Annotated in this window: 58 protein-coding genes and 3 pseudogenes (2 of these 61 only partly in view); 30 read left to right on the top strand and 31 right to left on the bottom strand. The window is 51.0% G+C overall.

All coding sequences use genetic code 11. The features are described 5' to 3' along the window. From OOJ60_RS05755 to OOJ60_RS05780, 6 genes are all read right to left on the bottom strand, one after another. Positions 1–790, bottom strand: partial view of a phage N-6-adenine-methyltransferase gene (locus tag OOJ60_RS05755; RefSeq protein ID WP_205612205.1) — the 5' portion only. 89 nt of this gene lie to the left of the window's left edge; the window shows 790 of its 879 coding nt (coding positions 1–790); its start codon is at positions 788–790; its stop codon lies beyond the left edge, outside the window. Beyond that, positions 787–1,659, bottom strand: coding sequence for a conserved phage C-terminal domain-containing protein (locus OOJ60_RS05760; RefSeq protein ID WP_205612206.1), 873 nt, complete (start codon positions 1,657–1,659; stop codon positions 787–789). Before OOJ60_RS05760 ends, OOJ60_RS05755 begins: the two co-directional genes overlap by 4 nt. Continuing rightward, the gene (locus OOJ60_RS05765) at positions 1,656–1,835 is read right to left on the bottom strand and encodes a DUF4222 domain-containing protein (protein WP_205612207.1); all 180 of its coding nucleotides are present in this window, start codon (positions 1,833–1,835) and stop codon (positions 1,656–1,658) included. Before OOJ60_RS05765 ends, OOJ60_RS05760 begins: the two co-directional genes overlap by 4 nt. A gap of 1 nt (position 1,836) precedes the next feature. Next, the gene (locus OOJ60_RS05770; protein ID WP_181822678.1) at positions 1,837–2,481 is read right to left on the bottom strand and encodes a phage antirepressor KilAC domain-containing protein; all 645 of its coding nucleotides are present in this window, start codon (positions 2,479–2,481) and stop codon (positions 1,837–1,839) included. A 226-nt stretch (positions 2,482–2,707) separates the two neighbouring features. Beyond that, positions 2,708–3,265 carry a YmfL family putative regulatory protein gene (locus OOJ60_RS05775; protein ID WP_205612209.1) on the bottom strand — a complete coding sequence of 186 codons (558 nt, stop codon included), beginning with the start codon at positions 3,263–3,265 and terminating at the stop codon, positions 2,708–2,710. A gap of 28 nt (positions 3,266–3,293) precedes the next feature. Continuing rightward, positions 3,294–3,491, bottom strand: coding sequence for a Cro/CI family transcriptional regulator (locus OOJ60_RS05780; protein ID WP_181822676.1), 198 nt, complete (start codon positions 3,489–3,491; stop codon positions 3,294–3,296). A gap of 100 nt (positions 3,492–3,591) precedes the next feature. Between OOJ60_RS05780 and OOJ60_RS05785 the strand changes: the two genes are divergently transcribed. Continuing rightward, the gene (locus OOJ60_RS05785; RefSeq protein ID WP_205612210.1) at positions 3,592–4,248 is read left to right on the top strand and encodes a LexA family protein; all 657 of its coding nucleotides are present in this window, start codon (positions 3,592–3,594) and stop codon (positions 4,246–4,248) included. Positions 4,249–4,478: 230 nt separating this feature from the next. Here OOJ60_RS05785 and OOJ60_RS05790 read toward each other — a convergent pair whose 3' ends face one another. Beyond that, positions 4,479–4,985, bottom strand: coding sequence for a hypothetical protein (locus OOJ60_RS05790; protein WP_233470882.1), 507 nt, complete (start codon positions 4,983–4,985; stop codon positions 4,479–4,481). Between the two features lie 353 nt (positions 4,986–5,338). Between OOJ60_RS05790 and OOJ60_RS05795 the strand changes: the two genes are divergently transcribed. The 16 genes from OOJ60_RS05795 (at position 5,339) to OOJ60_RS05870 (ending at position 18,500) form a co-directional block, all read left to right on the top strand. Next, the gene (locus OOJ60_RS05795; RefSeq protein WP_205612211.1) at positions 5,339–5,710 is read left to right on the top strand and encodes a hypothetical protein; all 372 of its coding nucleotides are present in this window, start codon (positions 5,339–5,341) and stop codon (positions 5,708–5,710) included. A 56-nt stretch (positions 5,711–5,766) separates the two neighbouring features. Further along, positions 5,767–6,594 carry a YfdQ family protein gene (locus OOJ60_RS05800; RefSeq protein ID WP_205612212.1) on the top strand — a complete coding sequence of 276 codons (828 nt, stop codon included), beginning with the start codon at positions 5,767–5,769 and terminating at the stop codon, positions 6,592–6,594. A 130-nt stretch (positions 6,595–6,724) separates the two neighbouring features. Next, positions 6,725–7,264, top strand: coding sequence for an HD family hydrolase (locus OOJ60_RS05805; protein ID WP_205612213.1), 540 nt, complete (start codon positions 6,725–6,727; stop codon positions 7,262–7,264). Next, entirely contained in the window at positions 7,252–7,425 is a 174-nt protein-coding gene (locus tag OOJ60_RS05810) for a hypothetical protein (protein WP_205612214.1), read from the top strand. The genes OOJ60_RS05805 and OOJ60_RS05810 overlap by 13 nt, the downstream gene beginning before the upstream one ends. Then, complete coding sequence (locus OOJ60_RS05815; protein WP_205612215.1) at positions 7,422–7,676, top strand: hypothetical protein; 255 nt, start codon at positions 7,422–7,424, stop codon at positions 7,674–7,676. Before OOJ60_RS05810 ends, OOJ60_RS05815 begins: the two co-directional genes overlap by 4 nt. Further along, the gene (locus OOJ60_RS05820; RefSeq protein WP_205612216.1) at positions 7,673–7,813 is read left to right on the top strand and encodes a hypothetical protein; all 141 of its coding nucleotides are present in this window, start codon (positions 7,673–7,675) and stop codon (positions 7,811–7,813) included. Before OOJ60_RS05815 ends, OOJ60_RS05820 begins: the two co-directional genes overlap by 4 nt. 38 nt (positions 7,814–7,851) lie before the next feature. Then, complete coding sequence (locus OOJ60_RS05825; protein WP_012906810.1) at positions 7,852–8,058, top strand: hypothetical protein; 207 nt, start codon at positions 7,852–7,854, stop codon at positions 8,056–8,058. Next, positions 8,019–9,194, top strand: a complete 1,176-nt coding sequence (locus tag OOJ60_RS05830) for a site-specific integrase (protein ID WP_205612217.1) — start codon at positions 8,019–8,021, stop codon at positions 9,192–9,194. The genes OOJ60_RS05825 and OOJ60_RS05830 overlap by 40 nt, the downstream gene beginning before the upstream one ends. 37 nt (positions 9,195–9,231) lie before the next feature. Continuing rightward, complete coding sequence (locus OOJ60_RS05835; protein ID WP_205612218.1) at positions 9,232–10,056, top strand: hypothetical protein; 825 nt, start codon at positions 9,232–9,234, stop codon at positions 10,054–10,056. A 210-nt stretch (positions 10,057–10,266) separates the two neighbouring features. After that, positions 10,267–11,514, top strand: a complete 1,248-nt coding sequence (locus OOJ60_RS05840; protein WP_205612219.1) for an integrase domain-containing protein — start codon at positions 10,267–10,269, stop codon at positions 11,512–11,514. 1 nt (position 11,515) lies between these two features. Further along, entirely contained in the window at positions 11,516–12,160 is a 645-nt protein-coding gene (locus OOJ60_RS05845; protein WP_205612220.1) for a hypothetical protein, read from the top strand. Positions 12,161–12,549: 389 nt separating this feature from the next. After that, entirely contained in the window at positions 12,550–13,737 is a 1,188-nt protein-coding gene (locus tag OOJ60_RS05850) for an SIR2 family protein (RefSeq protein ID WP_205612221.1), read from the top strand. Continuing rightward, complete coding sequence (locus OOJ60_RS05855) at positions 13,730–15,520, top strand: ATP-binding protein (RefSeq protein ID WP_205612222.1); 1,791 nt, start codon at positions 13,730–13,732, stop codon at positions 15,518–15,520. Before OOJ60_RS05850 ends, OOJ60_RS05855 begins: the two co-directional genes overlap by 8 nt. Beyond that, positions 15,521–15,730 carry a KTSC domain-containing protein gene (locus OOJ60_RS05860; RefSeq protein WP_205612223.1) on the top strand — a complete coding sequence of 70 codons (210 nt, stop codon included), beginning with the start codon at positions 15,521–15,523 and terminating at the stop codon, positions 15,728–15,730. A gap of 449 nt (positions 15,731–16,179) precedes the next feature. Next, the gene (locus tag OOJ60_RS05865) at positions 16,180–16,395 is read left to right on the top strand and encodes an AlpA family transcriptional regulator (protein ID WP_205612224.1); all 216 of its coding nucleotides are present in this window, start codon (positions 16,180–16,182) and stop codon (positions 16,393–16,395) included. 35 nt (positions 16,396–16,430) lie between these two features. Next, entirely contained in the window at positions 16,431–18,500 is a 2,070-nt protein-coding gene (locus tag OOJ60_RS05870; protein WP_205612225.1) for a DUF927 domain-containing protein, read from the top strand. A gap of 373 nt (positions 18,501–18,873) precedes the next feature. Here the strand turns inward: OOJ60_RS05870 and OOJ60_RS05875 are convergent, their stop codons facing one another. From OOJ60_RS05875 to OOJ60_RS05885, 3 genes are all read right to left on the bottom strand, one after another. After that, positions 18,874–20,430, bottom strand: coding sequence for a hypothetical protein (locus tag OOJ60_RS05875; protein ID WP_205612226.1), 1,557 nt, complete (start codon positions 20,428–20,430; stop codon positions 18,874–18,876). Positions 20,431–20,468: 38 nt separating this feature from the next. Continuing rightward, on the bottom strand, positions 20,469–20,735 hold the full coding sequence (locus OOJ60_RS05880; protein ID WP_042288332.1) for a helix-turn-helix domain-containing protein: 267 nt from the start codon (positions 20,733–20,735) through the stop codon (positions 20,469–20,471). Positions 20,736–20,850: 115 nt separating this feature from the next. Continuing rightward, positions 20,851–21,129, bottom strand: a complete 279-nt coding sequence (locus OOJ60_RS05885) for a helix-turn-helix domain-containing protein (RefSeq protein ID WP_042288334.1) — start codon at positions 21,127–21,129, stop codon at positions 20,851–20,853. A gap of 130 nt (positions 21,130–21,259) precedes the next feature. Here OOJ60_RS05885 and OOJ60_RS05890 point away from each other — a divergent pair, with 130 nt between their 5' ends. The 5 genes from OOJ60_RS05890 to OOJ60_RS05910 all read left to right on the top strand — a co-directional run bounded on the left by OOJ60_RS05890 (position 21,260) and on the right by OOJ60_RS05910 (position 24,550). Beyond that, on the top strand, positions 21,260–21,535 hold the full coding sequence (locus OOJ60_RS05890) for a helix-turn-helix domain-containing protein (RefSeq protein WP_042288337.1): 276 nt from the start codon (positions 21,260–21,262) through the stop codon (positions 21,533–21,535). Between the two features lie 112 nt (positions 21,536–21,647). Then, the gene (gene srlA / locus OOJ60_RS05895) at positions 21,648–22,169 is read left to right on the top strand and encodes a PTS glucitol/sorbitol transporter subunit IIC (protein WP_032453758.1); all 522 of its coding nucleotides are present in this window, start codon (positions 21,648–21,650) and stop codon (positions 22,167–22,169) included. Beyond that, complete coding sequence (locus OOJ60_RS05900) at positions 22,166–22,540, top strand: PTS glucitol/sorbitol transporter subunit IIA (RefSeq protein WP_205612227.1); 375 nt, start codon at positions 22,166–22,168, stop codon at positions 22,538–22,540. The genes srlA and OOJ60_RS05900 overlap by 4 nt, the downstream gene beginning before the upstream one ends. Beyond that, positions 22,537–23,517, top strand: coding sequence for a PTS glucitol/sorbitol transporter subunit IIB (gene srlE / locus OOJ60_RS05905; RefSeq protein WP_205612228.1), 981 nt, complete (start codon positions 22,537–22,539; stop codon positions 23,515–23,517). The genes OOJ60_RS05900 and srlE overlap by 4 nt, the downstream gene beginning before the upstream one ends. 10 nt (positions 23,518–23,527) lie before the next feature. Next, positions 23,528–24,550 (top strand): Gfo/Idh/MocA family protein, encoded by a 1,023-nt coding sequence (locus tag OOJ60_RS05910; protein ID WP_205612229.1) that lies wholly within the window; start codon positions 23,528–23,530, stop codon positions 24,548–24,550. Between the two features lie 135 nt (positions 24,551–24,685). On the opposite strand, the gene OOJ60_RS05915 is transcribed toward OOJ60_RS05910, so the two are convergent. From OOJ60_RS05915 to ptsG, 5 genes are all read right to left on the bottom strand, one after another. Continuing rightward, positions 24,686–25,435: a HipA family kinase gene (locus tag OOJ60_RS05915; protein ID WP_148365403.1), complete on the bottom strand. Its 750-nt coding sequence runs from the start codon at positions 25,433–25,435 to the stop codon at positions 24,686–24,688. Between the two features lie 262 nt (positions 25,436–25,697). Beyond that, positions 25,698–26,333 (bottom strand): 3-hexulose-6-phosphate synthase, encoded by a 636-nt coding sequence (hxlA, locus tag OOJ60_RS05920; RefSeq protein ID WP_042288356.1) that lies wholly within the window; start codon positions 26,331–26,333, stop codon positions 25,698–25,700. Between the two features lie 24 nt (positions 26,334–26,357). Next, positions 26,358–26,921, bottom strand: coding sequence for a 6-phospho-3-hexuloisomerase (gene hxlB, locus OOJ60_RS05925; protein WP_042289031.1), 564 nt, complete (start codon positions 26,919–26,921; stop codon positions 26,358–26,360). Then, on the bottom strand, positions 26,921–27,763 hold the full coding sequence (locus OOJ60_RS05930) for a glucose-6-phosphate isomerase family protein (RefSeq protein WP_205612230.1): 843 nt from the start codon (positions 27,761–27,763) through the stop codon (positions 26,921–26,923). The genes hxlB and OOJ60_RS05930 overlap by 1 nt, the downstream gene beginning before the upstream one ends. Further along, entirely contained in the window at positions 27,760–29,286 is a 1,527-nt protein-coding gene (ptsG, locus tag OOJ60_RS05935) for a glucose-specific PTS transporter subunit IIBC (protein WP_042288362.1), read from the bottom strand. Before ptsG ends, OOJ60_RS05930 begins: the two co-directional genes overlap by 4 nt. 222 nt (positions 29,287–29,508) lie before the next feature. On the opposite strand from ptsG, the gene OOJ60_RS05940 reads away from it, so the two are divergent. Continuing rightward, positions 29,509–31,188, top strand: a complete 1,680-nt coding sequence (locus tag OOJ60_RS05940; RefSeq protein WP_042288366.1) for an SgrR family transcriptional regulator — start codon at positions 29,509–29,511, stop codon at positions 31,186–31,188. Positions 31,189–31,844: 656 nt separating this feature from the next. Here the strand turns inward: OOJ60_RS05940 and OOJ60_RS05945 are convergent. Then, positions 31,845–35,621 carry a hypothetical protein gene (locus OOJ60_RS05945; RefSeq protein ID WP_205612231.1) on the bottom strand — a complete coding sequence of 1,259 codons (3,777 nt, stop codon included), beginning with the start codon at positions 35,619–35,621 and terminating at the stop codon, positions 31,845–31,847. A 601-nt stretch (positions 35,622–36,222) separates the two neighbouring features. Here OOJ60_RS05945 and OOJ60_RS05950 point away from each other — a divergent pair. After that, positions 36,223–36,333: pseudogene (locus OOJ60_RS05950) on the top strand (hypothetical protein); the annotation flags it as partial. Between the two features lie 25 nt (positions 36,334–36,358). On the opposite strand, the pseudogene OOJ60_RS05955 reads toward OOJ60_RS05950, so the two are convergent. The 5 genes and pseudogenes from OOJ60_RS05955 to OOJ60_RS05975 all read right to left on the bottom strand — a co-directional run. After that, positions 36,359–36,472, bottom strand: a pseudogene (locus tag OOJ60_RS05955) (IS3 family transposase); the annotation flags it as partial. An 86-nt stretch (positions 36,473–36,558) separates the two neighbouring features. Further along, positions 36,559–37,095 carry a dihydrofolate reductase family protein gene (locus tag OOJ60_RS05960; protein WP_042288374.1) on the bottom strand — a complete coding sequence of 179 codons (537 nt, stop codon included), beginning with the start codon at positions 37,093–37,095 and terminating at the stop codon, positions 36,559–36,561. A 197-nt stretch (positions 37,096–37,292) separates the two neighbouring features. Further along, entirely contained in the window at positions 37,293–38,339 is a 1,047-nt protein-coding gene (locus OOJ60_RS05965; RefSeq protein ID WP_205612402.1) for a bifunctional transcriptional activator/DNA repair enzyme AdaA, read from the bottom strand. After that, on the bottom strand, positions 38,323–39,099 hold the full coding sequence (locus OOJ60_RS05970; protein ID WP_205612232.1) for an isocitrate lyase/PEP mutase family protein: 777 nt from the start codon (positions 39,097–39,099) through the stop codon (positions 38,323–38,325). Before OOJ60_RS05970 ends, OOJ60_RS05965 begins: the two co-directional genes overlap by 17 nt. Positions 39,100–39,266: 167 nt before the next feature. After that, a pseudogene (locus OOJ60_RS05975) lies at positions 39,267–39,836 on the bottom strand (tyrosine-type recombinase/integrase). Positions 39,837–40,108: 272 nt separating this feature from the next. Between OOJ60_RS05975 and OOJ60_RS05980 the strand changes: the two are divergent. Together OOJ60_RS05980 and OOJ60_RS05985 are read left to right on the top strand one after the other, a co-directional pair. After that, positions 40,109–40,411 carry a hypothetical protein gene (locus OOJ60_RS05980; RefSeq protein ID WP_205612233.1) on the top strand — a complete coding sequence of 101 codons (303 nt, stop codon included), beginning with the start codon at positions 40,109–40,111 and terminating at the stop codon, positions 40,409–40,411. 237 nt (positions 40,412–40,648) lie between these two features. Beyond that, positions 40,649–41,506 (top strand): DUF4365 domain-containing protein, encoded by an 858-nt coding sequence (locus OOJ60_RS05985; protein ID WP_205612234.1) that lies wholly within the window; start codon positions 40,649–40,651, stop codon positions 41,504–41,506. Positions 41,507–41,916: 410 nt separating this feature from the next. Here the strand turns inward: OOJ60_RS05985 and OOJ60_RS05990 are convergent, their stop codons facing one another. The 10 genes from OOJ60_RS05990 to tssB form a co-directional block, all read right to left on the bottom strand. Next, a complete protein-coding gene (locus tag OOJ60_RS05990; protein ID WP_200035321.1) occupies positions 41,917–42,438 on the bottom strand; it encodes a toxin-antitoxin system YwqK family antitoxin in 522 nt (173 codons plus the stop codon). 10 nt (positions 42,439–42,448) lie between these two features. Continuing rightward, entirely contained in the window at positions 42,449–44,413 is a 1,965-nt protein-coding gene (locus OOJ60_RS05995; RefSeq protein ID WP_205612235.1) for a type VI secretion system Vgr family protein, read from the bottom strand. A 121-nt stretch (positions 44,414–44,534) separates the two neighbouring features. Beyond that, the gene (locus tag OOJ60_RS06000) at positions 44,535–44,960 is read right to left on the bottom strand and encodes a hypothetical protein (RefSeq protein WP_205612236.1); all 426 of its coding nucleotides are present in this window, start codon (positions 44,958–44,960) and stop codon (positions 44,535–44,537) included. Positions 44,961–44,977: 17 nt separating this feature from the next. After that, complete coding sequence (tssH, locus tag OOJ60_RS06005) at positions 44,978–47,488, bottom strand: type VI secretion system ATPase TssH (RefSeq protein ID WP_205612237.1); 2,511 nt, start codon at positions 47,486–47,488, stop codon at positions 44,978–44,980. Positions 47,489–47,500: 12 nt separating this feature from the next. Next, entirely contained in the window at positions 47,501–48,424 is a 924-nt protein-coding gene (locus OOJ60_RS06010; RefSeq protein WP_205612238.1) for a type VI secretion system baseplate subunit TssG, read from the bottom strand. Then, complete coding sequence (gene tssF, locus OOJ60_RS06015) at positions 48,388–50,109, bottom strand: type VI secretion system baseplate subunit TssF (protein WP_205612239.1); 1,722 nt, start codon at positions 50,107–50,109, stop codon at positions 48,388–48,390. Before tssF ends, OOJ60_RS06010 begins: the two co-directional genes overlap by 37 nt. A gap of 19 nt (positions 50,110–50,128) precedes the next feature. Further along, a complete protein-coding gene (gene tssE, locus OOJ60_RS06020) occupies positions 50,129–50,509 on the bottom strand; it encodes a type VI secretion system baseplate subunit TssE (protein ID WP_205612403.1) in 381 nt (126 codons plus the stop codon). Beyond that, on the bottom strand, positions 50,509–50,994 hold the full coding sequence (locus tag OOJ60_RS06025) for an Hcp family type VI secretion system effector (RefSeq protein WP_042288398.1): 486 nt from the start codon (positions 50,992–50,994) through the stop codon (positions 50,509–50,511). The genes tssE and OOJ60_RS06025 overlap by 1 nt, the downstream gene beginning before the upstream one ends. Positions 50,995–51,012: 18 nt before the next feature. Then, complete coding sequence (gene tssC / locus OOJ60_RS06030) at positions 51,013–52,494, bottom strand: type VI secretion system contractile sheath large subunit (RefSeq protein ID WP_042288401.1); 1,482 nt, start codon at positions 52,492–52,494, stop codon at positions 51,013–51,015. A gap of 18 nt (positions 52,495–52,512) precedes the next feature. Beyond that, positions 52,513–53,025, bottom strand: a complete 513-nt coding sequence (gene tssB / locus OOJ60_RS06035; RefSeq protein WP_042289041.1) for a type VI secretion system contractile sheath small subunit — start codon at positions 53,023–53,025, stop codon at positions 52,513–52,515. A gap of 462 nt (positions 53,026–53,487) precedes the next feature. Between tssB and OOJ60_RS06040 the strand changes: the two genes are divergently transcribed. The 4 genes in view from OOJ60_RS06040 to OOJ60_RS06055 are tightly spaced (at most 1 nt apart) and all read left to right on the top strand, a layout consistent with a single transcriptional unit that may run on beyond the window. Continuing rightward, positions 53,488–53,868: a T6SS protein Cts2N gene (locus OOJ60_RS06040; protein WP_229264093.1), complete on the top strand. Its 381-nt coding sequence runs from the start codon at positions 53,488–53,490 to the stop codon at positions 53,866–53,868. 1 nt (position 53,869) lies between these two features. Further along, the gene (gene tssK / locus OOJ60_RS06045) at positions 53,870–55,207 is read left to right on the top strand and encodes a type VI secretion system baseplate subunit TssK (RefSeq protein WP_205612240.1); all 1,338 of its coding nucleotides are present in this window, start codon (positions 53,870–53,872) and stop codon (positions 55,205–55,207) included. Then, on the top strand, positions 55,191–55,937 hold the full coding sequence (locus tag OOJ60_RS06050) for a DotU family type IV/VI secretion system protein (protein WP_042288408.1): 747 nt from the start codon (positions 55,191–55,193) through the stop codon (positions 55,935–55,937). Before tssK ends, OOJ60_RS06050 begins: the two co-directional genes overlap by 17 nt. Then, positions 55,934–56,959, top strand: the 5' end (the start) of a protein-coding gene (locus OOJ60_RS06055) for a type VI secretion system protein (protein ID WP_205612241.1). 2,526 nt of this gene lie beyond the right edge of the window; the window shows 1,026 of its 3,552 coding nt (coding positions 1–1,026); the start codon lies at positions 55,934–55,936; the stop codon falls past the right edge of the window. Before OOJ60_RS06050 ends, OOJ60_RS06055 begins: the two co-directional genes overlap by 4 nt.

Below are 56,959 nucleotides of genomic sequence, written 5' to 3' on the forward strand. Positions count from 1 at the left end.
GATTAATGTTCGCCTTCAGCTTGTTCTGCTGGACCAACTCCAGAGAATCCGCTCCCTCAACCTGATTGAACACCAGACCAACTTCCAGCGGCCAGATCCGCGATTCGACATCTGGCAGTGTCACCGGCGCTGTAGACTGCGATGCTGTTGTTGGCTGCCGGGCCCGGCCTGCGGCAAATTCTACCAATGACATAAATGCCTGCCCTTTCACCTCCAGTTCGGTACGGTTGATATAACTGAAACGCTCGCCACGCCATGACTTATCGAATACAGCTATGGCGCCGGCAAAAAACGCGCTGGTGGGCTTCTGTTTTTCGTCAGCAGGTACAAACCACACTGGCAGATCGAAACCAATGCGCCCGCGAATAAATACAATGTGATCTGCATCTTCCGGCCACCACGTTTCACTCGGCGCGGCTTTTATCAGGAATACATAGCGACCGCCCTTCTCGCGCTGGGCTGCTGCGTATTTCATGATGTGCGTCATGCCTGTGATCGCCTGCTTCTCGTGGTACTGCGAACGGCTATACGGTGGGTTGCCATAACCAGCGCCACCCAGTTCTTTCAGACGTTCAGACCAGTCCTGAGTCAGCGCGTTATCTTCAGCGGTGTACCATACCGGGCACTTCGCGTTGTCATCATCAGCAAACAGGTCGAGAACTAGCGGGCCAAACATCGCATTGATGCCCCAAAACAGCAGATCCGGTGTGCGCCACTGATCGCCAACTTCTTTTAACTCATGGGCTGGCTGGCTACGCAGTTCAGCCAGCGCATGGCAGTATTTATTCATGAGCGAAATCCCGAATTTTCTGGTAGTGAATAATCCACATCTTTGAAGGTTGCCCGCGCAGCAGGGCTGGGATTGGTAACCCACTCGCCATTTTTGCGCTCAGGGCGACCGGCTTTGTGCCATTTGTTCGCGGCCTGCAGGTAACCAGGGAATTTCGTTGGTAGAAACAGCGTCGTTGGTCGAAGGTACTCGGACATTTTAAAATCCTGCCCCCATTTCTCTGTCATGTACTCCACAACCAGAGTGAGCTCCTCGTTGGTAAACCCTTCCCCCAGCCGGGCGCGAATATTCTCCAGCGACGTTTTCCCCACCTGATAACGGGATCCCGTTTTTTGGTTCAGAAAAGTCAAAACTTGTTTAGCCTGATCGGTGATCATCACTGCAGGGTCGGGTTGCGGCGCAACCAGACAAGAAGGTTTTTTATTTGATGGATCGGTAGTTGAATTTACTGACGGATCCCCGCCAGATTCTGACGGGTGAAAACCGCCATTTTTACCGGATTTTGACGCCTCAAATTTTGACGGGTCAGATTTTGATGCGTCAGATTTTGACGGGTCAGAATCTGACAGGTGAGCGAAGGCCGCCGCCTGGAGTTTCTCCACATTAAGTCGGTAAACATTGGATGCATTACGGTTGCCCTGACGGCGAGCGGTACGGGTCAACCAACCTTCAGCTTCCAGCTTTGCTATCGCCGTTCTGACCGTGCTGGGCCCCGCCCCAATCTGACGAGCGATAGTCTCAATGGAAGGCCAGGAAACGCCTTCGTCGTTACTGAAGTCTGCCAGGCGTGCCATTATTGCGACACTGGAAATCTTCATGCCTGCCGCCGCACAGCCATCCCAGACGTATGCAGATAATTTAACGCTCACTTATCTACCCTCACGAATCTTGCACGGAACACAATCAGCGGCGCCACGCACTCCCATTCGTAACCAGGGCGGCGGTAGATAACACGCTGTCCGGCTGCGTCATAACCCGTCACATTCACAACGATGCCGTGATGATCCCGGTAATATCGGTTCAGGGGTTGAATATGCTCTGTCACGTTAGCCCCCCATCAATTCGGAGGCGTAGCGTTCGGCAATCCACTGGACGCCACGTGGTGTTACGCGGGTTTGCGTATAGGCATGACCGAAATCAGACGTACCGGTTTTGACGGTAAACAGGCCCTCACGCTGGCGCAGGGCATGCGGCAGCAAATTGCCAGACTGGCGGAACAATACTTTGTCACGCAGCAGCACGTCGATCATCGCCTTTTCGGGCATATTCAGGATCTTCGCCGTCTCACGCAGGCTTTTGGCGCCGCCAGCTTCAACATATTGCTCAACAAAAGCCACTTTTGGGGCATCCTGCTGAACCTTATGGTTTAACCGTGCATTCTGCTCGGCCATATCGGCAGCCAGGCGCAATGCTTCCGGCAAAGTTTGCGGGATGGCGCCAGCGCGCTCTTCCAGTTCACGCAGACGGCGGATGATTGCCATCCGCAAAGGCGCGCTGTAACCGGCAACCAGACACTCGGTATGCTCGCGATCGAGGCGATATTCCCGATACTGCTGATTATTCTGGGGGTGGGTCCAGAAATGGGCATACCCCTCCGGCTTCTCGCCGAGTTGCTGCAGCATGGTTTCAATATCGCGTACGACGTGTTTGTGCTGCTTCTGAGTTAGCGCCGCAATATCGCGACTACTCATCGTTACGCGTACCCCAGCAAAGAGCGGAGCCGCTGAAACATTAACGCCGTTTATTTGTTGAACCATGCCGCGGCCCTCCGGTTGAATACCCCCACAATTTGAGCCGCGCGACTGTGGTTACATGAAACCCAGCGACCCGATACCATGCGTTCATACCGAAACGAAGGAGCGCCCGGTACCGGGATCATCCTGAGTTGCGGCAAATAAAAATTTGCGGTTAAATTGCTCACGCGGATTTCTCCATACACAATGATTTATCTGCCACGGCGCCCGGAGCTGCACACTCGCGGGCGTCACTCTTTTCTGGCGCGCAAAACACGCGATAAACGAGCGACGTATGTTCCTGAAGCTTTGATATTGCGCTGTACAGTTCGCCATCAATCGCCGATCGCTCATGAGGTTCAATCACCCCATCCTCGATCGCTTCTCTGACCTGTTGCGAATAAGTGCTAATCTGTTCTATTGCCTCAAGCAGGCGCTGGTTTATATCCCCGTAGTCCAGATCTTCAATCTCTGGCATTGGAACGAACGTACCGCCTGACGCTCTGCTGACGGCGTGGGCGATATGGTTTTTTCCACCAGCGCTTTGCAGAACCATTGCCCAGCCGAGCGGGAAAATCTGATCGCCATCGGTACGCAGACGATTAAATAGCGCGTTTTCTGTCACCCCCAACCATTCAGCGGCTTCGGCATACCCGCCCGGCAGGTCAGTGATTGTCTTTTTGATAGCGGCGACCAGCCAAGCTGGCTGCTTATCAACTTTCCATTCAGGTTCGTTACCCACGGCTCCCCCTTCGTTTCTGTGGTTCAATTTATGTTGTCGAATGGCTACGCTTTTCATAAAGCGATTGGTCCACTTTCAAATCACCTTTCGTCAGCGCCTGAATCTCAAAGGCCCGTCCTTTTGGGATAATCTCATCCCATCCGGATACGGAAGCGTGCGAGATGTTTAACGCCTTAGCGGTTTTCCCTACGCCACCGAAGTAAGAAATAACTTCATTTTTCTTCATTTTTTTCCTCTGGAGTTAGGTAATGCAGTGTGTGAATAGTAGGATAACTTACATCAATTGGTCAAGCACTCCTACATTATAAAATGGTAGGATTGCCTACATGAAAATGAATGATCGAATCCGAAGCAGACGCAAAGAACTAAAGATGACGCAATCCGTCCTGGCAAAGCTCGTCGGGGTAAACCGCGTCACTATCACTGGCTGGGAATCCGGTGACTACAAACCTGGTGGCGAGAACCTCCAGGCGCTTGCAGCTGCATTAGATAAGTCGCCGCAATGGTTACTTGACGGAAAGGATGACGGAAACCAACATCCGCGCGCCGTGAAGCCTGAGCACAGATTCGGAATAAGGTCAGTTCCTATCCTCACATGGGTTCAAGCTGGGGAATGGACGGCTTGTAGCGGTGCTATTACAGAGCGTGATATTAAGGAATGGGTATATACCTCAGCCGCAGTCTCTGAGAACGCATTTGCTCTTATTGTACGTGGAGACTCAATGACCAACCCTACGGGTGCCCCGAGTATTCCTGAGGGTTCGATCGTCGTTGTTGAGCCTGATTTTGGCGATGCCAGCCAAGCTAATGGCAAAATTGTAATCGCACAGCTTTTGGGTAGTGATGAGGCCACCATTAAAAAGTTCGTCATCGATGGTCCATTGAAATACCTTGTACCTCTGAATCCCAATTACAGGATGCTCGAGGTTAACGGTAACTGCCGATTGGTAGGATTAGTAAGACAAGTAATAATGGATTTATAACAAAACCGGGGCCTCCCGGTTTTTTTTCACCCCTCGATGTAAGTTATCCAACTTTTTCTCTTGACCTGTCGGTGTAAGTTATCCTACATTGTATTTGTCGATAGCGAACAGGCAGGACGCCCATGAAGTAGCCGCCGGTGGCGCATGAATGACCGGATGATTCGCAAACAACAAAAAAGCGCCCATTGGACGCTTCGCTCTTTAACAATCTGGATATTACCAACAAATTTCTAGAAAGGTCGTCTAAGTCGACGTGGCACCTGAACTGGCGGCATGGGCGGAACTTTATCCATTTTGAATTCACTTTTACACAATGGACAATAATGAATGAAATACCCGCCCATAGAATGAGTGGTTGGACTTGGCTGAAGTATTGACAACTGGCTTTGCTGGAAACAACGGGGACAAGCATTAATAGTAAATTGATCATTACTTCCATCTATTAATGCTGAGTATACAAGCGTTCCTCCGGGGGTTTTCAATATCGAATATTCCTGCGTAGCTTTCTCAAAATCCTCTAAAACAGCAAGCCTAGAACGTAAAAGAGCAGCTTCATCTTCCTTTGCTCTAATAGCGTCTCCGAGAGAAAAACACTCTGCCTGCAGTGTAATCAGTTTGCTCTGGAGTTCAATTGTTGCCGCTTTAACTTCAGCATCCGTTTTCGCGTCATTGATAATTTTAGCGAGACCTGCAGTCTCCTTTATAGCGGCCATTGCCGCTGATAGTTCAGCGATCACATTGAATACTCTTCTTCTTGTTGGGGATATCCAGATTAACCGAATCCTTGTTGTTGGGGAATAGCAGGATCCACCGAGCCTGATGTGGTGAAAAGACAGGCAATAGATTGCTGTGTGTAGTCTTGGCGGTATCAGGGTCTTCAACCTTATGAAAGGGGGACGAAGATAATGTTCTACCTCGGTACCGCCCTTTTTACACAACAGACAAGGGCATCACCAGGCGACGGGCTCATAACCCAATCCACCCGGGCAAGAGGATGGCAATTGCAATTGCCGACCAATGCAGGTGCCCTTCTCTGTTGTGTATGGAGAAACTTACAGCGGCGGCAGCCGCTTAACCGAGAGGAAATGCTATGAGCAATGATCGCATGACCGTTGTGCCCGAATTTCTGGGCGAGCTGGATGCCGGCGTGTTCATGAACAAAATCGCCGCCGCGCTTAATACCACCTCGCTGGGTGTTCTGAACAACGGCAATAAAGGCAAGGTTGTCCTGACTTTTGATTTTGAGCGTATGGGTAATTCCGTTGAAGAGAAGCGCGTCAAGATTAAGCACAAGCTGAACTACATCACCCCGACGCCGCGTGGTAAAGCCTCCGAAGAGGACACCACCGAAACCCCAATGTGGGTTAACAAAGGCGGGAAACTTACCATCCTGCAGGAAGATCAGGGGCAGCTATTCGGGATCACCGGCACGGTGGACGGAAAGCTTAAAGCGGCTCAGTGATCCGCAGCAACAAATTCACTGATACCACTTCGATCATATGTTAATAAGGAATTTTTATGTCTCAATTAGACAGCGGTACATTTAAGCAGGTAAAAGACCTGGTCCTTTCTGGCTATCACCTGAATGATATTCACGGTCTGGCATGCCCTACCGCTTTGCTGCCCGAAGGAACCAGCGTTGAAAGCCTCGAGCGTTTTTCTCTGGAGCGTTTCCGCTTCCGCGGCGCAATGACCACGACCAGCATTGACGACTTCGCTCGTTACTCGAAGGGCTACGCCAGCGCCGCAGAACCCGCCCGTTGTTTTATTGACGCTGACAACATGACCGCCCGATCGGTTTTCAATATTGGGTCCCTGGACAATCCAGGACATGCCGATAACGTTGCAGCAATCACCCTGAAGAAAACAGCCCCGTTCCGCGCGCTATTGCAGATCGATGGTCAACGCCTGAAGCAAAAGCAAATCGCCGAATGGCTGGAAGACTGGAGTGATTATCTGCTGGCGTTCGATGCTGATGGCAATGCGATGCAGATTTCCCAGGCTGCGCAGGCCGTTCGTCGTATCACCATTCAGCAGGCAACCCAGCAGGATCATGAAACTGGTGACTTCGCGGGTAAACGTTCACTCATGCAAAGCGTTGAAGCCAGCAGCAAAGACGTGATGCCAGTGGCCTTTGAGTTTAAGTGCGTACCGTACGAAGGGCTTGGCGAGCGCCGCTTTAGTTTGCGTAACAGCCTGCTGGCCAGCGATGAACCTTGCTTTGTTCTGCGTATCGTCCAGTTGGAGGCCCAGGAAGAAGCCATCGCCACCGAATTCCGCGATCTGCTAATCAGTAAATTCGACGGTGAATCAGTAGAAACATTTATCGGCAACTTCAAAGCGTAATTGCTCTGCATTAAATCCCCGGCGCCGCGGGGATTTATTGAAGCGTAATTCCTTTATTTATCGCCTTTCGGCGAGGGATTCGTGCAACCAAAAATTGTGCGGTGCAGCGCACCAATTAAGGAGAAATAACGTGAGTTTTATCCAGACACTTTCCGGTAAGCAGTTCGATTACATTAACTCCACCATTGACGATATTGATGTCGAAGATATTGCCGGGGCGCTTTCAAATATCTGCCGTTTCGCAGGACACCTGCCGGAGTTCTACAGCGTGGCCCAGCATTCCGTTTTGTGCAGCCAAATAGTGTCGCCAGAGTTTGCCTTTGAAGCGCTGATGCATGACGCCGCAGAAGCATATTGCCAGGACATCCCCGCCCCGCTCAAAGCTCTGCTGCCCGACTACCGGCAGATCGAGAAGCGTACTGATCAGCTCATTCGTCTGAAGTTCGACCTGCCCCTTGAAGAATCGTCCGTTGTGAAATACGCCGACCTTACCATGCTGGCAACCGAACGCCGTGATCTGGACATCGACGACAGTATCCCATGGGTGATGCTGGAAGGCATACCGCCGACAGATTTGTTTGAAATCCACCCTCTGCGCCCCGGCCAGGCTTTCGGGCTGTTCATTAACCGGTTCAATGAGTTGATGGAGCTGCGCCAATGCGCCGCCTGAAAATAACGGAACTCGTTGCGGAAGCTCATGCCTCCGTACCGGAATTACCAGCAAAGCATGCGCGGATCATGAAAGAAGTAGCAACAAGACTCGAAGCCACATATGCCGCATTAACTGAGTCGTTAGCTCAGTTAGATCAACTGAAAGGTAAGGCTCAATGACCATACTCGAATACATTCAGGCCCATCCCAATACCACCAGCGGTGAAATTGCCAGAGGCATGAATAGAAGGACACCGGCTGTTGCCGGCGCACTGTCTCAACTCTATACCACCGGGCGAATAGTGAAGTCTGGCGTCCGTGAAGGTGTACCAACATACCGCGTTAATGACCTGCCTTTTGGTTGCAGTAACACCCTAACGCTGATGTTCAACCAACTTTTACGGACCGTTCGCTCGGGAGCAGCCCAATGAGCAACATCGACAAACGCACATTATATGAAGCTTCGGTTCGCGCAGGTAGTGGGGTGTCAATACATGCGCGCCACCAAGCAAAAAACGTGGACGCAATCTGGCAGAAGTTGATTCCGACCAGCAACGCTGATATTTAATATTACTACCCGGGTGCAGCCGGGCAATGGAGAAATTTATGCTGAGCCTCGATTGTGTACCTATTTCAACTTATTGCAAAGAGACTGGTGAAACTCCTGATGCGATCAACAAGCGCGTACAGCGTGGTGTGTGGCGTGAAGGGGTTCAAGTGCTGAAAGTCGAAGGCGTTAAGGAGAGATGGATAGATCTTAGTGAGGTTGCAAAATGGGCCAGACAGAATCGCCTAAACTCCCGCGCGGCGTAACCATCAGGAAACATCGCAACGGTCAAACCATCAATATTACTTTTACATATAAAGGGGTGAAATGCCGTGAGCCTCTTTCTAATCTGGACGTAACCCCTAAAAATATCAAATACGCCGAGCGCACACTCGGCGAAATCCACAACAAGATAGAAAGGGGAACATTTGTTTATGCGGAATACTTTCCCCGTTCTACCCGCCTAAAAATCTTCGGCAACGCTGCCGCTGGCAAAACTGTGAAGATGTATCTGGACGAGTATCTGGTGATCTGCGAAACGAGGAAGCTTTCCCCTTCAACAATAGGCGGGTACAAGAAATGCCGAAGCGCGTTGTCATCACTTCATATTTTTCCTGCAAGTGAGTTGACGCCGGCCGCATTGAAGACATGGATCCAGAACCAGAAAACGACATTGAAGACCATCCGAAACCAGTTGTCATTCCTGCGTTCTGCGTTGGATGAAGCTGTGACGGATGGTGTACTTCAGATTAACCCTGTATCACTGGTAACAGCCTCACGGTACCAAAGTGATAAATCAGCGGCAGAAAGTAGTTATGTGGTTGATCCGCTATCACCAGCAGAAGTAGACGCTTTGCTCTCCGCTGCTGGCAATAAGCAGTGGGAGAATCTTTTCAGGTTCGCGATCCAAACCGGGCTTCGTAGTTCTGAACTGTGTGCTCTTGGTTGGGGTGATATTGACTTTGTAGGGAAGACAGCCCACGTCCAGAGCGCCAGTGTTGTTGGTGTGATCAAGGGGACCAAGACAAAAGCAGGTACTCGAAAAGTTGAACTGACAGATGAAGCAATATCGGCTCTGATAAATCAGAAATCGTTCACGTTCATGAAGGAGGCTACTGTCTTTGAAGATCCAAAGACCAATAAGCCGTGGGCAAGTGCTGATGCGATAAGAAAAAAAGCATGGGTGCCAACTCTACGAAAAGCAGGCATCCGCTACCGTAACCCATATCAGACAAGGCATACCTTCGCCACGAGTCATATCAGTCGCGGAGCCAACCTATTCTGGCTAGCTACTCAAATGGGACATAAAGGCCCCGAAATGCTGTTCAGGCACTATGGTAGATATCTAAAGGATTACGATAACAACACATCTGCAAGGGCATTGAAAATAATCAAAAAATAACAAATAATCTCTGTCTCTTTTAGGCAGAGATTTTATTATGACTTTAGATCGATGGATAGCTGTAGTTTCCAGCATTGCTGCAATGATATCAGCATTTCTTGCAGCTTGTGGTATTTATCAAGCTATAATGCAGAGAAGAAGTATGTATAGACCACAGATCATACCACAAAATTTTCACTTCAAAGGCAAATGCAATTTAAAAAACAACTTTGATTCAGACATTTTAAATAGGAATACTTATAACGAATATAAAATCAATGTCATAAATCCGGGATTAGGTGCTGCCGTAAACATCGAGTATAAATGGATTTTTAACCACCAAGAATATGCACAATATCTTCAGCAGAGGTTATATAAATTAAATTCTACTGAAGCTCCAGTCGACCCATCTAGATTTTTATTTAATTATCACTTTGAAGAAAGTGACAACGACCTAATCTTTTATTCAAGAAGCACCCTCCGAATGAATACTCATATAATTAATAAGAAAAGTGAACTCATCCAATGTTTTTTACCATACAGTGTAGAAAAAACAGAGGCTGAGCTTAAATTCCAAACACTTTCCTTAGTCTTTTTAATGAACGATATAATGCTAAACCTTAAAGGTCAAATCGATATTAATAAAACCAAAGGACCAACGTTAGAAATAAAATATCAAGACATTGGTGGTAAACATATTGTTGAATTATTTGAGACCGAAGTCGCATTGGTCGACTCGCAGACTTTTAATGGATTAATTGAGTATGTTGCAAGCTTTACGTTTAAAAAGCTCAATAAAAGTAGGACTGCTGCTATACGTCAGAGGATACGCAAAAGCTACGCAGATTTTATAAATGAACACGATTACAATAAAAACAAATAGTTACAATATTTCGGACACGGGTTCAACTCCCGCCAGCTCCACCAAACATTCATTCATGATGCATTATGAACCTTAAAAAAGCCTGTAACTTCAACGAGTTGCAGGCTTTTTTGTTGCATGTGTGGTCATGATCTCTGTATGAATCTTAACCTTTTGGCACCATGTTTAGCACCACGGTATCGTGGGGCTAAAAAAGCGTGGTGCTAAAACATGCCTAAGCAGCTGAAACCCTTAACAAATGTGGAGATCGCTGGCGCGAAGCCCCGTAGCACGGATTATGAGCTACGGGACGGTGAAGGCCTGTACTTGCTGGTTAAGACTTCAGGGAGGAAGGCCTGGCATTTCGAGTATTATCATCCCGTCACCAAAAAGCGCACCAAAACCAGCCTTGGCGCTTACCCGGTCGTTACACTGGCCATGGCTCGCGAAACTCGCACGAAATACAGACGACTGCTCTGGCAGGGCATCGATCCCCGTCAACACTTAGCAGGGATAGCTGAAGAAAAACGCATTCAGAATGAATGCACGCTGGAAAAAGTTGCGGAACAGTGGCTCAAAGAGAAGAAACGGACCAGCGATCTTAGCGAAGATCACGCCAAAGATATCTGGCGCTCGTTGGAGATGCACGTCTTCCCTTCTCTGGGTAACACGCCCGTCACCGAGATCCGCCCTAAGATGCTCAAGGAGCACCTCACACCTCTGGAAGAACAAGGCATCCTCGAAACACTGCGACGAGTCATTTCACGACTCAATGAAATCTTCCGCTTCGCCATCTCCGAAGAGCTCATCGAGTTCAATCCGGCTGACAACCTGGTCGCCCGCTTCAAGAAACCGAAAAAGCAGAACATGCCCGCCCTTCACCCCAGCGAACTGGGCAGGCTAATGCTGGCGCTACAGAACGCCTCTATCCGCAAGGAAACCCGCTGCCTTATCGAATGGGAGCTACTGACCTGGGTTCGCCCCGGCGAGGCCGTCAGCGCCCGCTGGTGCGACATCGATATGAAAAAAGCGGAATGGCGCATCCCTGACACCTTTATGAAGATGAACCGTTCGCACACGGTGCCGCTCAGCAAACAAGCGCTGCGCGTTCTTCAGATCATGGAGCCCGTCAGCCGCCATCGCCCGTGGGTTTTCCCCAGCATCCGCAAACCACTGGAGCACATGCACCAGCAAACCGCGAACGCCGCACTTATCCGAATGGGGTTTGGCGGTGAGCTGGTCGCCCACGGCATGCGCAGCATCGCCAGAACGGCGGGGGCAGGTCATTTTCCCCGTGAAGTACTGGAATCCGCGCTGGCGCACCAGAAAGAAGACGAAATCGAAGCGGCCTACAACCGCAGCGACTATCTGGAACAAAGGCGGCCGCTCATGCAATGGTGGGGAAACTACGTTGATGCTGCCAGACGGCAAGCATTGATCGGCGAAGAAGAACCGCTGCAAATCGTGGAAGGAGAATAATGTGACCAGTCCCATTCGTCAGAATCTGTTTGAACGGGAATGCGATATGCCGCTGCTGGAAGCGCGGCATCTTGCCCTCCTGCTTCTCGGCCTCGATGCTTCCCAACCTGCAAACGCCCTGCCGGAAGAACATCAGGAAAATTACCGTATCCTGCACGACGCCATCAGCCGGACCATTAAGGCAACAGGCATGCTCAGTGCCCCGGCGAACAAGCGCATGTTCTATGCCGATGAGATGTTTGCCCTGGCCTGGCGGCTTATTGATGACGAACTGACGCCGCCAGAAGTAAAAGACCGTAGCCTGAAGGCGGTGATGAAACTGTCGCGTAATAGCCGTGGCCGCAAGTGGCTGAAGACGCTCGGCGACGACGCGCTACCGGATCTCACTACTTCAGCACAACCTTCCCAGCGTGGGATACATAAGCGCGACAAGGCACGGGAGAATACTGCCCGACTCTGCTGGCTGCTAGTTCAGCTTCTGGTTGAGGAGACTGACGGGCGTTATGGGACGTCTGATAAACCGGCTTCGGATGGGATACTTCGAAAGCTGAGAGCGCTGGCACAGGAACGGGAATTACCGTCAGATGGGCTTGGCCGGGGGACGTTTTATGAGGTGTTGAAGATGGGGCGGGAGAAGGAATTGTAGGTGGCTGTTAATTGCGACGGAGTTTTGCGAATCGACAAGACTCGATATTCCGAACATACAGGGAGTGTTGTGATATTTATCACAGAAATGGAAGTTAATAACATAACGTTGCATTAATCAAAAGGGAACAGCTTAAAATGCTTCGTCGCAAATATTGCTTTAAAGTTAATTTGATATGATGGTATTTTAGCTGTCATGGCCTTCGTTCTTTAGCAGACACAGCAAAGAATGAAGCGGGTTGTCCTCTATCCGCTTTAGCGCACGTAGAAAAGAATGAAGGCAAAAGGGCATTCCATCGTTCTGCCAGAGATGAACAACAAGTAGAACTAATGGGATATGGTGGGGCAACGTATCCACATTCTAAACAAACACTATTTAATGGAATTAAAATGAGTGCGTCTGTTCATAACCCTGATACATACATGTTTGATTTCCGCCAACTCGTAACAAACGGTAAGAAAAAAATTGGAATTCTCATAGGAGCAGGAGCACCTGTAAGCATCAATATTAGCAAAAATGAACAATATGAACCATTAATACCAAACATTGAAGGGTTGACCAAACATGTGAAAGAATCTCTTCCAAGAGATTTACTAACTATATTTGAAACTCTAGAAGAATCTCCAAGCAAAAATAATCTAGAGAAAATATTATCGGATGTAAGAACTTTAGCGGATATAATAGGTGAACACAGTGTACATGGTGGAAATGCTGAAACATATAAAAAGTTAGAGCTAGCAATATGTTCAAAAATTAAAGAAGTTGTCAGCAAACCGCTTCCTGATGGCCAAAATCCCTATAGTGAATTAATATCATGGATAAACGGCATTAATAGAAATTACGGAGTGGAAATATTTACAACCAACTATGACTTACTCTGCGAAGATGCTTTAGAACGCTCCCAAACGCCTTTTTTCGATGGATTTACAGGTTCCAGATACTCTTTTTTTGATCCTGCAAGTATATCAACAAATGATCTACCCCCCAGGTGGGTAAGGTTATGGAAACTACATGGCTCCATTGGGTGGACAATGAGATCAAATGGGCAAATAACTAGAATTCCAGAATGCGAAGTATCTAATATGGTTTACCCCTCACACATAAAGTACTCTCAAACACAAGCAGCTCCGTTCTCTGCATTATTTGAAAGACTCAAAAACTTTATAATGGAGCCAGATACTTTACTAATAACGACTGGTTTTTCCTTTGCTGATGCTCATATATCATCAAAAATAAGTGAATGTCTTTCTGCCAACCCTACCAGCGCAGTAATAGCATTCCAATACAAAACAATTGAAGAAGAGATCTACGCTACTGATTTAGCTAAGAGGACACCAAACCTTAGTATTTATTGTAGAGATGGTGCAGTAATTAATACAATTAGTGCATTATGGAAAACCGGAGAACTCCCTAGTAAAAACTGGGATTATGTTAGGAAAGAGTATTTGAATGAAAAAAAAGAATTTATATTAGGAGATTTTAAAGGGCTTGCGAGATTTTTAGCAATTGCTGGTGGTGAAGTATCCTCTTCACCAATGATATTTGAAAGTAAGTCCGAGGATAGTAACGATGAGTAAAGTACTAATGGCTTCAACATCTATTGGTGTTATAATATCGATTTCTAGCTCATCGGTTACAATCAGACTTTCTCAAAAAGTTAACTCTGGCCTATTAGTGCTTGAAGGTAGAACACATAAAGTCGGTCAAGTTGGAAGCTTTGTAAGGATCCCCCAAGGCTATAATGATTTATATGGTGTTGTCGGTTCTAGCAATGAAAACTCCATCATTGATTATGATGAAAATGTATCTTCGGATAATAGGACTATTATTGTTGAATTAATTGGAGAGAGTTCATGTGGTTTTTTTGATCGAGGAATTAGCCAATATCCTTCGGTTGGTGATGATGTTCATATGGTTTTAGATTCAGATTTAAAAGTTGTATATGGTTCTAAAAGTGAAAACTTGGTTACAGTAGGAAAGCTAGCAAGTTCAGAAAGCATAGATGTTAATTTAGATATAGATAAACTTGTAACCAGACATTCTGCTGTTGTTGGGTCAACCGGTTCAGGAAAGTCAACAAGTGTATCCGGACTATTACGCTCAATTTGTAAATTAAATGATAAAGATAATAACTCGGCAAGAATACTATTAGTTGATATGCATGGCGAATATTCTTCAGCGCTAAAAGATATTTCGAAAGTATTCTCAGTCGAACCATCTAATGGTGAACATAAATTAAATATTCCTTTTTGGGCACTTCCTACAGAGAAACTCATAGATTTTTTATGTGGAAATATAAACGAAACGAGTAAGAATTCCATGATTGAATTCATTACTGAATGTAAAAAAGAATCTCTTAAATCTAATGGAATAGAATATATAAACGAAAGTAAAATTACATCTTTCACTCCCCTTCCTTATAACTTAAATAAATTATGGTACAAATTCGTTTTCGATGATACGGTCACATATTCGGAAAAAGAGTTTATTAACCCGGCGTATAAAGATAATATTAAAGGTGATCCACTGACTCTTGCACCTCCCAAATTCATTCCACCGGGAACGGCGAGTAACCCTCCTTTCAAAAAAGGTAATAATGTTCTAACAAAGCAATTAAATCTCATGAAGGCCAGGTTACTTGATAGTCAATATTCTTTTTTCCTTTCTCCTGATGGTTATACTCCTGATGAGAATGGAAAAGTTGCTAATGACCTTGACCAATTATTGAATGAGTGGTTAAACCACGATAAACCAATTTCTATTTTAGATTTATCCGGTATGCCTTCGAATCAGTTGGATATGCTTTTAGGTTCAATTATGAGTATTGTCTTTGAAGCATCTCTATGGGGAAGAAATTTGAGTTCTGGATTAAAGAAAAATCCTGTTCTTTTCGTTCTTGAGGAAGCTCATCGTTATCTTTCAAACCATGATGATGGTCTTACAAAAAGTTTAGTACAAAGAGTTGCTAAAGAAGGAAGAAAGTTTGGTGTCGGTTTAATGATCATCAGTCAAAGACCGTCCGAAGTTGATGATACAATACTATCACAATGTGGAACTCTTTTTGCGTTGAGATTAACAAATTCCAGTGACCGTTCTAAGGTAAAGGCAGCCATGTCTGATGGATTAAGTTCTCTTATCGATTCGTTACCTATACTAAGAACAGGAGAAGCTATTATTATTGGAGAAGCAGCAAAATTACCTTCACGATGTAAATTCAAATTACCTCCAGATGGACATTACCCAGATAGCCAAGATCCTGATGTTAGCAAATCATGGTCAAAATCTAGAGATCCAGTTAAAAATTACTCAAAATTAATAGAAGCATGGCGTTTAAACAAACCAATGAGAGAGGATAAATAAATGGAACGGTTAGCTGTTAATTCATCTAATTTAGCATCGGTTGGATACGATGTTTCAAATCAGACCCTTGAGATTGAATTTAATCATGGTGGCATTTATCAATATTATAATGTTACCGAAAATATTTACACAGACTTAATGAATGCAGACTCTATTGGTTCTTTTTTTAGCCACAACATTAGGAATATTTATCCTACTCAAAAAATTTAACGAACTAATATTCACGCAATGTTATTTACACCATATAACTAGACTTTTAGGAGGTTTTTAAGCTGGGGTATGATAATACGTAGATTGTGCCAGCACGTATTATCATATGGTTGTTCAGGGTTTTGGATGCAAGGCCATGCTTCGTATGCATGGCCTTGCATCACACTTATACTTGTAGACCAATTCCTCGCTCTTAACAGTTCGTGAAGTGGCGTCAAATATTATGAAGTATCCGTAGACGTGCGTAATCATACGTTAACCTAAACATATAGGTACCAGATTGAGAAATTATAAAATAATTGTCTTATTTTCAATAAATTAAGTTCAGGCTTACTATTAAGGGACTCATTACTTTCTATCCGGACTCTGATTTTTCACCCGGACCTATACTCCCCCTTCCCGTTCCGCGCTATAACCGCTCCGACACTCTGTTCCCGTGAGGTGCAATCATGAAAACCCGTGCTGACAGTAACGATGCTTTTCCCGAAAGCGGCAATGTGCGTATGCGGCAGGTGGTCCAGTTTCTGGCAATGAGTGAATCATCCGTTTACCGTCTGATTAAAAACACCGACTTTCCCCGCCCCGTCCACCTTTCTTCCCGACTGGTGGTCTTCGATGCCGCTGAAATCCGCCAGTGGCAGCAGCGCCTTACTGCCATCCGTTAATCCACGCTCAGGGATGAGGCGACCGATACCCCATCATGAAACGCGCGCCCTTTCTCTGTAAGCAGTCTCTGGACCGCACGCTCGAAGTGGTGATCCTTGCCGGAAGCCTGGCATGGGAAACCTCACGCGTGTGGCGAAAAGATCCCGACCGGGAAGATGATGTTCCCCCGGTGGTACTCGGCCCGGATGAACTGGCCGATCTGGACAACCTGACCATTATCAGGCCCGACACGCTCTACGTCCGGGTACTCCGCACTGGCGATATCCGCGAAGAAGACATGCTGAAAATCGCCGTAAAACTGGCGCACGTAGGTGTGCAGATGGCCCGGCTGATGACCCCTGACGGTGAGTTACTGGAGAGCTGGAGCGATCAGCTTGAACGCCTGCGACAGGAAAGGCCTTCCGACATCCTGCCGGATAACTTCCGTCTCGATGAAGAGGCACTGTGGTTTGACAAGCTGACCGAACGGCGCGACGGCGAAAGCGACGTCCAGCCCCAGCGCATCTGCTCCCCTCTGCGTGTCACTGCCATCACCTGCAACAATCATGACGGCAGCTATGGCCGCCTGCTGGAATGGCACACCACCACCGGGCAATTGCGGCGCTGGGCCATGCCAATGGCGATGCTCAGCGGCAACGGCGAGGAGCTGAGGCGCATTCTGCTGGAGAATGGCCTGACCTACATCTCCACCCGCCCCGCCCTGCGCAGCCTGTTATGTGAATACATCTCACGGTCACTCCCCGGACGCCGGGTCACCTGCGTGGAGAAAACCGGCTGGCACAACGGCGTGTACGTGCTGCCGGATGAGGTTATCGGTCCCGGTGACGACAATGTCATCCTTCAGGGCAGTCACTACCTGACCGGCGGCTTTGCGCAGGCCGGTACGCTGGCGGAATGGCAGGAGCAGGTCGCCGCACTCTGTGCAGGCAATTCACGGCTGGTCTTTGCCGTCTGTTGTGCGCTGGCCGCCCCGCTGCTGCGCCTGACCGGAACGGGTGGCGGAGGCTTTCATCTGCGCGGTGAGTCCACCGACGGTAAAACCACGGTAATGAAGATGGCCGCCTCAGTCTGTGGCGGGACGGATTACTGGCACTCCTGGCGGGCCACCGGGAATGCGCTGGAAGGAATTGCCAGCCGCCACAATGATGCCCTGCTGCCGCTCGATGAACTGCGCGAAGTGGACCCGCGTGAAGCCGGGATGATTGCCTATATGCTGGCGAACGGCCAGGGCAAGGGGCGTGCACGTACCGATGGCGAAGTGCGTAACCGCAGGCACTGGACGCTGCTGCTGTTCTCCACCGGGGAATTGTCGCTGGCGGAACATACCGAACGCGCCGGGGAGCGCCTCTACGCCGGGATGGACGTGCGCATGGTACAAATCCCCAGCGACACCGGACAGCATGGTGCGTTTGAGCAGCTACACGGTTTTGCCAGCGGCCAGCAGTTCGCCGATGCCCTCTGCGACCGGGTGGCCCGCTTTCACGGCACCGCCTTTCGTGCCTGGCTGACCTTCCTCACCCGCGACATGGACGCCAGCACCACGCTGGCAAGAGAGTTACTTCGCCGTTACCAGACCGCCCTGATGCCGGAGAATGCCGGAAACCAGGTGCAGCGCATCGTGGCCCGTTTTGCGCTGCTGGCGGTGGCCGGAGAGATGGCGACGCTGCACGGCATCACGGGCTGGGAGGAAGGCACAGCATATCAGGCGGTGCAGGTCTGCCTGCACGCCTGGCTGAACGAACGCGGCCATATTGCCAACCAGGAGGATGAAGGCGTACTGGCGCAAATCAAGCGGTTCATCACCGCGCACCAGTACAGCCGTTTTGCCTCGTGGGATGGCCCAGACCGCCCGCTGAATATGGCAGGCTTTCGCCGGGTGGAAAAAGATCCGCTGACGGGTGAAGAGCACACTCTGTTTCACATCCTGCCGGAGGGCTGGCGGGAAATGTGCCGGGGCTTCAGTCCCGCCAGAGCGGCGAGATTATGTCTGGAAGCAGAATGCCTGCTGTCCGGCAGCGACAGGAAATACCAGTCGCAGGTTCGCCTGCCGGAGATCGGCAAAGCCAGAGTCTACCGTCTTACCTCCCGCATCCTCAGTATCTGAGTGCAGTCTCGAGTGTCTTAAAAAAAGGTGGTACAGGGTGGGACAAGTGGTACACGCAGAGCTGGCGCGGGTTACAGCGTCCCATCTTAGAGAATTTGGTTTAAAAAAAGTGGTACAGGGTGGGACAGCCGTTGCTGAATCTGTCCCACTTTTCAGACTGGCATTTTTCAGGTGGTACAGCGCAAAGCCACGGCTGGTGCGGTTGTACCACTTGTCCCACCTGTACCACCTCAAAAACAGAAGGAATGAAAATGGCGAAAAGGGACTGCAAAGGCTAAGGCTAAAAGGAAGGGAGAATAAGGGGAACGGGCTTGCCCTTAAATGAACATGAAATACCTCCCTAACTATAAATCACATCAAATATGTCAACTAATTAAAGCTCTGAGATTTTTAAACCTATTAAAACCCCACTTACCAGACCAGAATTAACATAAGATACTCTAGTTATATTCGAATGATTGTGATTTTTAATAAAACTGACGGTTCTTCTTTCTGATGATATTTCATCTTGTATTGCTGACGATAATATCTCATCATTCATAACGAAACCAATCTGATTTTTAATCAATGATTTCTCCGACTGAGTATCTTTGAAAAAAACAGAAGAATCATGATTTATTACTTTGTATTTCTCATCCTCTGAAGTAAAAGCCTTAATAAAACCAGAAAATTTATGCCCCCCAGATTCAAACTGAATCTCTCTTTTTTCACAAGTAAAACCACATGAATAAATAATAAAATCGTGTTCAAAACCTCCATTTAAAATTCGTAAATTTTCATGACATCTATATACAATCTCATATATACCAGGATTTTTAAACTCTTTATCCTTATAAATCTCCCTGTACGATACTTTACTTTCCTCTATTTCATTAATAATGAAATCATAATCAACTAAAACAATTGAACGAGATGGTAAATAAAATATTTCGTTTGATTTGTTTTTTCGCGCAAGTTGCATCTTATTTTCGCGAAAAGAGTCCAACTCATCCCATGTTTTATTATAATTAGTCAGTAAATCATCGATGCATTTAATAATGTAATATTGCAACCGCCCTAGCAATGAACTTATTTCATCATCAGTAAGGATGTCCTCTAACTGCTTACCTACATGAATAATTTGCGTACGATAACCATCATTATTGTCACCACTTGTGTAAAGTTTGAACTCTTCTGCCAGTCTCGTTTCATCATAACTATTAACTACAAGATGCTGGGCTATCTTTGTACGTACTTTTTTAAATTGTTCATAAGTTAGCGGATATGCAATAAATTCAAACAACCTCATAAACTCTATAAATTTATCTGTGTTCCCAGTATTTTCCAATGCATTGGAAAATAAATGTAACGACCGCATCGCCACATTCCCAGTTATATTAATATCTGGTTTAAAAATAGATAAATCGCGTAAAAATGTCATATCATCAATCGTTACTCCTTTCGTAGAACTTAGTACATTTCCATAAATATCAGATTTAACAATTCTCGAAAATAGTCCATGCTGGGATACCATTGCTAAAAGAGTATTTCCATTTTTCAATTGTCCTACACGACCTATCATCGTCTTTTTATCATTAACATCACAAAACCTCAACCTTATAAAGTCTACAATCCCCCGTGTTTTATTTATTGCTTTACGTAGAATTTCTTTATCTGAACCAATATTGCCGGGATACTCAGAATACGAACAATCTTTTATGACAATAGTAACACAATTTGAAATCTCAGATAAGTAACCCTCTACTTCTTCTTTTTGCTCATTGGAGTCATAGTACACATTATCAAATCCTTTTGACAATTTAAAATATCCCTTTGGATAAATAGAAACATTCCCCAAAAAAAAGACATCGTTAATATCAAGGTACTCAACTGGTAATATGTAAATATACGAAAACTCATCATCTGAGAATAGTTTTTCTATTCTTTCCATATATCCCTCATCAATAAAAGAATAAATCCGTTATAAAATCAACAATTTTTTTTGGTACATAACTCATTGTAAAGTTTTAAAATTTCTTCAGCAAATCCATCGTCTACAGTATAAAAATAACACTCCGGCACATTCAGCACTCTGGCAAACTCACACACCAGCTCAAACGTCGGCTTATGCGTACCATTTTCATAATGAGACAAACGCGAATAAGCCGTAGCCTCTTCTATACCAGCGAGTACACCAAGCTTTTCCTGGGTTAGCTTTGCTCGCAAACGAGCTTCTTTTAGTCTTTTGGGGATCATACCGTGTGTCCTGTAAGGATTTCACGGTAATCTTTAGCATTGCTCAAGTTCTTTTATCTTTAGACTTCATAAAGATAGATAACCATAACATCAAAGGGAGCGTTAACAAGACCAATTAACTTAAGCGCACCTTTTTCCACTGAACTCGTTTTCCACCGTAAAGTTTCAGCATTGCATCAGCGAAGCTGTCATCCCGAGTGTAGAAGTAGCCTTCAGGGACATTGAGCACTTCAGCAAATCGACAAACCAGTTCGAATTTAGGTTTATGCCTGCCACTTTCGTAATGTGACATTCGCGAATAGCCCGTTTCTTCTGAAATGCCTGCTGCAATAGCCAATTCCTCTTGCGACATATCGGCTAACTCTCTCGCAATCCTAAGACGCTTCGGAACCATAACCCTGTCCTGTTAGTGGTTATATTGACAGCATCTTTAGCATTCCTTAAGATGAGTTATCTTTAGACTTCCTAAAGGATATATAACGGATTGTCTTAACTGGTTTTCAGACCTGAGAGAGGCAAACAGAATGACTAAAAAAGACTGGCACCCCGCCGACATCATTGCTGCCTTACACAAGCGCGGCACCAGTCTGGCGAAACTGTCGCGGGAAGCGGGACTGGCCTCGTCAACGCTGTCGAATACCCTGACGCGCCCGTGGCCTAAAGGTGAATGGCTGATTGCCATCGCGCTGAAGGTACACCCGTCAGAGATCTGGCCGAGCCGTTACCTCAACACTGGAAACAAACGCGAACCCAGAAAACCGCTTTACCCCATGACAACAACCGACAACTCCGGGACATAACGACCCGCGCTGTGAGTGGCAGGACGCATTAACCAACGATACCTGACAGGAGAGTTGTTTATGCACACCGAACCACAACCATGCACCATCGCATTGAGTACAGGAGGCCGCCATGTTTCTGGTCTCCCTGGCTGAAGGCTTTATCCACCTGTTCCAGGCCGCAGGCAAAATCTTCCTCGACATGATGACCGGGCTAATCCCGATGCTCATCTGCCTGCTGCTGGCCATCAACTTCCTGATGAAGCTGGTCGGCACCGTACGGATAGAGAAAATCGCCGCCCTGCTCGGCCGCTCGCGCATCCTCACCTACGGCGTGCTGCCGGTGCTCGGCTGGTTCTTTATGAGCAGCCCCGGCGCGCTCACTTTAGGCAAACTGCTACCCGAGAAGAGCAAACCCGGCTATGAGGATGCGCTCGGCACCACCGCCCATCCGCTCACCAGCCTGTTTCCCCATGTGGTGCCGTCGGAGCTGTTTGTCTGGCTCGGCGTGGCTGCGGGGGTTAAGGCACTCGGCCTGCCCGTTACCTCACTGGCGCTGCGCTATATCGCTGCCGCCATGCTAATTGGTTTAATCCGAGGGATTATCACCGAGTACCTGTTCCTGCGGCTCAGCAAACGGGGGAATGCGCCATGATGATTTACTGCGCACGTATCGTCGCTATCGGGCTGTTGGTCGCCGACGGCCTCACCGACAAAATGCTCATCACCTTCGACAGCAACGGGCCGAAAGACTGCCTCGATTACTCGCTGTCACTGGAGCCGTCGTTCCGGGAAGAGAGCCTGATGATACTCCCCGGCGACCACCTGATGCTGGCGGGGCATGATTATCTGGTGACCAGTGTTGGCAAGGGCGCACAGCAGGCGCTGTTTGAACTCGGCCACCTGACGCTGGTGTTCAATGGTGACCTGAATCCCTGCCATGTCGGCGCGGTTCATCTCTCCGGCCCGGTCCCAAACCTGCGTGACCTCCACGGCAATCTGGTGATTGAGGAGGGGCGGCCATGAACACGGTACTTATTCCTCCCGGTCCCGGCGGTTACGGTAAAGGGCTGTGGCTGCCCGTCGCCAGTGGCAAAAAGGTGCTGTCACTGACCGGGCGGGAAATCCATCCTGTTGCGATAGAAATTGGCGCACTCACCGAATCGGAAGTGGTCAACGGTTTTGCCGATATCCCGCCGGATAACGACATCCTGTGCGTGGTGATTAACTGCGCCGGGTCCCTGCGCTGCGGCCTGTACCCGCAGAAGGGCATCCCGACCATCAACGTGCTGCCCACCTGGCGGGCCGGACCGCTGGCGCACTTTATTACCGAGGATAACTACGTTTCCGGCGTCACGATGGAGCAACTGCTTCTGGTGGATACCGCCGAAGCGCCGGACTGCGGGCCTGAGCCACTTCCTGCTCCGGAACCAGTCATTACCACCACTCCGCCGCCTGCGCGCGGCGCGGAGAAACTGGTGCGCATGGTCGAGCAGACCGGCACCGCCGTCGGCCACGTTATCGCCCTGCTGTTTGCCGCCAGCCGCGAGGCGGTGGACGTGTCCCTGCGCAACGTCATCCCGTTTATGGCCTTTGTCTCGCTACTGATAGCCCTGGTGCAGGAGACCGCACTCGGCAGCCTGATTGCCCACGCCCTGACGCCGCTGGCGAACTCGCTGTGGGGACTGGTGCTGCTGTCGCTCATCTGTGGCATTCCGTTCCTCTCCCCGGTGCTCGGACCGGGCGCGGCCATCTCGCAGGTGATTGGCGTGATGATAGGCACACAGATTGGCGCAGGGGCGATATCTCCGGACTTCGCCCTGCCCGCGCTGTTCGCCATCAATGTGCAGGTCGGCTGCGACTTCGTGCCTGTTGGCCTTTCGATGCAGGAGGCAAAGCCGGAGACCATCGCAAAAGGTGTACCCGCCTTTCTGCTGTCGAGACAACTGACCGGACCGCTTGCGGTAATAGTCGGCTGGCTGTTTTCCCTGGGCTTATTCTGAGGACTCAACGATGAACAAAATCAGAGCCGCCGTGGTCGGCGCGGGTATCTACGGCAAACACCATATGAACGCGTACCGCCATAACCCGGACACGGTGCTGGTCGCCATCTGCGACACTGACGCAGAGCGCTGCGATGACCTTGCCATGTCATACGGCATCATGGGCTATACCCGGCTGGAAACGCTGTTGGAAGAGGAAGCCATCGACGTGCTCTCGGTGGCGACACCGGACCCGTACCACACCGAATCCATCCTCACCGCCCTGCGCCACGGCAAACATGTGCTGGCGGAAAAGCCGCTCGCCACCTCGGTACGCGAGTGTGAGCTTATCGTGGAGACGGCGCGGCAGCGTGGCCTGCTGGTCGGCGTCGATTTCCACAAACGCTGGGACCCGGCGGTAATGCGCATTAAGGCTGAACTGGAAAAGCCGGAAACCGGGCGTATCCTGCGCGGGCATATCAGCATGGACGATGTCATCAGCGTGCCGACGGAGTGGCTGGACTGGGCGGGCGCAAGCTCCCCGGTGTGGTTTCTCGGCTCCCACTGCTTCGACCTGGTGCGCCACCTCTCCGGCCAGGAAGTGGTGTCGGTGTACGCCGTCGGGCAGAAGCGGCTGATGGTCGAATGCGGCCTCGACACCTTCGACAGCGTGCAAAGCCTGCTGACGATGGGCGACGGCAGTTCGTGGGTGGTCGAGAACTCGTGGGTGCTGCCGGAAGGCTTTCCGAAAGACAACGACGGGCGCATTGATATTCTCTGCGAGGCAACCTATATCCGCAGTTCCTCGCAGCATCGGGGACTGGAAATCACCACGCCGGGCATGACGCTCACGCCCAACAGCTATTTCATCAACTACCGCAACGGCGTTGCCAGCGGTTTCGGTATCGACCCGATCAATGACTTTGTTCACTCCGTCAGACATAAAGCACCGTACCCGGTCACCGCGATGGACGGACTGGCGGTCAGCCGGGTTTGTGAGGCAGTGCACCGCAGCCTGGAAAGCGGCAAACCTGAACGCCCGATAAAGCCATAACTTCAAGGGCTGTACCTGTCTGCTATGCCAGACTGGTAAAGCCCTTAACCCAGCAAACCAGTCAAAGCACAGGAATGATTTGAAAGCATGGTCAGCTTTGAGCGAGAAGCAGAAGTTTCTGCTTAGTTATTTATATTATTGGTGATTTAATTCCCACTCAATACATGATTTCATCATAGGAATAAACCTCTCACAAGATGATGAAAACACCTCAACAAATTTTAATTTGTAACTTTCCGGAACATACCAATCTTGAGGGATGCTATCTGCGATGGATTGATAAAACTCAACAGGTATTTCACAAATTTTATCCATCCATGATTTATACTCTTCTGCAGAATGCAAAATTCCGCGATGATATGGCGATGATTCAATGAACAATTTATTTTCTGTCCATATAAGACCATCTTCCCCCCATGCCTCACAATTATCATCCTCAAAGGCTATTCCAGCATCCATGAATAGCAGTTCGCCATTTAACAATTTGCAAGTATCATTTTTTACATCACCTATTGATAGCCAATTATCAAATATTGATTTGCCATAGAGATTTTTTATTTGGTTATTACTGAATTGATAACCCTCAGGCAACTCTTCTAGATTATGCATGAACTCATATGCAATAAAATGAGAAGTTGATACATTTAGTTCACTCTTTACACTTTCTGAAAACTGAACTAGATGGCCCTTTGGCCAAGGTAAACCTATCTTCTCAGCTAATTTAAAAGCTACTAATTCATTAAATAACGCATTTGTTTCATGACCGGACTTGCTGAAATATGTTTTTACAAACCAATCATTGCCTAACTCATCAACACCAATAAAAGGATTGGAGTGATTTGTGGATTTTTCCAGTTTATCTTTAATGGAATTAATTATAATCACGGTAACCTTCAATAGAAACAATAAAATATGGCGCGAAGTATAATTGTATAACCAAATGGAGCACAAACATTTTCGAGAGACTCCTGAGTTATTAATTTTTCCACGTGAGCTACCTCTGGTGAAGAGTTTACTCACTTAACCGCATGTCCACTATTGGTGGGTAAGATCATTAAACATGTATCAACCAGACTGAAGGCATAATCTTTGATTATTCCGACATCTGGCACACAGTCGCACCAGATGCCGTCCTTTTCGTCTAATCTCAATGATACTGCAACAACACCTGTGAAATCTTCCTCGCTTCACCTGCCGGATCCGCCGAATGCGTGATCGCTGATCCCACAATCACCACATCCGGGCCTAACAGTGCGTAGTCCTTCACAGTCTGGCTGCTTATACCGCCTGCCACGGCAATCCGGGCTTTCCGGCGCGCCTTCAGCATCGTTATCAAATCATCTATCGGCTTACGCCCCGCTGCCTGCTGGTCGGTGCCGGTATGTACCGCCAGCATATCCGCCCCCGCCTCCTCCAGCAATCGGACCCGCGTGGGCAGATCGTCGACGCAGATCATATCCACCACCACCTGCTTTCCGGCCTCTTTTGCCGCGCGGATGCACGACTGGATCGTCAGCACGTCGGTCACGCCTAACACCGTGACATAGTCTGCCCCGGCGTCGAAAAGCAGCTGCGACTCAAAATGGCCGCCATCCATAATTTTCGCATCCGCCAGCACTTCCTTATGCGGATATTTTTCTTTAATAGCTTTAATCGCCTTCACGCCTTCCCGAATAAGAAAAGGCGTGCCCACTTCAATAATATCAACGTCATCAACCACCTTATCGATAAATACCAGCGCTTCAGGCAGGGTTAACTCGTCCAGGGCAAGCTGTAATTTCATGTTGGTTTCCTTGTATCGAATGACTTATTCGAGGTTGGCGTGCAGCGCAAAACCTTTGGTTAAGCGATATCCCGTCGACTGCGCCAGATTCACAATCATGGCATCCCCCAGCACCATGACCGCCTCTTCAAACAGACTGCCGCCGGGCAGAATGCCTTTCACGTTATCGGGTCCATCCGGCAGTTTGTCGGTATAGGCCGGGATCCTGACCACCACCTCCGCCAGATTCCCCAGCGTGGACTCGGGGAAAATGGTCAGCAGGGCCACTGTGCCACCCAGTTGCTTCGCTTTCGTTGCCACATTCACCAGCGAAGCCGTTTCACCCGATGCGCTGGCCAGCAGCAGCAGGTCACCTTTTTGCAGCGCAGGCGTAACCACATCGCCGACAACATGCACCTTCAGGCCGATATGCATCAGGCGCATAGCAAAAGCTTTCAGCATTAACAGCGAACGCCCTGCGCCAAAAACAAATACAGCGTTCGCTTCAGCGATGGTCTGCTCCAGACGCGCCAGCGCAGCGTCATCAATCCGCGCCATCGCCTGATGCAGGTCGCTACAGGCTACGCCTGCAACAGATTGCGTTTCCATCATGCGTCCTCCTGACAGAGCGGGAATAAATCATCCTGATACTGGAGCATCCCCATGATTTCCCGGACATAGTTATCGACATGCCCCAGAAAGTGGAAACGTTCCGGCGCGGCGCGGTAGCGTTGGTAAAGCGGCGTATCGAAGGTGATGCCAAGATGCGGGTTCTCTTTGACGGTGGCGAATTTGATGCGCGGAATATGCGGGTAGTAGTGATTCTTGCGCACGCAGAGTTGCCCGTTCTCCTCCACGATGTAGCAGGCCATACCGTGATAAAACTGCACCGTGTCGTAGTGAACCGCGCAGGGTTTATACGCCAGGTTGCTGAACACCAGCGGCCCGTCGCCGATATTGATGGAGCAGTGGCCGTAATTCGGCGGCACGATAATGCTCTGCCCCTCCTTCACCACCGCCACGATAAGATCGTCCACCAGCAGATCTTTTGGCTCAACGGCAAAATCCGGCGACTTTTGCAGGATATATGCCGCAGTGCCCTTAATCACCTCATACACTTCCGGATGGGTGTTGCGCCGCGTGTCGTTATAGCCGTGATAATGGCCGCTGGTTTTCTTGCGCTCCTTGCCGATCGTTCCCGGCATGATGATGGTGATGTCGTACTGATACTGGTCGGCAGAAAGCCGCTCCTGATCCTCCGCAAAGCTCAGCCCGCGATAGACATCATAAGCCGGTTCATCACGCAGCGCCTCGGTGAACTCCGGTAAAACCACCGCCATCTGCCCGGCGCTTTTGCGACCAAAACCGAGATAGTTCAGCGGCGGTTTCAGCGCCATCACGCCGTCGTCATCGAGATACAGCGGCAGGCCGCCGTGGTGTAGCTGTTTCATTTTGCCTCCTGTGTATACGCGTTAGCTGCGCGGATCGCCTCTTTCAGCCGATCGGATTTCATGCCAAAGACGCTCTGAATGTTGTTCCCGACCTCAACGACGCCCGCCGCGCCCAGCTGTTTCAGCAGCGCTTTGTCCACCAGCGTCTTATCCATCACGTCAATGCGCAGACGTGACATGCAGGCTTCGATGCTGGTCATATTCCCCAGCCCGCCATAGGCCAGAATGATGCCGCTCACCAGGTCGTTATGTTCGCTTTCCTGCGTCACCGCGCTTTCTTCGACTTCACGCCCCGGCGTCAGCAAATTCCAGCGGCGGATGGCAAAGGTAAACAGGGCGTAGTACACCGCTCCCATCACCAGCCCGACTGGGAACACCATGTACCAGTGAGGCGCGCGCGGCAGGACGCCAAAGAACAGATAGTCAATAAGCCCGCCAGAGAAAGAGAGCCCGATATGCACGCTGAACCACTCCATCAGCAGGAACACCAGCCCCGCCAGGACGGCGTGAATGCCATACAGCACGGGCGCAACAAACAGGAAGGAGAACTCAATCGGCTCGGTGATGCCGCAGACGATGGAAGTGATCGCGCCAGAGAGCATAATGCCCTTCACCCGCGCTCTGTTTTCCGGGCTGGCGCAGCGGTAGATCGCCAGCGCAATCGCCGGAATACAGAACATCTTGATGGGCGTCAGCCCGGCCATAAAGGTTCCGGCGGTAATCGGCACCTGGTCTTTCAGCTGGGCAAAGAAGATGAGCTGGTCGCCATGCACCACCTGCCCGGCCTTGTTCACATACTCGCCAAACTGCAGCCAGAACGTCGGCCACCAGACATGGTTAAGACCAAACGGGATCAGCAGTCGCTCGACAAAACCGAACAGGAAGGCGGACACGCCCGTCCCCTGCACCGTCATGGTATTCGACAGGCCATTAATCAGATGCTGAACCGGCGGCCAGACCACCGCCATCACCAGCCCGACAAACAGCGCGGCGAAGGAGGTCACTATCGGCACAAAGCGCTTGCCGGAAAAGAACTCCAGCCATGACGGAAGCTGGATGCGGTAATAGCGTTTATACAGCCAGGCAGCGATAATCCCGATAATGATGCCACCAAACACGCCGGTCTGCAGCGAAGGGATGCCCAGCACCATCGTGTAGTCACGCACCTGCGCCACCGACTCGGGCGTGATCCCCAGAAACTGGCCGATGGTGACGTTCATAATCAGAAACCCGGCGATCGCCGACAACCCGGCAATCCCCTGGTCGTCACTGAGTCCCACCGCCACGCCGACCGCAAACAGCAGCGGCAGGTTAGCGAAAATCGCGCTGCCCGCTTCCGCCATCAGCTTCAGCACGTGAACCAGCCAGTCAGCGCCGAGAAACGGCAGGCTGGCGACAATATTGGGATCCTGAAAGCTGACGCCGAAGGCCAGCAAAATACCGGCGGCAGGCAGCATGGCAATGGGGATCATGAGCGATCGCCCGATGCTTTGTAACATTTGCAGAAGGTTGAATCTTTTCATCTCGATCTCCTGAGCGCGTCTTTATGACAGGGATTCGCTCAACAGCAGGTTCTGCTCCGAACACCTTCAGTATCCGAACCGGAGATGATTAAAAAAACAGCAACCGACGACGAAAGTTATTTCCGGTTTTCGCTTAAAACCGGAAAATTTATGAGGGCAATCACGCCGGAAACCGTCAGAAAGGGATAAAAGAGGAAATCGCGTTCGGTGGGAGGCCATCATATGAGTATCTTCGAGGCGCATTTTCGCAGGCTGCACGCCCGCTACGGCGCAGGTCAGACGCACGAATTACAGATGCAGGAGATCGCCGCCATCTTCGGCTGTTCAGTGCGTAATTGCCGGATTGCGCTGAAAAAGATGCATCAGGAAAAATGGCTCGACTGGCAGCCTCAGCGCGGACGTGGCAAGCGCTCACGGCTCCACCTGTTAACCTCGCCGGAAAAGCTGTTCAGCCAGAACGTCAATAAGCTGCTGGAGAAGCAGGATTACGGCAACGTGCTGCGGTTTATCGGTAACGACAAGTATCTGCTGGATCGCCTGAGCCTGTGGCGCTTTGGGGTACAGGATAAAAGCAGCGAAACGCGGGTACGCATCCCCTACTATCGCAATCTGGATCCGCTTAATCCGCTCGTTCCCCTACGGCGGACCGAACGCCATCTCCTGCGCCAGTGCCTGAGCGGGCTGACGCGCTATGACGCCGTTCAGGGCAGGATCGTTCCCGATATCGCCCACTACTGGACCCACAACGACGACTTTACCCGCTGGGAGTTCTGGCTGAAATCCACCGCCCGCTTTGCCGATGGCAGCGAACTGGATGCCAGTGCCGTTCAGCGCTGCCTGCTCGCCGCCAGCCAAAGCCCGCAGTTCTCCCCGCTTTTCAGCCCAATAAAAAGCATCACCGCTGACGCCCCCTGGCATCTGGTGATTGAAACGCACCATCCGGTCAAACGGCTCGACTGCCTGCTCGCCACCCAGCCGACGATGCTGTTTGATTACCAGCACGGACACATCCGCTGTACCGGCGCTTTCCACCTGCAGGAGCACAGCGACAACTTTATGGTTTTGCGGCGCAATCAACACTGGCATCAGGCGCGCCCCGGACTGGATGAGATCACCATTTTCACCTGGGCTCCGGAACATATCAGCATGAGCTTTATTCCCCTGCTGCGGGGTGAGGAGGCGCAGGATGACCGCCCGCTCAACGAGCGTAGTCTGGAGCAGGGGTGCTGTTTTGTGCTGCTCGACAGCGACGGAGCCTTTGCGGATGAGGCCGGAAGACGGTTTATCAATTACCTGCTGCAACCTGTCGAACTTCTCAGCCAGACGCAGCTTCCCGACGAATACGCGCGCATCCTCTCCGTTGCTCAGGGCATGCTGCCGCAGTGGAATCACCGCCCGGTGGATTTTGGCGGGATCACCGCGCCGTTTAACCTGCGTCAGCCGGTTATCATCAGCACCTTTCAGCAGCCGGAACTGGTGGAGCTTGCCGGGGCGATTCGCATCCTGCTTGAGCGCTGGCATATTCGCGCCGAAATACGGATCGACGCATTTGACCGCTTTAACAGCCAGCCGCGCCCTCCCGCGGATATCTGGCTCAGCAACTTTATGCTCGATACCCTTTCGGTTCCGGCGTTTCTGGAATGGCTGGCTTCCACCACTCTGTTTACGCGACTGCCTGAAGCCCAGCGACAAAACCTGAACGCCCTGTTGCCGACCATTCTGAACAGCGATGATGAACAGGCATTCGCCACCATTGCCGCCTTTTTCCATGAAATTACCCACCAGCGATATGTCATTCCTTTGCTACATCACTGGATGGAATTTGCGACCGAGAAGTCATTTACCTGGCGGGATTTAAATACGCTGGGATGGCCGGATTTCAGCCAACTTTGGCTCGAATAATGCACGCCCGCAAAAGCTCGCTAAAGGGCCTTTAAAGGCCTTTAAGGGTAAGGGAGAGAAGTGCGGGATTTGGGTTCGGGCAACGTTTGGTCATCTGTATGGGCAATTCCATCAAATCCATCCGCAACATCCTTTACTGTCTACCGATACCTACATTCAGAATGTCCTGTAGTCGTCACTAAAATACCCGCGCTAATCGTGGAAGCGGCCAAGCCCTTGCAGCCCATCCTGGTTATTTTCTTGCCTGCGAATGACCGTGAGTATTTGAAAGGCTGCGTCAGGAACTCCAGCCTGCATCTGGCTTATGTTCACACTAGCATCATTAGGGTGGGTTCTAGCGTGTGGGTGAACCCTTGGAAGAAGTTGTTTCAAACTACTGCTCCCTTTCTGTTTACTTGTACATTCAAAGCTGAGGCATAGTTTTAAACATGGTTAGTCCTAGAATACCCCCGGATAGGTTCACACGTTGCAGATGAAGGCAGCACTTACACCTGTATGTGTTTACCAAAGGGTACAGGTTACTAATGCCTCGCTCATTTTCTCTCACCCCTAAGAAGAATTAGTCCTTAAGGAATAAGATTAATATCCAAACATATAAACCTCAAAAATACTAACTTCGTGGTAAATCCAATTTTTATCCCCACAGGTGCTAAATTTTATCTCATATTCAGAAGGAGATGATAGAAAACTATATCTTTCACACGGTATCGAACTTCCCTTCCAAGCCATAATTGGTCAGTTATCTCTACCGTTTCAACACGTTTATTTTTATCAGTAAAACCAGCATAACTAATATCTGAAACATATTTTTTATAATCTTTTGTCAGTTTTGTAAAATCGTCGGTATCACAGTAAACAATAATAAATACCGGACTTAGCCCCTCATTATCATAAGATGAAATCTTATCCAAATGCCCACTAATAGTCCTTTTTTCAAGAGAGAAAAGGCGAAAAGCCTCAAAAATAGCAATTCGAGTATTATCACTGTGCTTAATAACACCATCTATTTCTCCGATACTTTGACCCGATGCTGATCGCCCCATCCTTTTCTGGTCACCAAAACCAATCCTGGCTTCAGACATGCGCATATCAAACAACGACGTAAACCAATCATTAATCAGATCCTCATTAGTAATCTGGTTGGTTATTGTACCTTTTGCTCTCCTACTAGCTTGAAGCTGAAGATTTTTTTTGCGCATCAAAAGTTCACGACCAATGCTGATAACCACATCTTTCAAGAAAATCTCAGTGGTTTGGCCATTCCCAATAATTTCGACATATTCGTTAAATTTACGGCTAACGATCAAACCGTATTGTTGGGCAAGTTGAAATGTACTATTCTTCTGTGACTCAACCATAGCCCTGAAAATACCAGTAACAACAGGTTCTTCAGGAAGAGCCTTATTTAACTTCTCAAGAAGTGGCATTAGACTAGTATCGTCGCCGATATCAGCATTTAATTTTCGATAATTATCAATGATCTGCTGTGCTGTCCAGACTTCGTTTCGTTCTACAAGAGTCAGGCAATATGGCAGCATTATTTCTTTAGTGTTACGCTGCTCAGGTGTTAATTTTCGCCAGAAAATATCAGCCTGATGTTGAAAATTCAGTTTCCGCATAACATCCAGTATTTGGCTTGCCCACTGAGTTCCAATATCTTCTGGTTTCGTCTCTTTAATAGATATGAGAAATTTATCAAGAGCGAGAGATAGAAGTGAAAGATCCCCCACTTTCTCGCCATATTCAACTCTTGCCACAAAAAGGGCAAAGGAATGGTGAAGACTCTTACTAGTCCTACAAAGGGACTCCATTATACTTACACTTTTCTCCGGATCGCTTTTATACAAGGCTATTGCACAAATGTAACGACTAAACTGGTCACATTCACAACACAAATTCTTAAAGTGGATGTTATTCTCAGATAAATCTATATTAGGTTTATTGAAAGTTATTAACTTCGAGGCTCTAATATATTCATCAGGGTTATCTTTTAATTCCATAAACAATCTTAAATGTTCATACTTATAAGCATATCCTTCCCATCGACAAATACGCTCTAGTAAATCAAGATTTTTCATACCTCTCAGTCGACTAAGAATAGGTTTTGCTGCCTGCAAGACCCCCCAAGCTAATTTTAAATGATTATTATCACATGCCGATATGAATGCTAATTCAAGATCATTGAGACCTAAATTTTCTTTATCCAGGTCTCGACGAGCTAAAATAATATCCTGCAAAACCTGCTCTCTAGCCAAGATATGACAATGGTCAAGCATGATGTACAAAGAGCTAACTGGAATTCTCTCTTTACACTGTTCAATAAAATCAACATAGAGATCATCGGGGATACTATTCAAAAAAACACTAAAGGCTACCCATAAATCCCTAGTATTATCAGTAATATATCTATCAAATATATATACCCTACCTTCCTGTTTTCCAAACCCATACGAACACACTATTTCTGTTACTTTTCGCCAAACCCTTTTCTGCTCAATGACATCAATTTTGCACTTAACAACACACATCAAAGTCTGCATGTAATGTCTTATAGCAGAAGCAACTGCCGACCAGTTTTCATTTTTATATGTCAGTGAATCTCTCCAATCTAATATCCTCACTGACATAGAAAGCAAAGGACTAGCTCCTTTTACTGCAATCAGACTTGCCCATGGTAAGGAGGCAAAAAAAGTACCAGGTTCAAGATCTCGGCGCTTTCCACTAAAACATTCTTCAAAGGCTGTTTGATAGAAGGTATACAAACAGGTACACAATTCATGCTGAATCTGTTTTTTATGGTTTCCCTCCAATTTTTCAATACGCTCAGCGAGCCAAAACCCAATATAATAAATGCTTCTTTCTCTAAGCCTCAAAACTCGTCGAGGTAGTTGCTCTTCTAATTGCTTAATGAAAGAACTGACCAATTGCAGCACACTCGCATCGTCAAGACGTTGCAGTAGGCAAGTTAACATTCTGTATTCTGGCGAATCAATATAATTATCATTATAGAAACTACATAAATCAGCGATATGATATGCAATCTTCAGTAAACGTTGTCCATTGGCATCACAACTCTCAATTGTTCGTAAATACTCTTTTAAAAGCGCTTCCCTGTAGGTTTTCTCAATACCCGCAGCCCCAGAATAACTGCTCAAGAGCGTATGAAGCGTTTCCCTACTAGTCAAATGAACTAAGGCTGTATCACAAGTATCGACGCGGGACAACAGAAATAGCATATACGTCCAGGCAAATCGTCGTGGTAGGATATTAAATAGGATGTGCCTTAAAACCGGATTGATTTTAGCCATTACAAGCAGATTTAATGAAAAAGACGAACCTCTGAGGCATTGTCTGTCAATGTAGATTGAATGAATCAAACACTCTTGGATCAACCATGTTAAGGGCATCGACAGTACAAGTTCATACCCGCGTTGCTCCCATTTTTCAAAAGCCTCCATTTCATCGGGGTCGTCTCCTGCAGGATACATATATAGCTCATCTAAATCCTGAGCCGTTATATTTCCAGTAGCTGATATTTCTGACTTCATTCCAATTTCAGGCATATCCTTATTCATGGATACATTAAATTGTATAGTTCGAGGCTCAACAAGTTGCCTGAAATATCGAGAATTTGTAACTTGTTTGAATATGGTTTTCAATGAATATGACGACGAGAGTTCTGATGATAAGAACCTTTCAATTTCTTCAAGAAAAATTTCTTCTTGCTTCTTTTCCAGAAGGCTAAATAGTACAGGAACAATGGCTCTTCCCTGTACTTGTATACAGAGCATCCAGCGTCTAAACGCCTCCTCCGCAGGATACATCTCAAGTAGAGTTTGCCAGAGATATGTACTATGAAGAGGTGTAAATTTTGAGGTCTCAGGTGCAACACTGACAGAGTCGTTTATCCCCATACATAGTGGTAGTAATGTTTCCAGAGAAACATTGCCAAATTCTTCAATTAATAGTGCTGTAAGTTCGCTAACATTTATGCAAAAGTGTGGTTCAATAAAACCATTCAGGCCAAGCCGTATCTGTTTAAGCTGTTCCGTTGTGTTCAAAATATCGATAATACTGTCATCGAGCACTTCTGTTTGCCAAGGATGTTGACAATATACACCACACCAGTCAGCGTAAAATGACAAAAATCCCGCATCCTCGAGGAAATCAAGCGAACAGTTAGTTTGTATAAAATGGTGCTTACCATCTTTACATGGCCAGCCTCTCGATCCAGATAATAGTTCAGCTATAGTTGTTTTGTTAAGTGCAGGGGTTGCCAAAGTGGCGTGTGCAAGATAGATCGCGAGCGCTCTGGCATGCTGATGCTCTTTGTAAGTCCAGAGTCTATCCCGAGTGAACACAGGTGGTTCATCAACCAATAATTTATGCAAAAGATACCAATTTGGGGAGTAATTATTCATTTTGTTCATCATCTCAGGATTCTTGCCTTTTGCTGATTGTACCCTAACTTAAAATGAATACTTATTTTCTCACTTACTGTAGTCCCTCAAGGTGATTATGGTTGTGAAATGCCCCTAGCTTATAGCCTGACAGTTCCTGAAATCCCCATCAGAATATTAAACGTCTACTCCAAGTAGATAGAGGTCTGAACGAAAGGCTATCAGATCAGCTAGAAGCGACAAACCTATGACGTCCACCCACATACCTCGACCAACACACAAACTCCTTCCCCCTAACAATCACACTAAAAATCAATAAATTATAAAAAACCCTTCCATATCAACACTATCACCACTCTTTTTGCGCCTTCCCCTTCGCGCAAAAAATCAAAATCTCCAACAAACTCAACCACCTCCCCCACCAATTACAAGGACGCCAGCCAAATTCTCCATCGGTGATTACCAGAGTCATCCGATGAAGTCCTAAGAGCCCGCACGGCGCAAGCCCAGCGGGCTTTTTTGTGCCTTGAATTTGTCCCGGCCAACTAGTTAAACCCGAACCTTTTAGGCCCATTGATAGGCCCAACGAAAAGCTCTATTGTTTTCGCTGGGCCTAAACGCATGGAGACTCCCCATGGCAAGAAAAACCAAGCCGTTAACCGATACGGAAATCAAAGCCGCCAAACCTAAAGATGCCGATTATCAGCTGTATGATGGTGACGGGTTTACTCTGTTAATCAAGTCCAGGGTCACTGACGCCCCAATATGGCTTACCGCCAGCGCCGATTGTTGAACACGTCAATGTCATCGAAGATATCTGCACAAACCAGATCCCGGGTTTTGTAGATCCGTTTTCTGATGCACTGCTTTTTCAGCGAACTGAAGCAAGGTCGTAGAAGTAAAACAGTACCGCTGGCAACTGGGGCATTTTCTCGCTTTAGCGAAGGTCGCCACTGTGCTTATATTCAGCTTATGACGTCAGCCGATAGTGCGACTGCACCAGACCCGAAGGGAAGCTGCGGCTGGATAATAGCGTCAAACCGATATCATGGGGCAGTTCTCCAAACAGCGGTTTTCCCGAACCAAGCAGGACAGGAACGGTAGTGATAACGATATCGGCGACCAGACCTTCGCGCAGGAACGACTGTATTAACTGCCCACCATCGATATAGACCCGGTGCACGTTCTTCTCCATCAGGTCAGCAAGAGCCTCCCTTGGCGTGCGGCATGAAAACTGCACTTTTCCCTTCAGCGCCTCGGGCACGGGGGTATCGGTTAGCTGCCGGGAAAGCACCAGTACGGGTCGATCATAAGGCCATTCGTCAAAAGTCAGCACCTTCTCATAGCTGCCTCGCCCCATAATGATCCAATCTTTGTCCGCAATGAATGCGGCATAGCCATGATCTTCTGTCGGGTCATCGCGCTTCAACAGCCAGTCGATATCGCCATCCTGTCGAGCGATATAACCATCAAGACTGACCGCGATGAAAACATGTGTGGTGACCATCAAGAGCTCCGTATTCAGGTTGCATATATCTCGTTGATTAGCAATGTCTGCTCCAGGCACAAAGCGAGCAAGTTACCTAAGCTGAAGGTCCGCTGTGAGCGAAAAGCGGACCTTTAGTTGCAAAAACCTTCGAAAGGCACAAGAACCAAGCCCTCAAACAGAGCATACGTTTCTGGCTAAATGGGACCATCAGATCATCAAATGTTGCTTCTCTCATGATCAATGAGCCATTCTTTACGAGAAATGCCACCACCATAACCGGTCATCTTTCCATCTTTTCCAATTATTCTATGACAAGGGATCACAATCGCAATCCGGTTTGCACCATTAGCAGCAGCGACTGCACGTACGGCATTTGGCTTATGAATCCGTAGTGAAATCGCCTGATAGTGTGAGGTCTCCCCATAGGGAACAGCACGCAACTCATGCCAGACGGATTGTTGAAAATCACTGCCCGGGGCATCTATAGAGAGTTCAAACTGTCGGCGAGTTCCGGCAAAATACTCGCTCATTTCTTTGACTGTCTGCCGCGTATGGCTGTTTTCTCCGGTGACAATTCTGGCGTTAAATAAACGCTGGATATCGCGAAATTCCGTTTCTAACATCCGGCGATCGGTAAATTCCAGCAGGCAGATTCCCCGCTCTGTCGCACAGACAAACATAGGCCCCAGCGTCGTGGTAAACCGGTGAATGACAATCACCTGGGTTGCATGAGTTGGAGCTGCTCCAGTAAGCCGCTTGTAGGTATAACCAAACCCGCTCAGGGATTCATAGCCATTGTCCAGAGCAACGTCAGTCGCCGCTCGTCCGCTTTTCAGCTCCTGCAGGGCAATGTTCACCCGCTGCATTCGCTGGAAAGCCTGAAAAGTGATGCCGTGATGTTGCAGGAACCAGCGTCTTACCCGCTCCGGACTGATTCCATGCTGACGAAGCTCCGCGTCAGCCACACGGGATTTCATATCGCGCCTGACAAGCGCAAGCGCCTGTTCAACAAATAATGGCGCGCTGTGCGCATTTTCAGCAGGTCTGCAGACCTTACAGGGACGAAAGCCTGCCGCCAGGGCAGATTTGGCATCTTTATAAAATTCGACATTTTCGCGTTTGGGCTTTCGTGCCCGGCATACAGAAATGCAGAATACGCCAGTGGTTTTGACGCCAACAAAAAACACGCCGGTATATTCTGAAGCACGTTCAAGCAATGCCTGATACCAGGTATCACACAAATTCTTATCGGTTATTTTCATCACCAAAAAGTCCTTCAAACGTCTGACTCGACCGGATCGTATGCATTACATCAGTCAGCGTTGACTGAATGGCCGAATGAACAAAATTGCCCATTGAAATGCGGCTTACCCCGGCCAGTTTCAGCCTACCGAACGACGGAAGATCAGGCATACACATGACATTCAGAGGCAGACCCGTTGCCTCTGCAATGAGGCTGATGTCTTTCTCTGACGTCAGGCAGGGAACAAAAAGGCCGTCAGCACCTGCAGCTTTATAGCTCTGACCCCGTAATAACGTTTCCTGCAACGCGCTTTCATGACCGAGCAGGTACGTATCGGTCCGGATGTTCAGAAACAGGTTATAATTTTCGCTTCTCAGCACATTGCATACTGTTCTCAGATTACGGGAAAAGTCAGATGCATCGTCAAGCTGACGAACCCCATTAACGACTCTGCTGTCTTCAAGGTTTACGCCTGATACGCCTATCTGTGCGAGGCGCTTGAGATTGGCTGTTATCTCTTCGGCTGAATCACCATACCCTGCTTCCATGTCAACGCTCAATGGCAGGTTGCTGACAGCCCGGATACGTGTGACCAAATAAAATAATTCATTAAACGACATGCCCTGCCCGTCTTCATATCCCAGTGTAGCCGCTATTGCTGCACTGGACGTTCCCAGAGCCTGATAACCTGCTCTTTGCGCTGCGACAGCGCTGGCGGCGTCCCAAACGTTAGCGATAAGAAGAGGTTGGTGCTGGTTGTGGAGTTCTGCAAAATTCATATTCATTTCCTCTCAATAGATTGAAAATGAATCTAAGCATTCAGTAAAAACCTCACAACCGAAATTCAGACGACCATTTTTAAGCAAAGTGAGTCTGTTCTTCGGAGCTGGGCGTAACCTTTCAAGGTCTGCTCATGGCACAGGTCTGCTGTTGCAGCCCTGACAAATTAAACTTCAATAGACTCAGATATCTCCAGGGCATCATCCACTTCAATATCGAGATAACGGACTGTACTTTCGAGTTTTTTGTGACCTGACAGTAGCTGGAGCAATCGAAGATTCTTCGTTTTTTTAAAGATCAGATATGGCTTGGTTCTTCGCATAGAATGCGTACTGTACAGAGTCTCGTCGAGACCCAGCTTATTAATCCCATCCATGAAAAATACGGTTATATTGCCTGGTTGAGATATGTCGTGAAGGACCGACGCGGGACTGGAAAAGATAGTCGCTACTACGTAGATGAGCCATTTTGATCCACGCTGCTACAGCCTCTCTGGTTCCCTTAGTCAGTTCAAACTGAACGGGGCTTCCCGTTTTTTGCTGCAGCATTGTCGCTCTGCCCGAAACAGAATGCCCATAGGCCACATCAGAAACTTTTAGCTTAACCAGCAGCCCCGAAGTTTACAGTCCAGAGCCATGTTAAACAGAGCTAAATCGCGTACTTTTCCTTCCAGCTCAAGTCTGATACGGATTCCGCAGATATGAGAGATCTGAAGAGGCCGTTTCTGGCCAATAATACGGCCCTTGTTTCAGGGGGATGTTGTCATGTTCAATCTCCTTTGGGTTAGGAGATGTGATTATGGTTGTCCCATATGAGCGAGGAGCGGATATTGTAACTTTCGCATGCTGATTTTGAGACAGGATGGCTTTCACTTGGATGGTATTGTGTAAGCCGTCATAGCATGTGCATAATATCTTTCTTCAGCGACTAATTATTCATCATAAAATCGATATTATCGCAGAGGACAGACGTTTCTGGTCACATTGTGTCTACAAGGGGAAACTGAAAATGAGATTTATAACATTGTTTACATTGCTTTTCGCTCTTCCCCTCCATGCCGAAGACCATGATTATGGTCCTCCCATCTCCAGATGCTTGAACAAACATACTATTCCCTATATTAACACGACGATTCCTGCTGAGAATATTGTTAATAATGCTTATAAGGAGTGCGAGGATATTATTAATCAATGGAATAATGAGCGTGCATCCTTGCCCAAGGAAATGGTAATCAAGCAGAATAAGGAATTTAGAGAGATGTATGTCAGGATGATTGATATCCGTAGGAAAACCGATGCTAACAAAAGATGAACGCTTTGTTTTGCTTTATTTCGTAAAGTAGCGCTCTTGGGGCCAGGTAAAATCTCGCGTTAAGCTTTCCTGAAAGGCAGCTTTGAGCGAAGAGCGGAAGTAGTCACTTTTGTGGTCTGCTCTCACGAAAGTGACTACAGGAACAGTTGCAATTCATATTAACCATTCAGTTGGCAGACAATTAGCTAGGGTGTAACCTGTCTAACTCAGCGAAAAGGAAGAGCTATGAGCTAAGCTATGAAAAAATACAAAAGCACCGGAGTAACAGGAAGAGCAGGTGAGCTATATTTTGCTTATTGGATAGTTCGCTATTTTAATTGGCCTTGCCGATTGCTTGATATTGATGTTGGCATAGATGCTCAAGTTGAAATTTTTGAAGATGAAATATCAACTGGGGACTTTTTTGCGGTTCAAATTAAATCAACGGTTGGAAACACCCCTGATATACAGATCGATCTATCTGACTTTATGTACTGGCAACAGTTAGAAACTCAAGTTGTTTTGGTCTCCATCGTAATGGCGGATAGCCATAATGATCCTGAGATGTTCTGGAAGCCATTTTCAAAAGAATGTCTGGATGAAATAGTTCAAGAAATACCCTCAAAAGGACACCAGTCCAAAAAAGTCACCTTCACAGATTCAGATAAATTATGTGTTGAATCCAAAAATTCCTGGAGGATGGCAATGCTTTCAGAATCCGACAAAGATCTGATAAGGCTCGCCAAATCATTATTAGATGATTTAGAACAACATGACTTAGATAATTTTGTAGAGGAAGACTATTACCTCCAAGATGAACACAAGGACTATATAACTTTTAATAGCGAAATTGACATATTCAACCATCATTTTATCGATTATGAAAAGCTGAAAGATGCTGTATCTCATGATAGAAGGCTGGTGCTAAGAGCTCCCCTTATAGAAGAAGCTATCGATTACTTTGAGAATAACGAGGCGATATTGCTTTATATGTTCAATCATGCTTTTAATTGGATTAAGGGCGACCGAACTCCAAATGAAATACTGCCCCAAACATTGAGTCGTGAAATTAGACGGCAGACAAAAGATTGGGTTTATCACATGACGGGTTATTAAAGGGCGCAGTTGAGCCCTAATTAATTAGGCCGCGTTCTGCATCATTATTTCAGCAATCTGATGTCGATATTCACTTACACCACTAAATATTTGACACATGTTTACCAAACATGTGACCAGCTCACCATAAATTAATATATCGCGAGGTAAGTAACGTCTGTTCCTGGCACAGAGCGGCCTGTTTGTAAGACCAGTCAGATCTGTTATAAGCGACAAGCCTACATCTTCCACCAGAGCCTCTACCAACACGCAAAATCCCGCCCCCAACAATCAATTTAAAAATCAATCAGATACAAAAATCCCTTCCATATCAACATGATCGCCACTCTTTTTGCGCCTTCCCTTCCTCGCAAAAAATCAAAATCCCTAACAAACTCAACCGCCTCCCCCACCCATTACAAGGACGCAGATTACAGCCGCTCGGTCCATTTACTCAACCGCGACTGGGGTTTACCGTCGGCACTCACTGCACGACCGTCCGGCAGCCAGCGCTCAGTCTCTTTTGTCAGCTTCCCGCAATCATAATATTGCCGCAGCGCCCGTGCGCCGTCGGGATAAAACTGTTCGCTGCACTGATGCCTCAGACCATGTTGCCACTGCTCGCGCAGGTGCAGCGCGCCGGAGGGGTAAAAGATGCGACATTCGCCATGCAGTTCGCCGTCATGCCAGTGTTCTTCCCGCACCAGCATTCCTTCTGGCGAATAATAGCGTGCGACGCCGTGAAGCCTACCGTACTGAAACACCTGTTCCAGCGCCAGTTGTCCGTTAGGGTGCCAGTTCTCCATTTTGCCGTGCAGTAACCCCTGCTGATAACGCAGGATCGCCAGCAGTCGACCACGCTCTTCAATGCGCGTCTCGCCGTTAAGCAGGCCGCCGCTCAGCCCGGCCTGAATGCGGGTACGATCCTGCTGAAGCTCCAGCGTTTCGTTCATCACGTCTCCGTCAGTTGATCTTCACCATCCCGCCTTTAATAATCAGCATGCCGCCACCGTCCACGGTCTGGGTGGCGCTGGCTTTGCTGGTCAGGGTCGCTTTTGCTTCCTGACTGATGGTTGCCGCTTTCTGGGTCAACGAGGCTTTTGCTTCACTGGCGATGTTGGTCGCGTCCAGCTTCAGGCTGCCCGAGGCGCTGGCGTTAAGATCCGCCCCGCTTTTCACTTTCAGGGTTTTGCCGCTCTCCAGGGTTAGCGTGCCGCTGACCTTGATGGTCAAATTGCCGTCGACGTTAAGCGTGTAGTCGCCCTTCACCTTATGTGTGTCGTTGCCGTCGATGGCATGTTCCTGATCGCCCTTCACCGCCACGCTACGCTTGTCCTTCACCTCCAGGATGTCGCTGCCCTTCTCAATTTTCACCGTGCGGTTGCCCTTTTTCAGGGTGACGGTTTCGTTACCCTCTTCAACTGTGCGGGTGCGATCGTTTTTTACGCTCTGAATTTCATCGTGGCTGATAGTCGTTTTGCTGTCGTTGAGCACCGTAAGCTGGAAATCTCTCTGCGCCTGTATCGCCAGCAGCTCGGCGTCTTTTTTATCGTCAAAGCGCAGTTCGTTAAAACCTTTTGCGCTGTGGGTTTTAATGCCGGACTGGGTCTGGTTCGCCGGAAGGGCATACGGCAGTGCATTCGCGCCGTTGTACACGCAGCCGGTAATGAGTGGCTTATCCGGGTCGCCGTCGATAAAGCTCACCACCACTTCCTGGCCAATGCGCGGGATAAACTGCGTACCAAAGCCGTTGCCGCTCCAGGCGGTAGCCACCCGCAACCAGCAGGAGCTGGTTTCGTCGTTTTTGCCTTCTCTGTCCCACGAGAACTGCACTTTTACCCGCCCGAGCTTATCGGTCCAGATCTCCTCGCCACTTTTGCCGACCACCACCGCCGTTTGCGTATGCATAAAGGGCTGCGGCGTCACGGCGAGCGGGCGATACGGCGTGGCCTTTGGAATGGCGGTAAAGCGGTTGCGATAGCGTTCACCATCGTATTCATGACTGACAGCGGTGACCAGCCAGTCGATGTTCAGAGATTTGTCGTCGTGATCGATCAAGGTAAACCAGTGTCCGGCCATCAGCGCCGCGCAGTCGCTTTCACCCACCAGCTGTTTCGCCTGCGCCTTCAGGGCATTGGCCTTCCACGCCGCCAGCGCGTCGCCCTGCGCTTTTTCACTAAACCTGCCGGGGTGCTGATACTGCATGCCGCCCTTCTTCTCACCGGCCAGGGCGAACAGCGCGGCTTTCGGCTGCTCGTAGTTATAATCGCTGCTCTGGAAGCCCTGTGCGGTGGCCTGTAAACGCAACTGCACCGAGCGAATCGCCCCGGTTTCCCGTGTGCCGCTTGCTGCCGCCTGATACTTCACCTTTTTGTCGCCGGGAATGGGCGGAAAGGCGCTGTTGTCATCCGCCAGCACCAGCGTGTGCTTACCTTGCGCATGAGTGAAGAACCAGAAGATCCCCTCCTGCTCCAGCAGTCGCGAGACAAAATTAAAATCGCTTTCGTTGTATTGCAGGCAATATTCCCGCTTTAATGGTGTGGTCTTGAGCTGAAATTTGTAGTCGGTAAACCCACCGTCTTTAAAGACCTTCTCGACAATCTCCTGCGCACTGAGGTTCTGAAAGACGCGGTTATTGCTGGCGAGCGTCAGCCACCATAGCCAGGGGCGCAGGACAAACTGGTAGCGATCGGCGTTGCTGGTCGCCGGAAGCTGGTGCGCTTCGGCAATCAGTCCGTCGTAATCGGCATTGTTAAGCGTCGTTGTTAGATGGGTTGCCAGTGAAGCGTCTAAGGTTAACGGCGCGGAGGTGGTCACGGCGATGGTGGCGGTGGTCAGGCCATTAAGCTGTGATTCGGTTTGCGCGGTTGTGGCGGTAAGACCGGTCAGGGTTGGGGCGGTAAGTTTTATGATGGTGGTATCGGGCATGGGAAATTCCTTTTATATTTGTAGAGTACGTCATGCCCGGTGGCGCTACGCTTAAGCGGGCCTACAGAATATGCAGTCTGTGTAGGCCGGATAAGGCAAAGCCGCCATCCGGCAATCGTAACTAATAAAGCCTCTGAATGTACTCAACACTTATAGTTTCTATACTAAATTCATGTTTAAACAATGACTTAAGGTGATTACAGCAGGGACATACAGGATGCGGTCCTACGACATAAAGAAACATGGCGATAGGATGATACCTTTCACGCAAATTACTAATTATCTCCCACGAAGCTAAATCAAAAACTTTTACTTCTGCATCGTTAGATTTTTTTTTGCTCCTGACAAAATCGCTTGTCCGATGGCGAAAAACGAAGCGGGTATAGCGCCAATCAACTTCTGCGCCGCTGTAGCCGTAATGAATACTGCCGTATTCACCATCATCATATAAAACGACACCAGTCGCCGATGTATGTTGATAAGGACGACGTGCATCTGACAAATAATTCCTCACCTCGACTTTTTTTTCATCACTAACTTCTGGCATGATTTAACTCCCTTAAATTAGCTCTGAGATCTTCCCATCACTTCCCCAACCACCAGGTTCTCCACATCTCTGGCCCCGACTCCCTTACATTTCTCCATTACCCTCTCAACCAACCCCTCATCCATATTCAATTTCTCCCCCGTTGCCACAAAATACCGCTGCGCTAATTTCTCTAATTTAGCCAGCACAATCCCTTTTAATATCTCTTCATCTAAAGAGCGATACGCCACCGTGGTCATTCTTGCTAAAAACGCCGGACGAAAATGCTTTAACAACTCCTCGCGCAATGCCTCGTTAAACCGCTCGCTTTTTAATTTAGAAGCAGGCGTATCGAGAATTAACTCCGCGCCGACGTTACTGGTCGCCAGCATCACCGTGTTTTTAAAATCAACAATCAGCCCGGTGCCGTCTTCCATCACCCCTTTGTCGAAGACGTTATAGAACGCCTCCAGCACGTCCGGGTGCGCCTTTTCGATTTCGTCGAGCAGCACCACGGAGTAAGGACGGCGGCGTACCGCTTCGGTTAACGCCCCGCCGCTGCCATAACCGACGTAGCCTGGCGGCGCGCCTTTGAGCTGGCTGACGGTGTGCGCTTCCTGATATTCAGACAGATTTATCGTGATGAGATTGCGTTCGCCGCCGTACAGGGCGTCGGCCAGCGCATACGCGGTTTCAGTTTTGCCGACGCCGGTGGGTCCCACCAGCAAAAACACGCCGACCGGCTTTTGCGGATCGGTCAGGCCACTGCGGTAAGCGCGCAGCCGCTGGGCGATGGTTTCCAGCGCTGCCTGTTGCCCCATCACCCGCTCGCTCATCCGTTCGACCAGCGTGCGCAGGGCGTGGGCTTCGTCGGTGAGCATCTGCCCGAGCGGAATACCCGTCCAGCCGCCGATCACCGCCGCCACGGTGGCGGCATCCACGCAGTCCGGCACCAGCGGCACTTCGTCGCGCAGCTGGGCGGCGGCGGTTTCCAGCTTGCCGATCAGCGCCGCGCACTCCACCAGCGCCTGCTCCAGCTCGTCGTCTTCCGGCTGCGCGCTGAGATCCAGCATCCGTTGGCGGGCGGCCAGTAACTCGCCGACCCGCTGACGCTCATCCTGCCAGCGCTCTTCCACCTCCCGCGCCTGCAGCTGTAACTTCTGCGCCTGCGCCTCCAGTTCGCACAGCCGGTCGTGATGATCGACGCCCACCAGCAGCTCGCGGTTCAGGCGCGCGCTCTCTTCTTCGATGGCCGCCTGCTGCTGACGGATCTCTTCCAGCGCGGGCGGCACGTCATGCTGCGCCAGCGCCACCCGCGCGCAGGCGGTGTCGAGCACGCTGATGGCCTTGTCCGGCAGCTGACGTCCGGAGATGTAGCGCTGCGACAGGCGCACCGCCTCGCGGATGGCGGTATCCAGGATTTGCACCCCGTGGTGCGCCTCCAGCTTGTCGGCTACCGCCCGCAGCATCACCACTGCGCGGTTTTCGTCCGGCTCTTCAATCTGAATACGCTGAAAACGGCGGTCCAGCGCCGGGTCCTTCTCGAAATACTTTTTGTACTCCTGCCACGTCGTGGCGGCGATGGTGCGCAGCTCACCGCGCGCTAATGCGGGTTTCAGCAGGTTGGCGGCGTCGCTGCCGCCCTCGGCGCCGCCCGCGCCAATCAGCGTGTGGGCCTCGTCGATAAATAAAATGATCGGCTGTGGGGATTTTTTTACCGCCTCGATCACCCTTTTCAGCCGCTGCTCAAATTCCCCCTTCACCCCTGCGCCCGCCTGCAACAGGCCGAGATCGAGCGCCAGCAGCGCCACATCGCGTAGCGGCGGCGGCACGCTGCCTTCAGCGATGCGCAGCGCCAGCCCTTCGGCGACGGCGGTTTTACCGACGCCGGGCGCGCCCACCAGAATCGGGTTGTTCTGCCGACGGCGCAGCAGAATATCAATGCACTGGCGGATCTCGGCGTCGCGCCCGATAATCGGATCGATCCGCCCCTCTCTGGCGTCGTGGGTGAGATCATAGGTGTACTGTTCCAGCACGTTCTCATCACCAACCGCCGGGGCTTCGCCTGGCGCATCGCACACCGTTTCAGCGGAGCCGCGACACCAGCTCTGCCACTGTTCTTCCAGCGTTTCGGCGGGGATCTTCAGCAGCAGCGGCATCCCCAGCGCCAGTTGGGCGCGCAGGCGCTCTCGGGTAAGTAGCGTCAGCAGCAGCAGCGCGGAACGTACGTTCTTCATCTGGCGGAGGGAGGCCAACAGCAGCGTCCCTTCCAGCAGTTCTGCCAGTTGTATGGAAAAGATCGGCATCCGCGTACAGCCAGTTTTGAACTGCGCCAGGGCGCGTCGGATTTCATCGCGCAGCGCGTCGGCGGCAATCCCCGCGCCACTGAGGCAGCAGGCCAGATCGCTGTGCTCGTCGTCCAGCAGGGCCAGCAGCAGATGCTCAGGCTCCACAAACCAGTGTCCCTGCGCCCGGCTACGCTCCGCGGCCTGTTCCAGCGCGCGAAAGCAGATCGGGTTCAGTCGTTGTACCAGCGCTTTTAAATCCATGCGGCGTTCTCCTTAATCCTTAAGATGTTGTCGGTTGCAGAACGATGACGTTCCGCGCCCCCTGAGCTGCGCGGTGCGCCCGAGAAGCGGCGGGCGGTCGCGGGTTAACGTGGTGTCCAGCGTCAGCGCGCCGCGCATCATCAGTTCCAGCGACACGCCTGCGCCAAACCAGATTTGCCCCAGCTGGCAGAGGGCCTGAAACCCCTCGCCGCCGGGCAAAAATGCCCGCCACTGCGTGGCGTCAGCAATATCCAGATATACCCGCAGCGCCGCATGCTGGTTCCAGGCGCGTCTGCCCGCCACGCTGTCGCGGCCCAGGCGGCTGCCGGTGCGCCCCTGCGACGCGGGCGGCAGCGTCTGCCAGCGTCCGATAAACGCTTCTGTGCGCAGCGTGACGTTAAGCATCGCCGCCGCAAGGGCGATAAAGCCCTCCGTCGATCGCCTGCGGTTCGCCAGCAGCCCGCTCTGCGCCAACAGGCAGGGCGACCCGCGTCCCTGCATGGTCGTCGAGTCAAAGCCACACAGCGCGCGCATGATGGCGAAGCCCGGCGCATGCTCCCGCGCGGCATAGGGCGTCGCCAGCCGCCAGAGGCTCAGGCTGCGGCAGTGGTGTTCAATCAGCCGCCGCTGAAACAGGTTGAGAAAATCCTGCGGCGCGGCGTTTTTGTCCTGGGTCGCCTGCTGCAGCCACTCCAGCCAGCCGTAGGGCAGCACGCCGTCGGCGCCGCCCGGTCCGAGGCTGCATACCCGCAGGCGGCCATCGCGCTGCACGCCGATCTCCGCGGGCGCAAAGGCCAGCCTATAGTCGCCGCACAGCTCGGGGATCTCTCCGCGCAGTTCAGCCAGCCTGACGTACTGCTCGAGCGAAAAACGCCACGGCTCGCGCCGCAGTCGCTCAGCTATACTGTCAGCGCCGTTTCTCCGGTATCGCGCCATAGCGGCAGCGCCTCCCCTTCATCCTGTAAGACACACTGTACAAAGCAGTTCGCCGTCGCGTTCTGCGCCAGATAGCGGGCGATAATCGCGGCAAACAACAGGCGACTGCTGGCGGTAAAGGCCTGTGGATCAAGCGTCAGCGTCACCCGAATACCGTTGCGCCAGCCGCGCCAGGCCTCGCCGCCGCGATGTTCGCTTACCCGCTCGCAGCGCAGGGCGCTGATGCCGTTAATCTGTTGCCAGAAGGCAGGCGACGCGCCGGACGGAGCATAGAGCGCCAGCATCTCCTTCAGCGACGCCCGCGCCGTTTCGCCTTCGGTGAGCGACAGGTGGTTGAGCGCCAGCGAAGAGACCAGCCGCCAGCGCGCGTCGCGCTGCGCAGCGGGGGCGGAAGGCGTTGTCGGCGTACCCAGCAGACGCACCTGCGCCACCGGGCCGGGCTGTTCGAAAGTGAGCGACGTGCCAGCCGCCAGCGTCAGGGGCGTCTCGCCGTTGCTGCACCATAGCCTGGCCGTCAGGCTGGCCTCTTCCGGCGGTTCCGCCGGGTCGAAGCGGCTGTCCACCAGGGTGAGCCACAGCGTATTGCCCTGCGCGCGATGGCGCCGCGCATGCCAGAACCAGCGGGCGTCGCTATGCCCCTGCGCTGAATAATAAGGCGGCACGCGCCACGCCGCGTCGCGGCTGCTCATCCACAGATCCTGGATACGATAGATCTGCATGGCGCTGTCGTTGTGATCCGCCACCAGCCGCTGTTCGCTGCGGGTATGTTCGGCGATCAGCGGTTCTGAGGTACGGGTAAATAAGTTGACCAGCGGCGCACAGCCGGTACGAATATCGCCCAGTTGCAAAGGCAGCGCCGTTTGCGGGGCGCGGTCAAAGGGGATCCACAGGGTCATCGCGTCGTCATCCGGCCCCGGCGGCAACGGCAAATCGAAATACATCAGCGCCTGCGGACAGTGCATCCACGCGCTCAGCGCCAGCCCGCTGGCGGGGGTGGCGGCATCAAACGGCAAAATGCGCGCCGCATTCTGTACGCCCACCGGCTGCGGGCGCCGCGGCCCGATAACGTGAGCGTAGAACAAATCAAAAAGCACAGCGTTAACCTGCGGCGAAGCGCAAAGATGTACGCGCAGCGAGGTCATCGCCAGCTGCGAAAAGCGGTGCGGCGCCAGGCAGCGCAGGCGAATGCGCAACGCGCCGCGCGCGTGGGGCTGCCCGCAGTAATGCTGCGCGATCGCGGCATCGCACCATTCAAGCGAGTCAATCGCCACCGGCCACAGGGTCTGCTCCAGGGCGGTGCGCCACCAGACCGTTTTCCCCTCCGCGGTCAGCGCATAGAGCGGCGTTCCGGCGGACAGGACATAGCCGCGCGTCAGGTCGCCCGCCAGCGGATCGGGGGTAAAACAGGCGGTCGCGGTCGAGGGAAAAGGACGCATCAGGTGCGGAGAAAGCTGCTCCAGCAGCGACTCGCTCAGCTCGCCAAAGCCGTCATCCAGCCGCTGGTGCAAGCGGGCGCTTTGTAGCGCGAAGCCCTCCAGCAACCGCTCAACGTGAGGGTCCGGGCAGTCAAACTCGCTTAAACGCAGGCGGGCCGCCACCTGCGGATGGCGACGGGCAAACTCGCCGCTGGCCGCACGCAGCCACCGCAGTTCTTGCAGGTAATCATCAAGCAGCCGATCGTCCATTGATCTTCCCTTGTATCGCCTATTGCCAGTTGCCGTTGCGCCAGCACAACTCCAGTAGCAGCGGCGCGTCGTCGTTCCATAGCTGCGCGTCGATATGCAGCGCCAGTGTCTGCTGGCGCGCATCCTTCACGCTCACCGTCAGCGCCACGATCCGCGGCTCAAGGCGCAAAATCGCGCTGCGCAGCTGGCGACAGAACTGGCTGAGCGCCCGTTCGTCGTCCGCATTCAGTCCGTGCCATTCGGGCATGCCCCATACAAGCAGCGGCGGCAGCTCTTCGGCCTCCTGCGAGGCGCGGGCGTTGAACAGACGGATCAGTTCGCGGCGCACCGACTCACGCGGCGGGACATTCTCATCTCCCAGCCTGTCGAGCAGCGCAACCGGAACGGACGACGACATCATCATTTATCTTTCTGGTTCATCGCCATATCCCAGACGGAGGAGGAGTTCCCCTCTTTCTGCCCTGCCGATTTCTGGGCGGTGATTTCCCATTTAATTTTCGTGAAGTTCAGTGACATGGTCTCCACCGGCTTGCCGCCGGATCCGCCGCTGACGCTCAGGTGCGAAATAATGACGTTGCTTAAGGTGTAGACAATAAACGGCAGCATATTGCCGTTGTCGTTACGGCACAGCGTCAGCAACGCCGTGGGAATGACCTTCCCGCTGCAGCAGTATTCGTTAAGCACCGGGGTGGCGAGGTCGACAAACTTGGTCAGCGAGAATTCGCCTACGTGAGCGCGCCCGGAGGTGCGCTCGGTGTTGCTGACGTCGTTGGTGACCTGCATCGCCACGTTATGGCTGTAGGACATGATCTCGATCTGCTTCTCAAACCCTTTCACCTGACTTTCGCCGGTAATGTTGTCCAGCTTTAAAAAAATCGCATCCATGGTTTATCTCCTTAACGATCAGGCCGCGGCCGGCGGCGGCAGTTCCGCCACCAGGCGAATCGAGGTGGTCAGCTCTTCGAGCTGGAAGTGCGGGCGCAGAAACACTACGGCGCGATAAACCCCCGGCTTGCCGGGCACTTCGCTGACGTCGATGCGCGCCTCACGCAGCGGATAACGCGCCTTGATCTCCTGCGGGGCGGTGTCGCGCAGCAGCACATAGTCGGCAATCCAGTTGTTGAGATAGCTTTCCACCTCGTCGCGGCTCATAAAGCTGCCGATCTTGTCGCGCATGATCACCTTCAGATAGTGAGCAAAGCGGGAGGCGGCGAGGATATAGGGCAGCATCGCCGAAATGCGCGCGTTGGCGTTGGCTTCCGGGGTGTTGTAGATCTTCGCCTGGTTGGTGGTCTGCCCGCCAAAGAAGGCGGCGGTATCGGTATTCTTTTTGTGGCACAGGGCGATAAAGCCGAGATCGTTAAGCTCCTTCTCACGGCGATCGGTAATGGCGATTTCCGTCGGGCAGCGCAGGCTGATGTCGCCGGAAGGGGTGGAGAACGTGTGCGCCGGAAGATGTTCTACCAGTCCGCCGCCTTCCGCGCCGCGGATCGCCGCACACCAGCCGTAGAGCGCGAACGCCTCGGTGATCCGGTTAGCCAGCACCCAGGCGGCGTTGCCCCACAGGTATTTGCTGGCGTCCAGCCCGTCAACGTCCTCAACAAAGTTAACCCCTTCCACTGGCACGGTGTCCGGCCCATACGGCAGACGCTGCAACACGTGCGGCAACACCAGCGACACATAGCGGGAATCTTCGCTTTCGCGGAAGGAGCGCCATTTGATCAGCTCGCTGCTCTCGAAGATCTTCGCCAGATCGCGCGGCACACTCAGCTCGGCGAACGATCCCATATCGAACAGACGCGGGCTGGCGGCGGCGATAAACGGCGCGTGAGCGGCAGCGGCCACCTGCGAAATCTTCTCCAGCAGCGCCACGTCCTGCGGGTGGCGGCCAAATTCAAAGTCGCCAACCAGCACGCTGTAGGGGTTGCCGCCGAAAGTGCCGTACTCCTCTTCATACAGCTTCCTGAACAAGGTGCTCTGGTCGAATTCAACCGCTTTTTCCAGATCGTCCTGTAGCGCTTTACGCGAAACGTTCAACAGGCGCAGTTTCAGGCGAGAGCTGGTTTCGGTATTCATCACAAACTGATGCAGGCCGCGCCAACTGGCTTCCAGCTTCTGCATATCGGGGTGGTGCAGGACTTCGTTAAGCTGAGCGCTGATCAGTTCGTCAATTTGCGCAATGCGATAGTTGATCATGGCGATGGTGTCGCTTTCCACGACCATGCCTTCGTCAAGAATTTGCGTCGCCAACTCTTCCAGCATGTCGCGCGCGTAGGTCTGCTGTAGCTCGTCGCGCGCCATGCGGCCTTCCTGAATGATACGATCCAGTACGCTTAGCGTGACCGTCTGCCCGCCGGTTTCAACCTGTTCCTGAACATTATCCATTGTCCGTCTCCTTTTCGGTTACGCGTTATCCACCGGAGTGTCTTCCGTTGCCGGGCGCAGCGCCTGTAGCTCGGCGTTGTCGGTGATCACCTTCTGCAACAACATGTCCAGATCGTCATTGCCGTCCAGCTTGGTCAGCAGATCGCGCAGACGCTGGCGGGCAAGAAGCAGGCGCTGGAGGGGCTTAATCTGGTTGATAATGTTGAGGGGCGTGAAGTCTTCGAAGGTTTTGAAATTCAGCTCGACGTTGAATTTGCTGCCATCGTTCGCCAGACGGTTGTTCACCTGCATCGCCAACCGGGGAGAGATGGACGCGAGCACGTCATCAAAGTTATCGCGGTCGATTTCAACGAACCGACGCTCGCGGAGTTTTTCCGGCGGAGAAATGGGCTGGCCGGATAAATCAGCCAGAATACCCACAACCAGAGGCAATTCTTTTTTCTCGATGGCACCACCGGTTTCTACATCATAAGTAATTTGAACGCGCGGCGGCCTTATTCTGTTGAGTTTATGCTGAATGCTTTCTGCCATGATCAATCCTTTTTTATGCAAAAATATTCCTGATGTCAAAGATATGACACCTTTTAATTCGCGAGCACGACTCCTGAATAACGCTTTCTGTTATAAAAAACACAACAACAAATAAATTTCAACCTAATTTTTACTTATTCATCATGACATTCCCATTTGATTAAAATCAACCAACAAAAAATTAATATATAAAAATCAATAAATTACAAACAAACAAAAATCAAAAAAATATTTTGGGATGAAAACATTCGCTCTTTGAATATGTTAAATTTAACATTTATCTTTTGTATGCCGTGCCAAATAATGATTTAAATCAAAAAACCTTTTCCCTGCATTAACTATTTTCTTAGCGGGGATATAAAAGGATTTTATATGACTTCCAGCCTGTGCCGTTCGCTGTACATTATTTTATTCAGTTTATTCTGCATGCAAATTTGCGCCTGTTCATTGTGGCAATCCCAAGTGCAATTAAATGCAGTCACCATTGATACGGCGCCCGATGCCAATGATAACGCGCCTGTCGCCGTGGATATTGTCGCTATTGCCGACGCCTCGCTGGTTCCCACCATTCAGGCGCTTTCGGCGGCACAATGGTTTAACGCCAGATCGCAGTTGCTGCGCGACGCCCCCGGCGGACTCCGCGTCTGGTCTCTGGAACTGGTGCCCGGTTCGCGCTTTGTCGCCGAAGATAACCCGCTTCGCGGCGCGCCGGCGGAAGCGCTGGTGCTGTTCGCCCGCTACCGCAGTGAAGGCGATCACCGGTTACGGCTGGACAAACGGGATTCTCTGCATTTGCTGTTGATGACGGATGAGGCGGTTATCGCGTCTGCTCAAGGAAAGTAATATGAACGCAATTCCCGAAATGGTTTGCTGGTATGAAGGGATGGCGATGCTGCCCCAGCATTTTCAGTTACAGTCGCTGCGTAACGACGCCCTCGCTGCCGCCCTCGCCCACTGCGCCAACCCCTGTTTCTGGGGCGTCATCCGGATGGAAGTGGATGACGCGGCGCTGTGCGCAGGAACGCTGCGACTGCTGCGCCTGGAAGCGATCATGCCCGACGGTCTGCCGGTGGACTACGATATCAGCCGCGATCCGCCGCTGGAATTTGACTGCGCCGCCCTGCTGCCAGCCTCTCCCGACAGCGCGCACGCGCTTTGGCTGGCCGTTGCTCCGGCAAACCGCGCGGGGATCTGGCAACTCATGAATACCCGCTATCGCTCCATTAACAGCGCGCCGCTGCCCGATCTCGCCAGCGGCGAGTTTCCCGAAAGCATTCCGCTCTGGCAGCCCACGCCGCGGCTAATCAGCCAGCACGAACGTACCGACTCCGTCTGTCTGCCGCTGCTTCAGGTTGTTTATACCGAAGGCGGCTTCCGGCAAAACGACTGGTTCGCGCCCACGCCGGCGCTGAGCGAAAGCAGCTACCTGATTCGCCATACCCGTCACCTCTGTCTACAGGCGCGGGAAAAAATCCTTTTTCTTAGCCGGGAGATGCAGTTAGCGCAGCAGAATCAGCAGACTACCGACTGGCTCAGGCTGGCCCTGTCGCTACAAAGCCTGCAGGGAGCATTGCCGCTGCTGGAGTGCCTGTTGAACAGCGGCAAGCCGCACCCGCTCGACCTCTGGCGCGCGCTCTGTCTGTTTACCGGCCAGACGGCAATCCTCAGCGACGAGAAAACCCTGCCGCTGCTGCCCAGGTTTGACTATCAAGACATGCTGCCCGGCTTCGCCACACTCTTTACCCAACTGAACACTCAGCTTGCCCGTATCCGCCGTCGCCTGCTGCGGCTGCACTTCAGCCACCAGGAGAACCACTTCGCGTTGATGTTGCCGACGGGGATTAACGCCGGGGAACGGATAACCCTCGGCGTGCTGATGCCGCACAGCAGCACGCTGTCGGCGGAGTCCTGGCTCCGGCAAAGCCTGATTGCCAGCCAGCCGTTTCTGGCGATCCTGCGACGCCAGCGGATGCACGGCATGGGCATTACGCCACTGGCGGCAGAGAAGCGCGGAGAATGGGAAACCGACCCCGCCATCGCCCTGTTCTCGCTGACCCTCACCACGCAGTGGTTTGAAAAAGAGACGCCGCTGGTTATCGCGCCGCTACATGAAACCGACGTCATACCGGAACGGATTGTGCTTTACCGCCAGGAGGATCACGACGATGCCGATCGCGCCTGATATGCCCGCCTGTCGCCTGTTTGACGACGTATTTTCCCGCTGGCTGGCACAGTTTGAACACTGGAAAAGCACCACGCTTCCCCCGCCAGAACTGCACCGCGAGGCGTTTGACTACAGTTGCCAGACGGTGGCGGAATATGGCCGACGTCTGAACCTTGAGCTGGGCGCACCGTTCCATGCGCATATCGATGCCGCGGTTTATGCCCTGGTGGCGCTGATTGATGAAACCGTACTCTACAGCGACTGGCCCGCGCTGAGCTTCTGGCAGACGTGCCCGCTGGAATATCACCTGTGGCAGAGCCACAGCGCGGGCGATCGTTTTCCTCTGCGCGTGCAAACCCTGCTTGAAGCGCGCAACCCAGCCGAGCGCGATCTGGCCGCCCTCTACCTGCGCTGCCTGACGCTCGGCTTTGGCGTCAGACGCAGCGATTTTGATGCTCAGGCGCATCAGGAGACCTGCCGGCTACTCTGGCGCTTCGCCTTCCAGCAGGACGCGGCGGCTGACGGGATCGCAGCACGGCTTGACGCCAACTCATTGGGTTCGCCGCTACAGCTCCCGCTCCGCCGACGCTTACCCGACAACTCGCGCCTGCACCTGATTGGCATCATCGTCCTGCTGGCGCTATTGCTGTTAAGCCAGCGGCTTTGGCTGAGCATTGAAGACGCCATTGGCGCCACTACGCTGCCGACCTTTTCGATCGGCCAGATCTGCGGAGGGGATAAACCATGACGCAGCCCTGGCTGACGCTGGTGATTATCGTACTGGTTTTACTGGCGCTGACCTGCTGGGTCGTCTGGTGGCAATGGGACTACCGTAATAACGCCTTTAACCGCGCGCAGAAGGAGATACAGCGAGCCTGTGGCGGGCAGGATCGCTATGACAGTACGCGTATTTTGATGCTGGGCGACGAAGAAATGAATCGCCTGCTCTGTCGCAGTTGGTCACTCACCGACGGGCTGGAGCACTGGTTTGGACAGTGGTGGTTTAATCCGCAGTGCAGCCTGCTCTGTGTGCCCCAGGCCCTGCAAAACCCCGGCAAGAAACATCTTATCCGCCAGAACGAATGGCAAAAAACCCTGGCGGCGTTGGTAAGAAGCCGCCCCCAGCGCCCGCTCGATGCGCTGATCGTCACTCTGCCGCTGGAATCGCTGATCGGCGGCGATAATACCCGCGTTCAGTTGCTCAATAACTGCCAACAGATCCAACAGGTGTGCGGGCTAAGCCTGCCGATTTATTTGCTGATCGGCGGTCTTGAGAGCCTGGACGGCATGCAGGCGCTGCTGGAAATGCTGCCGGAGCAGGCGCGACGCAGTGCTATTGGCAGCCCCATTCCGGTGGCCCGGGAGGCTGTCTGGAAGCCGCAGTGGATCGACGATGCGCTGGACAACACCCGTCACGCCCTGCGTCAGGTAATTTGCGAACTCGGCGCCCTGAATGGGCAGACTCCCCCGTCGTTGTTTCGCCTGCCGGCGTCTTTTCTGCCCCTCGCCACGCCGCTGCATGATTATTTTGATTCGCTACTCAGCAACAATGCCCGTGACGAGCCGCCGTTGCTGCGCGGCATCTGGTTCGTTGCCCGCAGCATAACGGACGATAAGCCGCAGATGCAGTTTTGCCAGAACCTGCTGGACGGGAAAATCGCCGCCGAACGCGGACTGGCGATGCCGGTTCGCCGACTGCTGCGTCTGAACCTGCGACGGCAGTTTGTTACCCTCACCTGCTACAGTTGCCTGTGCGTGCTGTGGCTGGCC

Source organism: Citrobacter sp. R4 (assembly GCF_026719175.1).
GTDB lineage: Bacteria > Pseudomonadota > Gammaproteobacteria > Enterobacterales > Enterobacteriaceae > Citrobacter_A > Citrobacter_A sedlakii.

Bases quoted from the DNA above. Each gene is read 5' to 3' on its own strand.
- OOJ60_RS05850 (WP_205612221.1), top strand. From the start codon at position 12,550: ATGAGTGCGTCTGTTCATAACCCTGATACATACATGTTTGATTTCCGC.
- OOJ60_RS05830 (WP_205612217.1), top strand. From the start codon at position 8,019: ATGGGCCAGACAGAATCGCCTAAACTCCCGCGCGGCGTAACCATCAGG.
- OOJ60_RS05795 (WP_205612211.1), top strand. From the start codon at position 5,339: ATGAGCAATGATCGCATGACCGTTGTGCCCGAATTTCTGGGCGAGCTG.
- tssK (WP_205612240.1), top strand. From the start codon at position 53,870: ATGAACGCAATTCCCGAAATGGTTTGCTGGTATGAAGGGATGGCGATG.
- tssC (WP_042288401.1), bottom strand. From the start codon at position 52,494: ATGGATAATGTTCAGGAACAGGTTGAAACCGGCGGGCAGACGGTCACG.
- OOJ60_RS05900 (WP_205612227.1), top strand. From the start codon at position 22,166: ATGATGATTTACTGCGCACGTATCGTCGCTATCGGGCTGTTGGTCGCC.
- tssE (WP_205612403.1), bottom strand. From the start codon at position 50,509: ATGATGTCGTCGTCCGTTCCGGTTGCGCTGCTCGACAGGCTGGGAGAT.
- OOJ60_RS05835 (WP_205612218.1), top strand. From the start codon at position 9,232: ATGACTTTAGATCGATGGATAGCTGTAGTTTCCAGCATTGCTGCAATG.
- OOJ60_RS05885 (WP_042288334.1), bottom strand. From the start codon at position 21,129: ATGGTTCCGAAGCGTCTTAGGATTGCGAGAGAGTTAGCCGATATGTCG.
- OOJ60_RS05875 (WP_205612226.1), bottom strand. From the start codon at position 20,430: ATGGAAAGAATAGAAAAACTATTCTCAGATGATGAGTTTTCGTATATT.
- OOJ60_RS05945 (WP_205612231.1), bottom strand. From the start codon at position 35,621: ATGATGAACAAAATGAATAATTACTCCCCAAATTGGTATCTTTTGCAT.
- OOJ60_RS06050 (WP_042288408.1), top strand. From the start codon at position 55,191: ATGCCGATCGCGCCTGATATGCCCGCCTGTCGCCTGTTTGACGACGTA.
- OOJ60_RS05860 (WP_205612223.1), top strand. From the start codon at position 15,521: ATGGAACGGTTAGCTGTTAATTCATCTAATTTAGCATCGGTTGGATAC.
- OOJ60_RS05840 (WP_205612219.1), top strand. From the start codon at position 10,267: ATGCCTAAGCAGCTGAAACCCTTAACAAATGTGGAGATCGCTGGCGCG.
- OOJ60_RS06000 (WP_205612236.1), bottom strand. From the start codon at position 44,960: ATGCCAGAAGTTAGTGATGAAAAAAAAGTCGAGGTGAGGAATTATTTG.
- OOJ60_RS05855 (WP_205612222.1), top strand. From the start codon at position 13,730: ATGAGTAAAGTACTAATGGCTTCAACATCTATTGGTGTTATAATATCG.
- OOJ60_RS05970 (WP_205612232.1), bottom strand. From the start codon at position 39,099: ATGAATTTTGCAGAACTCCACAACCAGCACCAACCTCTTCTTATCGCT.
- OOJ60_RS06010 (WP_205612238.1), bottom strand. From the start codon at position 48,424: ATGGCGCGATACCGGAGAAACGGCGCTGACAGTATAGCTGAGCGACTG.
- OOJ60_RS05990 (WP_200035321.1), bottom strand. From the start codon at position 42,438: ATGAACGAAACGCTGGAGCTTCAGCAGGATCGTACCCGCATTCAGGCC.
- OOJ60_RS05960 (WP_042288374.1), bottom strand. From the start codon at position 37,095: ATGGTCACCACACATGTTTTCATCGCGGTCAGTCTTGATGGTTATATC.
- srlE (WP_205612228.1), top strand. From the start codon at position 22,537: ATGAACACGGTACTTATTCCTCCCGGTCCCGGCGGTTACGGTAAAGGG.
- OOJ60_RS05995 (WP_205612235.1), bottom strand. From the start codon at position 44,413: ATGCCCGATACCACCATCATAAAACTTACCGCCCCAACCCTGACCGGT.
- OOJ60_RS05880 (WP_042288332.1), bottom strand. From the start codon at position 20,735: ATGATCCCCAAAAGACTAAAAGAAGCTCGTTTGCGAGCAAAGCTAACC.
- OOJ60_RS05810 (WP_205612214.1), top strand. From the start codon at position 7,252: ATGCGCCGCCTGAAAATAACGGAACTCGTTGCGGAAGCTCATGCCTCC.
- OOJ60_RS05825 (WP_012906810.1), top strand. From the start codon at position 7,852: ATGCTGAGCCTCGATTGTGTACCTATTTCAACTTATTGCAAAGAGACT.
- OOJ60_RS05910 (WP_205612229.1), top strand. From the start codon at position 23,528: ATGAACAAAATCAGAGCCGCCGTGGTCGGCGCGGGTATCTACGGCAAA.
- OOJ60_RS05980 (WP_205612233.1), top strand. From the start codon at position 40,109: ATGAGATTTATAACATTGTTTACATTGCTTTTCGCTCTTCCCCTCCAT.
- OOJ60_RS05785 (WP_205612210.1), top strand. From the start codon at position 3,592: ATGAAAATGAATGATCGAATCCGAAGCAGACGCAAAGAACTAAAGATG.
- OOJ60_RS05870 (WP_205612225.1), top strand. From the start codon at position 16,431: ATGAAACGCGCGCCCTTTCTCTGTAAGCAGTCTCTGGACCGCACGCTC.
- tssH (WP_205612237.1), bottom strand. From the start codon at position 47,488: ATGGATTTAAAAGCGCTGGTACAACGACTGAACCCGATCTGCTTTCGC.
- OOJ60_RS05930 (WP_205612230.1), bottom strand. From the start codon at position 27,763: ATGAAACAGCTACACCACGGCGGCCTGCCGCTGTATCTCGATGACGAC.
- OOJ60_RS05965 (WP_205612402.1), bottom strand. From the start codon at position 38,339: ATGAAAATAACCGATAAGAATTTGTGTGATACCTGGTATCAGGCATTG.
- OOJ60_RS05780 (WP_181822676.1), bottom strand. From the start codon at position 3,491: ATGAAGAAAAATGAAGTTATTTCTTACTTCGGTGGCGTAGGGAAAACC.
- OOJ60_RS05815 (WP_205612215.1), top strand. From the start codon at position 7,422: ATGACCATACTCGAATACATTCAGGCCCATCCCAATACCACCAGCGGT.
- hxlB (WP_042289031.1), bottom strand. From the start codon at position 26,921: ATGGAAACGCAATCTGTTGCAGGCGTAGCCTGTAGCGACCTGCATCAG.
- OOJ60_RS06025 (WP_042288398.1), bottom strand. From the start codon at position 50,994: ATGGATGCGATTTTTTTAAAGCTGGACAACATTACCGGCGAAAGTCAG.
- OOJ60_RS05940 (WP_042288366.1), top strand. From the start codon at position 29,509: ATGAGTATCTTCGAGGCGCATTTTCGCAGGCTGCACGCCCGCTACGGC.
- tssF (WP_205612239.1), bottom strand. From the start codon at position 50,109: ATGGACGATCGGCTGCTTGATGATTACCTGCAAGAACTGCGGTGGCTG.
- OOJ60_RS05770 (WP_181822678.1), bottom strand. From the start codon at position 2,481: ATGAGTAGTCGCGATATTGCGGCGCTAACTCAGAAGCAGCACAAACAC.
- ptsG (WP_042288362.1), bottom strand. From the start codon at position 29,286: ATGAAAAGATTCAACCTTCTGCAAATGTTACAAAGCATCGGGCGATCG.
- OOJ60_RS05985 (WP_205612234.1), top strand. From the start codon at position 40,649: ATGAAAAAATACAAAAGCACCGGAGTAACAGGAAGAGCAGGTGAGCTA.
- OOJ60_RS05865 (WP_205612224.1), top strand. From the start codon at position 16,180: ATGAAAACCCGTGCTGACAGTAACGATGCTTTTCCCGAAAGCGGCAAT.
- OOJ60_RS05820 (WP_205612216.1), top strand. From the start codon at position 7,673: ATGAGCAACATCGACAAACGCACATTATATGAAGCTTCGGTTCGCGCA.
- srlA (WP_032453758.1), top strand. From the start codon at position 21,648: ATGTTTCTGGTCTCCCTGGCTGAAGGCTTTATCCACCTGTTCCAGGCC.
- OOJ60_RS05890 (WP_042288337.1), top strand. From the start codon at position 21,260: ATGACTAAAAAAGACTGGCACCCCGCCGACATCATTGCTGCCTTACAC.
- hxlA (WP_042288356.1), bottom strand. From the start codon at position 26,333: ATGAAATTACAGCTTGCCCTGGACGAGTTAACCCTGCCTGAAGCGCTG.
- tssB (WP_042289041.1), bottom strand. From the start codon at position 53,025: ATGGCAGAAAGCATTCAGCATAAACTCAACAGAATAAGGCCGCCGCGC.
- OOJ60_RS05800 (WP_205612212.1), top strand. From the start codon at position 5,767: ATGTCTCAATTAGACAGCGGTACATTTAAGCAGGTAAAAGACCTGGTC.